Genomic DNA, 44,886 nt, shown 5'->3' with positions numbered 1-44,886 from the left:
TCACCTGATCAACAAAGAACTCCTTAAATTCGAGAGTAAACGTCATCCTATGTGGAGTGATAGAATGTGTATACGGATTCTGAGCAATCACTTCGATTTGCTCGCTTGTGTAGCTTGGTTTTCTTTTTGGATTCATACAGATTCCCCCCTTTGCTCATTATACCAGCAAAGACAGCCTAATCTGTGTCCACATATCGGAAATGTAATAGATATTTCCTGGAAAGTATATTTTTTTACTGCCCATTTCGTGTCCACGTCTTGAATCTGCTGCAAAAATACTGCCTAAATAGTTTTAATGACGTGTCCACTTTCTGGGGTCCATTTTAATGGACATTTCAGCTCAACCTTACGGTATATATGAAGTTTTTGCTCAGGGACAGTAGCCCACAATGGATTACATCAAATTCCATTACGGTATATATGAAGATTTTGCCCAGGGACAGTAGCCTACCATGGATCACATCAAATTCCATTACGGTATATATGAAGATTTTGCCCAGGGACAGTAGCCTACCATGGATCACATCAAATTCCATTACGGTATATTTTAAGTTTTCGCTCCAGGACAGTAACCCTCCGCGAATCACCCCAAATTCCATTACGGTATTTTTTAAGTTTTTCTTCTAGGACAGTAGTACTCCCTGAATCACGGTTTCCCCGTTACGGTATATTCTGAATTTTCCCTTCAGGACAGTAAATCTGCGCCTCCGGGTCATCTGCCCCACTGCTCCCCCATTCATCTACCCTATTGGCCGGCCATACCCTAAGCAAACACTTGCACAAGGGGCTTTCCCTGCCTCGGCGCGCATACCTTCCCGGAAGGTTCCCTTCTGCCGGCCCCCTTAGTGACCTAAACGCATGAAATGCCAAAACGTCAAGAATGGGCGCTTTTTGCCCACTTGCCTTGTTCTTGACGTTTTGGCATTTCATGCTACAATCCCCGAAACCAGGGGGCGGCAGAAGATACATCAACGACGCATATCGCAAACAGCATAGATTCTCACGGGATCAACCGTACATCAAACATCTAAGCACATAAATCAGGAAAATATGCACCGGATAAAATGCATAGAACAAATACTTCAGATTTCCAATCTTTCTGCCTCTCTTATGGTTGTAGAAATAAAGAAGCACAAAAGAAGGAAGAGCATAGTACTCGGTGCCTAGGAAACTCAACTCCAAATATCCCGCTACTAAATTGAGAGGGGACTGGTATCTGAGCAAGTAGAAGATAAAGATAAGCCCAACGCCAAAGCCATGGTAATCGCTGTGAATACGTTCTGCAACAAATATTCCGAGTCCGCAGGCAAGTCCGGCTAAAGTGTAAGAGGCCCAGAGCGGAATAGGAAACTTCTCTCTAAGCTTGCCAATAAAGAAATCAGCAGCCCAGATAACAATCAGCCCGATAAGGAGCGTGAAATACACATTGCACCTATCCCAGATATGATCAAGGTTGGCGCTAAGGCACTCAAAGAAATTGATGTTAAAGACTTCTTTCTTCGCAAAGAAGGTTATATCAAAAAACGGTTCTGAAATTATGCCAAAAAGTAACAGGCTAAGAGCGTATCTTAGCCTGCTTTTTGTATGAATGAATCCTTCCACGATCAAAAAGCAGAATATCGGAAAAGAATTTCTGCCGATGCCACGAAGGATATCGTATATAAGCTTGATCTTCTCAAAAGGAATATCATCAGGATAAAGGCCGGCTCTTACAACCGGAAGCATTATACCTGCTGTTAAGTGGTCCAGAAGCATAACAAGACATGCAATCACTTTAAGAGTGTTACTGCTTATTTTCTTCATGCCATCTGAAATACCACTCATAAATGCTCCTAAATGATTTACTCGAAGATGACTTTGTCCCAGGTGTCGTCAGGAACAAGAGCGATGTAAGTCTTACCTGTGTTGATCTGAAGTTCTTCGCCTGTCTCGTCGTAGAACTTGGTTACACCGGTCTCGCTGGTCTTGGCCCATGTGCAATCTTTAGCTACACCGTTTGTGAGATACCATGCATACTCGCCTGAGCCGATGCAGTTGTAGATAAGGTATCCGTTCTCATCGAGCTGAGCGAATGAGCATTTCTGAAGGATTACGTTCTTGAAAGTAAGTGGCTGCTCGTTTGCTGCATCAAAGTACTGATCGCCGTACTCATAGTACTCATAAAGACCTGTATCAGCATTGTACACAAGCTTGGATGAGTTGTGTGTGAAAGGAAGAATAACACCGTTTGCTGTGTATGATCTGTCATACTTCTCATCGAGCTTGATCTCTTTGCCGTATTCAACGAAATTGAAGTGGCTTCCCTCGTTTGCATACTGGTTGTAAGTTGCTGAGATGTTAAATCTCTCAATGTCTGACTCAAGGTCACCGTTTAAGATGTACTCGGTAAACTCTCTTGACTTACCGTTGTCTACTCTTGAGAAGTAACCTGAGATGTGATCCTTAGCCCAGTCCTTAGCAAAGTAAGCATCGTTGTGGTAAGGGCCTCCGTCGTGGCAGAGGATTGCGTTCCACTCTGAAGCAAGAAGGATGTTGGTAGGTCTTGTGCTTCGGATGCTTCCGAGCTGGTCGATTGATCCCCAGTCCTTAACAACGCACATAAGTCTTGTGATTCTGTCGTTCTTGGTGCTTTTCATGAGCTCATAAACAACATCAGCTTTTGTTGTATCAAAGTGAGGAAGAGCAGTGATCTCGTTGTCGACCATGGCTGCGATAGGGCGCTGGTCCTTGATATCCTCGCTGATAGGCTCACCTGTGAGCTCTGAAAAATACATTCCTTCAGGAAGCACGTAAGGCTCGTCAGTATCTACAGGTGCCTCCTCTTCTACAGAGGTCTCCTCGGTAGCAGTATCTGTTATCTGTTCAAAAGAAACTCCGCTGCTTGATTCGCTGTCATCGCCGCCTTCAGGTGTTGATCCGCAGGCTGCTAAAGTCACGAGCATTGCGGCACTAAGAATAGTTGCAACAGCTCTTTTACCATATGTTCTAAACATTTTCATAATCTCCTTATTTTAATTGAAAATAATCAATCCTTTATATTCTACCAAAACCACAGGGGTTTTTCCATGCCTTTTACATGAAAGTTTCATGGTATAATAAAGAAAACAGCAAGACTATAATGATTTTAGGAGGCAGTGCTTATGAAACTGATGTTTATTGGTGCTGACCATGAAGTTACCGGAAGCTGTCATTTTATCGAGGCTGCAGGCAAGAACATCTTAGTTGATTACGGAATGGAGCAGGGCAGGAATTACTTTGAAAACGTGCCACTGCCTGTATCTGCGCCGGAAATTGATTACGTGTTCCTGACACATGCTCATGTGGATCATTCAGGAAATCTCCCACTCCTATATGCAAAGGGCTTTAGAGGCAAGATCTTTTCAACAGAAGCCACAGCAGAACTGTGCAACATAATGCTCAGAGACTGTGCCCACATTCAGATGCAGGAGGCAGAGTGGAGAAATCGTAAGGGAAAAAGAACTAAGGAAATCGACATAATTGAGCCCACTTATACCATGGAAGATGCAGAGAATACCATCAGGTGCTTTGTTCCCTGCAGTTATGGTACTGAGATCAATGTTTGTGAGGGCATTAAGATCAGGTTTACCGACATCGGTCACCTTCTTGGTTCCTCCAGTATCGAAGTCTGGCTTCAGGAAAAGAATGTGGAGAAGAAGCTTGTCTTTTCCGGAGATATAGGAAACAAGAATCAGCCGCTTATCAAGGACCCTCAGATGACGGAAGAGGCCGACTACGTAGTTATGGAATCCACCTACGGCGACAGGCTCCATCCCGGCGAGAGACCCGATTATGTAAAAGAGCTTGCGGCTATTCTGGACAAGACCTTTGCCCGGGGAGGAAATGTTGTGATCCCTTCCTTTGCAATCGGCAGAACCCAGGAAGTGCTGTATTTTATAAGACTTATCAAGAGGGGGCAGCTGGTCACCTCGAAGCCTGATTTCAAAGTATTTGTTGACAGCCCTCTGGCGGTTGAAGCCACAGAGATCTTTGAGAGAAATCAGTATGATTGTTACGATGATGAGGCGCTTGAACTCATCAGGAAACATATAAATCCGATAACCTTCCCGGGACTTAATCTGTCCATCACAACAGAGGAGTCCAGGGCCATCAATGAGGACCCGGAGCCCAAGGTTATCATCTCTGCAGCCGGAATGTGCGACGCAGGCAGAATCAGACATCACCTTAAGCACAACCTCTGGAGAGAAGAGAGCACTATTTTATTTGTAGGATATCAGTCCGTTGGAACCACGGGACGTGCTATCATAGACGGAGCAGAACAGGTCAAGCTCTTTGGCGAGACCATCGACGTAAAGGCAGAGATAGCCAAGCTTGAAGGCCTCTCAGGCCACGCTGATCACAACGGCCTTATTGAGTGGATAGAAGGCTTTAAAAAGAGACCTAAGAAGGTATTTGTTGTACACGGCGAAGACAGCGTATGCACCTCATTTGCCAAGTGTCTTGCAAACGAGCACGGGTTCGATGCTTACGCGCCTTACAGCGGAACAGAATTTGACATAATCTCCGGACAGATCATGAAGGAAGGAATTCCTGTTCCGGTCAAGAAGAAAGAATCTACACTTGTTTCCGATGTCTATGCCCGTCTTAAAGCCGCAGGGGCAAGGCTTATGGGCATCATAGCCAAGGCAGAGGGAATGACCAACAAAGACAAGGCGAAATTCGCAGATCAGATAAATTCGCTGTGTGATAAATGGAGTAAATAAAGGGAGGAGTAACTATGGCAAGAGCGGATGAGATTTTCATCGACATGTGCAGGGATATCCTGGACAATGGCACCTCAACCGAGGGGGAGAAGGTAAGACCACACTGGCCGGATGGAACACCGGCGTACACCATCAAGAAATTCGGTGTTGTAAACAGATATGACCTTTCTAAAGAGTTCCCGATCATGACTCTGAGAAAGACAGCTCTTAAGAGCGCAACTGATGAGGTTTTGTGGATCTACCAGCAAAAGAGCAACAACATCCATGACCTCAACAGCCACATTTGGGACGAGTGGGCTGACGAGACAGGATCTATCGGAAAGGCCTACGGCTATCAGATCGGTCAAAAGAGTATTTACAAAGAGGGTGAGTTCGACCAGATGGACAGGGTTATCTATGACCTCAAGAACAATCCTTTTTCAAGACGTATCATGACCAATACATATGTCTTTTCCGACCTTCACGAGATGCATCTCTACCCCTGTGCTTACAGCGTGACCTACAATGTAACTCAGAAGAAGGGCGAGGATAAGCTAACACTTAATGCAATCTTAAACCAGAGATCACAGGACGTTCTTGCAGCCAATAACTGGAACGTTGTTCAGTATGCTGTTCTGGTGCACATGATCGCTCAGGTATGCGACATGAACGTAGGAGAGCTGGTGCACGTAATCGCCGATGCTCACATCTATGACAGACATGTTCCGCTCATCAAGGAACTCATTGAGAGAAAGCCCCTTCCGGCGCCCAAGTTCCATCTCAACCCGGACATCAAGGACTTCTACAAGTTCACCAGAAATGATGTGTCACTTGAGGGCTACGAGGTTTCAGGTGAGCAGTTAAAAGACATACCGATCGCCATCTAATAACGGAGGACATATAAATGCAGGCAATTGTAGCAGTGGACAGCAACTGGGCCATTGGAAATAAGGGACAGCTCCTGGTGAGCATCCCTGCGGATCAGAAGGACAACTTCAGGGCAAGGACCCTTGATAAGACCATAATCTACGGAAGAAAGACTCTTGAGACCTTTCCTCAGAAGATAGTTCTTCCAAAGAGAAGAAACATCATCCTCTCAACCAAACCCGACTACGAGGTAAGAAACGCAGAGGTCGCACATAGCAGAGAGGAGCTCCTTGAACTTATTAAGGACGAGGATCCGGATGATGTATTTATCATCGGAGGAGCCAGTGTTTATAAGGAGTTTCTTGATGACTGTGACAAGTGCATCGTGACCTTCATCGACAAGGAATATGAAGCAGATGCTTATTTCCCAAACCTTGACAAGATGCCGGAATGGGAGCTTACAGAAGAGAGCGATGAGCAGGTTTATTTTGACTTAACATACACATACAGGATTTATACAAGAAAATGACTAGAAAAAGAGCTTTAGTACTTATCAACAAGACTGCCGGAATGGGCAGAGCAGGTAACGATACCTTCGACATAGTGAAAAAACTTGCGGAGAACGGATATGAGCCGCTGGTTTATCCGATTATTCCGGGGACAGAACTGTCCTCGGAAATTCTTCTTTCGCAGTATGATGGGAAGATTGATATGGTTTTGTGCAGTGGCGGAGACGGTACTCTTAACCACGTCATGAGCGCGATTATGGACATGGACCAAAAGCCGGTCCTTGCCTATGTGCCTGCGGGAAGTACCAATGATTTTGCCAAGGGTCTCGGTATTCCTGCTCAGCGTTCCAAGGCTATAGATATCGCTGTTTTGGGAAAAGAGTATACGTATGACGTTGGAAGGATTGGAGAGCGCTACTTTAATTACGTGGCTGCCTTCGGAGCTTTCTCCAAAGTGAGCTATGCTACGGATCAGGAGCTTAAGAACGTTCTTGGTTATGCTGCTTATGTCATCAGCGCCATTGCAGAGCTTCCGCAGAACATCGGCTACAGCACTCATATGAAGGTAGAGGCTGAGGGCATAAGCGAAGAGGGCGATTATCTTTTTGGTGCGATAAGTAATTCGGCTTCGGTGGGTGGAATGAATCTGTTCGGTGATTCGGATATCCATCAGGACGATGGTAAGATGGAGCTCATGCTTATCAGATCTCCCAAGAATCTAGCGGAATTCAATGCGATTCTGACAGCTCTTGCCACCAGAGAAGAAGGTAACCCATACATCACCTTTAAGCAGGTAAGGTGGGCTAACTTCTATTCTGAGGATGAGGTGGAATGGACTCTCGATGGTGAGTTTGGCGGTGCTTATAAAGAAAGCAGAATTGAAGTTGTCAATAAGGCAATAACCATCAGAGTTAAATAACAGCGCTTACAATTATTGCTGCTAAAATGGAAATTCCATAGCAGGTGTTTATTATGATGAAATTCTTTATGGATGTTATAAAGGTCTTTTCCTTGATCTGAGCATCCCTAAAGGTGTGAATGTTCTTAATTACAAGTGGGAGTGACAGGAAGTAGATCAGGGCTATAGGATGCAGGAATCTGCATATCACCATAAGCGCAACTGATACATAGGTTCCGTAGTAGAGAAGTGCATAGAGGCGCACAGCCCACTTCCTTCCTATATAGTAAGCAAGAGTAAGTCTTCCTACCGCAGTATCCTTCTCAATATCGCAGGTGTTGTTAGCCAGCATGATGTTGGCTGTGGTAAAGGTTGTAACCAGCGAAAACAGGAAGAAGGAAATAAAAGGCATAACATTTATGCTGAGGTTTATTGTCTCAAATGAAAGGCTAAGAGCCAAATAGTGAGACGGATTATTTATATACATCATAAGAAAAGGAATGAACATTCCGTATGCAACGCCTGAGATAACCTCTCCGAGAGGAATCCTGGAGATGGGTATCGGGCCAAAGGTATAAAAGATTCCGAGAAGGAAACATAATCCTCCAAGAAGCAGAACGATGATCCCGGTATTAAATGCAAGGTACAGACCAAGCACAGTACTGATACCGAGCATTACCATAATGGAAATAAATGCGCTCTTTCTTGGAATAGGAAGCATCTCGGGATAATCCTTGCTGTCAATGTAGTTATTGATGGCAGTGGTTGTCAGATCAAATAAGAACATGGCGATAAAGAAAATAGCCATGAGCTTAGTATTTATCGGCTGTTTCTCATATATCATAAAAAGCATTGTGTTAATATATGCGAACAGACTGGTTATCTTTGTGGTTATCTCCACGTACTTCAAAAATTTTTTTATCATTGGTATCTCCTCAAAGTCAGATGTTTACTGACGTTTTAATAAAAACGTTTTTACGTTAATTAGATTTTGCAAAATAAATTGCGATTAAATATTGTCGTACACAATTAATTATGCTATCATATCGATACTCATTAAGCAATATTTCATTTGGATGTATTAAAGGAAGGATAGTTATGACTAAGATTGTTGTAATCGGTGCCGGCTACGCAGGCGTACTGGCTACCAAGAAACTCGAGAAGAAACTTCGTAAAAAGAAATTACTGGACTCCTGTGAGATAACCATTATTGATAAGCATCCTTATCACACCATGCTCACAGAGCTCCACGAAGTAGCTGCTTGCCGTGTCGGCGAAGAGAGCATCAAGATGAACCTCAAGCAGATCTTTGATGGCAGAAAGGTCAACGTTGTTCTTGATACAGTTACAGGAGTTGATTTTGAGAATACTACCGTCAAGGGTAAGAATGCTGAGTACAGCTATGACTACCTTGTTGTGGCAGCAGGTTCCAAGCCAACATACTTTGGCGTTGAGGGAGCTGAGAAGTACAGCTACAAGCTCTGGTCCTATGATGATGCTGTCAAGCTTCGCGACAGGATCCATGACTGCTTCAGAATGGCTGCAGATGAGACTGATCCTGCAAGGAAGAAAGAGCTCCTTAGCTTCTACGTTGTAGGTGCAGGCTTTACCGGCGTAGAGATGGTTGGTGAGCTGGCAGAGTACACACCAATTCTTTGCAAGAGATTTGGCATCGACAGAGAAGATGTAACCATCGTTGATGTTGACGGACTTTCACGTCCCGTTCCGATCCTGCCTGAGAAGCTTTCCAATAAAGTAGATAAGAGACTTCGCAAGATGGGCGTTGACGTTGTCATGAACGCACAGGTAGTCGGAGTTGGTGAGAACTTCATTAAGCTCAAGAAGGGCGACGACATAACTGAGCATGTAGCAGGAACAGTTATCTGGACTGCAGGTATCGAGAGCTCAGAGATAACAGCTTCTATTGCCAAGGAAGTTAAGAGCGGCGGAAGAGGTCGTATCGAAGTTGATGAGTATCTCAGAAGCGTTGACCATGAGAATGTTTATGTAATTGGTGACAACATGCTCTACACAGCTCCCGGCGAGGAGAGACCTGTTCCTCAGATGGTTGAGAACGCTGAGCATTCAGCTGCAGCTGTAGCTAAGAACATCATGGTTGCCATTACCGGAGAGGGAGAAAGAGAGAGCTATGCTCCTAAGTTCCACGGCGTAATGGTATGCGTGGGCGGTCGCTACGGTGTTGCACGAGGTGGAATGGCCAAGCACCAGATTAACTTCGCATCATTCTTTGCAATGTTTGCCAAGCACTTCATCAACATAATCTATTTCATTCAGGTTATGGGATGGACCAAGGTATTCAGTTACCTTACACATGAGTTCTTCACTATCAGGAATAACAGAAGTTTCCTTGGCGGACACTTCTCCAACAAGACACCGAGCTTCATGATGGTTCCTTTAAGAGTATGGCTCGGAGCTGTATGGGTATTTGAAGGCGTTATGAAGATTGTTGAAGGGTGGCTCCAAAAGCCAATGCTCGAGGGCTTCTTTGGCGGTGCAAACTCATGGTTTGATTCACTTCTTGGAAGAATCGATCCCGCAGCTGTTGATGCAGTTTCATCCGCAACCACAGAGGTGGCAGACGCTGTTGCATCTGCTTCAACTGAGGTCGCTGCTGCAGTTAATACAGGAACAGTAATTTTTGACTGGAACCTTGGACTCTTTGAGATGATCTTTGTATCAGGCACGGAGCTTGCCAAGTCAACCATTTCAGATTTTGCATTCAAGCTTCAGGTTCCTTTTGTTGACTGGATTGTAGAGAATATGGTCCTTTCAAGTGATGCAATGACAATGTTTATGCAGGGCTTTATTGTTGTTCTGCAGATTCTTATCGGCCTCGGACTTATGGGAGGATGCTTCACATTCCTTTCAGCAGCAGTTTCACTGGTACTCCAGGCTATGTTTGTAACTACAACAGGTCTTTACCTCAATACCTTCTGGATGATCTTCGCAGGTCTGGCAGTAATGTTTAACGGCGGACGTTCCATCGGAATTGACTACTATCTCATGCCATGGCTTAAGAGCAAGTGGAAGAAGGTTAATTGGGCAAGAAAGTGGTATTTATACAATGACTGATCTTTACATGGATTATGATAAAGCCTTTGAAATGGTCCGGGAGGAAGCATCCGGAATCATAAAAAGAGCTCCCGGACTCATAAGGGGCTATACCTCTTATCTTACAGAGGCTCAGGGCAAAATGATGAGGGCAGCAGCTACACTTGCCTGCTCTATGAAGGAAGAAGAGCAGGTTCCAAAGGATGCAGTGATCTTTGCATCTGCAGTAGAAACCCTTCATCTGGCAACACTTATTCATGACGACATCATGGATGATGCAGATCTTCGAAGAGGTCTTGTAACTCTCCAGAAGAAGTCAGGGAAAAGAACTGCTGTCATCTGCGGCGATTATCTTCTTGCCGCTGCCATGAGACAGCTCTCAAGGGCTGAAGAGAGAGACAGATACAAAAAGTTTGATTTCTCCAAATATGTTGAGAGAGTTGCCTTGGGAGAACTTAGGCAAAACATCAACAACAGAAATTACAGGCTGGATGTCTTTAGATATCTGGCGATCATAGACGGCAAGACAGCTGCGCTGTTTGAAGGCGCATATCACGCAGGAGCTCTTGCAGGAGATGAGGATGAGGAGCGCATTAAGCTCTTCAGAAAACTGGGACGTTATACAGGAATCATCTTCCAGCTCACCGATGACTGTCTTGACTATGAAGTCTCAGAGAACAAGGCGGGTAAGCCTGTTCAGTCAGACTTCGAAAACGGCGTTATGACAATGCCGTTTCTTCACGCCCTCGCTCAGGATCCTTCTCTCGTGTCAGTAGCCGAGAGTGGGAACCTGTCAAAGGAAAGAGTAATAGAGGAAGTGGCAAGACATCAGGGAGTAAGCTTCACCCACAAGATGGCAAAGAGCTATTACGACAGGTGCTGCGATATCCTTGATGAGCTTGCACTTACGGGCAAGAGAAAAGAAGTCCTCGCCGGCATCTTAGAGAGAGCCTATAGAGGCCTTAACTGATATTTTGGCTAAACAGCCTTAATATAAAACGTTTTATAAAAGAAAGGGAAGAAAAATGAAAAAGAGATTACTTTCATTGGTAAGCGCTACAGTGCTTTCAGCTGTAGTGCTTGCAGGCTGTGGCTCACAGTCAGGTTCTACAGGAGCTACAGGAGCAGAGCTTAAGACAGGACTTGGTACAAGCGTATCAATCTCAAGCTCTGAGGATGCAACTGCTGATGCAGACGGAAAGGCTCAGGCTGACGCAACAATCGCTGCTGTTACAGTTGATGGAAACGGCAAGATCACACAGTGCATCATCGATATCGCACAGACAGAGATCGGTGTAAGTGCACAGGGAACAATCACTTCAGATCTTAACGCTGAGTATCCTTCAAAGAGAGAGCTCGGTGATAACTATGGTATGAAGAAGGCTTCTGCAATCGGTAAAGAGTGGTATGAGCAGGCTGATGCTTTCGCAGCATGGGCTGTTGGTAAGACTGCTTCAGATATCAGTGGGATGGCTATCTCAGAGGGTTATGCAGGCGATGCTGACCTTGCAGCTTCTGTATCAATCCACGTAACAGGTTTCCAGGCTGCAGTTGTTGAGGCTGTAAACAATGCTACAGCTTTAGGCGCTCACGAAGGCGACAAGCTTGGTCTTGGCGTTTCAACAAAGATCTCTAACTCAGAGGATGCTTCTGCTGAGGGCGACGGAACTGCTGAGGCTTATACAACAATTTCTGCTCTTACAGTAGGATCAGATGGCAAGATCACAAGTGACATCATCGACGCTGTTCAGGCTAAGATCACTTTTGATGCAAACGGCGCTATCACAGCTGATACATCTGCTGATGTTAAGAGTAAGAATGAGCTCGGTGAGGCTTATGGCATGAAGAAGGCTTCTGCTATCGGCAAGGAGTGGAATGAGCAGGCTGCTGCTTATGCTGCTTACACAGTTGGAAAGACAGCTGACGAAGTTGCCGGAACAGCTATGGAAGAGGGTCGTGCAGCTGATGCTGACCTTGCAGCTTCTGTATCAGTTCACATCACAGACTTTAACAGTGTTATCGCTAAGGCAGTAGCAGCTGCAAAGTGATAAAGCTATATTGTTATGTGAGTAAGTTCAGGTAATATGTGGGGGTGTGCTTAATTGTGCACCCCCAAGTTTACGCTTAAGGAAAATCATGAAGATAAAGAATTTAAAGCCGGCGCTTTTTATGGGAATACTTTTTATTGTGCTCATAGCCGGAATTTTGATCTATAGGTCTTTTGCCAAAGAAAAAGAACTGACAAGATATACAGCCACTTTCCTGGATGTGTTTGACACAAGAACAGAGATTGTTGGCTTTGCCAAGGATAAGGAAAAGTTCGCTGAGGATGCGCAGCTTATCAAGGAGAGGCTGATCTACTACAATCAGCTCTATGATATCTACAACGACTATCCCGGCGTTAATAATATAAAGACAATAAATGATAATGCAGGTATTTCGCCTGTAGAAGTTGATCCTGAGATAATAGCTCTTTTGGAGTTTAGTATTGATACCTATTATGAGACGGATGGTGCGGTAAATATCGCGCTTGGGTCCGTGCTTTCTCTCTGGCACAGACAGAGGGAGATTGGAATTGCTGACCCGGAGAGGGCCAAGCTCCCTGATGCAGATGCACTTAAAGAGGCGTCATACCACACTGATATAACAGGTATTATAATTGATAAGGAAAAGAGCACGGTTTATCTAAGCGACCCTGAAATGTCGCTGGATGTGGGCAGCACCGGAAAAGGCTATGCAGTCCAGAGAGTTATGGAGTATGCTAGAGAAAAGGGCCTTAACAATGTCCTTCTGAGCCTTGGGGGAAACATCTCCTGCATAGGTACAAGAATAGATGGTTCGAACTTCAGGCTCGGCATCCAGAACCCTGATGTTTATAGCGATGAGCAGTACATCGAGATGGTGGACATAAATGACGGAGAATGTGTAGTCTCCTCCGGTGATTATCAGAGATTCTATGAGGTCGACGGCGTAAGATATTGTCATATCATCGATCCGGACACTCTGTATCCTTCTGATGAATTCGCAGCTGTTTCAGTCATCACAGATGACTCGGGTAAGGCCGATTCCTATTCAACTGCGCTCTATACAATGAGCCTTGATGAGGGAATGGCATTTGTAAAGGAGCGTGACAACGTGGAAGCCATGTGGGTCATGCACGACGGGGAAAAGATATATTCCGATAATTTTAAGGAAAAGTACGTAAAGTAAATGAAGAAGAATGATATTATCCTCATTGCGATACTCTTAGTGGTAGCACTGCTGACCGCAGGCGGAATGAGGATCTGGCAAATGAATAATACAAAGGACACAGCTAATGTTGTGGTGACCATAGACGGAGAGGTGTATGGCACTTATCCTCTGTCAGAGGACAGGACCGAGAGGATTGAACTTCCTGATGGCTCCTACAACATCCTGATCATCTCAGACGGATACGCCGATGTGACAGAAGCTTCCTGTCCCGATCAGATCTGCGTCAAGCACAACCACATCAGATACTCTAAGGAATCGATAGTGTGTCTGCCAAACAAGGTTGTGGTGACTATAGAAGGCGGCGAAGAAAATGAAATTGATGGGTCGACATTTTAAGATGCACCCGGGAGTTTTGCAATGAATAACAAGAGGATAGCCTTTTTGGGGCTTTTTGTGGCACTGGCATTTGTGCTCTCATACATTGAGTACATGCTGCCACTCAACATAGGAATACCGGGTGCCAAGGTGGGCTTTGCCAATCTGGTGGTCATGGTGGCACTCTACACGGTAGGTGAGAAAAATGCCATCGCACTCTCACTCATAAGAGTAGTGCTGGTGGGACTTACCTTTGGAAACATCTCAATGATGATGTACTCTCTGGCAGGAGCTGCTCTGTCTCTCTGTGCCATGCTGATAGCCAAAAAGATAGGCAAGCTTTCGGTGACAGGCGTAAGTGTCCTCGGCGGAGTTTTCCATAACATCGGTCAGATCATTGTGGCCATGCTTGTTCTGGAGACGGAGAGCCTTATTTATTACCTGCCGTTTCTGATGGTGATAGGAACCATAACAGGAGTCCTTATCGGCTTTGTTGCAAACCTTATCACAATCAGGGTTAAGAGAGTTATGAAGATGTGAGGACATTAGTGAATACTAGAAAAAGACTGATAAATCTCGACGAATAGAACTAATAAGAAAAGAGCGTACAGCTAAAAACTGTACGCCCTTTTCTTTATGATACTAGCGTGTTTGGACTAGATTTATGACTTGAAGAATTCCATCTCGTTGTTGAGCTGTTCTGCAATCTCCTTCAGGTTGTTTGCTGAACCTGCAAGAGTTGTAACAGTAGCTGAAAGCTCCTGCATGGATGCGCCCGTCTCTTCTGAAGAAGCTGCGTTCTCTTCGGAAATAGCTGAGAGTGCACTCATGGTATCTACTACTGCGTTCTTTGAAGATTCGCAGGTATCTGCACCCTGGGAGATGAGCTGTACGCCGCCTACGGTGCTGCTGATATCGCCCAGCATTCCGTTTACTGCATTGAGGGTCTCGCCAAGAGCGATCTGCTGATCCTGGTTGCCCTGTCTTACATCCTCTGCTGCCTGAACGGCTGCTCTGGACTGCTCGAGAAGGATATCCATCTCTTTTCTGATATCATCTGCCATTGCCTTTGAATCATCAGCAAGTTTACCGATCTCTTCAGCAACAACTGCAAATCCTTTTCCTGCCTCGCCTGCTCTTGCAGCCTCAATTGAAGCATTGAGTGAGAGGAGGTTGGTCTGTGTTGCGATGGAAGCAATTCCTTCAACTTTGTCGTTGATATTTGTAACAGCGTCCTGAGTTGCGCTGATGGTCTTTGAAATCTCATCGATCTTGGCTGTCATCTCAGATGAGGAATCCTGCAGGGAAGCAAGGGATGTGCTGGATACTTCTGATGCTTCCTTCATCTTGTCTGCAAGACTTGAAAGACTTCCGGTTGAATTCTGTACATCTCCGACTGCATCTCCGATTCTTCCTACGTTCTCTGAAGCACTCTGGATCTCGTCCGCCTGCTGGGTTGCACCGGATGCGATCTCCTGAACTGCATTTGAAACGTCCTCAGCAGTCTGCGAGATCTGGTTGGCCATATCGGAAAGTTCCTCTGAAGAGGTTCCTACGTCTGAAGCAGATGCCTTGATATGGGATACAATATCTTCAAGCTTTTCAATAACGGTGTTGGTACTTCTTACCATTCCGCCAAATTCATCTTTTCTGTCATGGTGTTTCTTAACAGGTTTAAATCTACCGTCAGCAAGAGCTGAGAGCGATTCGTTAACTTCACCGATTGGTTCTGTAAATGCCCTTGACATGAAGAATGAGATGATACCTGCACCTATTGCAAGTATTATACCGATGATGATTACAAGCCAGGCAGCTGATGTGGCGGTTGACTTGATCTCTTTTACACTCTTGGCACAAGCTATAACCCAGCCTGTAGTGTCTGATCTAACCCAGCAGATTATGGACTCTCCATTACCTGCTGTTTGCTGATACATGCCACTTTCTCCGGGATCACTCATGAATGGTGAGCCTGAAAGGTCGATGTCCTTTTCGTTCTCAGGTGTGATTTCCATTGCTGACATAGCAGCTACCATACCTACTCTGTCGGAAACAAAAGCATCTTCTGCTTCTGCCGCAAGGATTTCGTGAAGAGCATCCATGCTGTAGTTACGCTGAACCATACCGATTACGCTTCCGTCATCAGCAAAGACAGGGGTTGCGATGGTGGTTTGTCTTGCACCTGTTGAAGCAGAGGTTATAACGTCGGATACATAGGTTTTTCCTGCCATAGCCTGCTTGAAATATTCTCTTTGCGATACATCTACCAGTTTTCCTGATGCACGAAGGATCTGCATACCGTCAGCACCGGTAAGAACAGAGATGTTTCCGTCACCAAGAGCTGCATCAATGGTATTTAAGTATGCCTGCGCTTTTGAAGCAGCAGTAAGATCATTAGGGTTGATATAGAAGGTCTTGGTGGAAGGTGCTGCTGCTATTGCCTGCATTGCAACGATGTTTTTCTGGATAACGGCCTCGAATGAGGATTCAATGTACCATGCCTGCCAGTCCAGTGCATCAATTGCGTCGGCTGTCGCCTTCTTGGTTGATGTTACATAACTTACAATGATGGCTACTATCAGTGGAACGATAGCAACCAGCATCATTACAGAGATGAGTCTGGTTTTGATGCTGTCGAAAAACTTGATGTTTGATGCATTTGCTTTCTTTTCTTTTGCCATAACACGCCTCCATGATATTTTGATAATCCGTGTACTAAATATTATACTCTTTTGTACGGGAAATGGCGCATTTTGGAAAGGAAAAATTTTATAAATTTTATGTTTAAATATATATGAATACTCTGTATTGCGATTATTGATTTGCGAAATGCTAGGCCCCCTTTAACATTTGAACGTTTTCTAGTAAAATAGCAGAGTTGGAAAAAGGAAATAGGAGCAAAAAAATGATTAAAAATACATTTTCTCTTGAAGAGAGCGTAATAAATGATGCTCAGAAAGAGCTTGCAAAGATAGGTGCAAAAGAGCTGATAGGGTGCGAGAATATATTGAATCCTTCATATCTTGACGGTGATGTGACCTGCAGCCTTATCGCCGATGACAAGCAGATAAGGTATACCGTAACAGGAACAGAAGGCGTGTTTAAAGATGTCTTTTTACCGCTTAATAAATCAGTGAATTTTTATGCAGGTGAAGCTTATGATTTTATCTGCTCACTTGAAAAGAAACTGATCATTACCATCAAAAATGATTCCTATACAGAGGGAACAAAGGAAGAGCTTGTGGCTTTTTTGCAGGCAAGAAGTGCTGATATGACAACTGCAGAGATAGCACAGCAGAAGGCATATCAGGAAGCTGTTAAGCGTAACGAGCAGAGAAGGGAAGCCGAGAAGTTTTTTGGACCAAAAGAATCCGCCGGCAATCTTCCTCAGTATGCACCAAGGAAACGAGACAGATTCAAAACTCAGAAGTACTTTGCCGTAGCCTTTGCGATATTCGGAATGTTAGATAGTATGGATGGCATGTTCTTCGGACGCGGCCGTTTTGATCCGATGAATACACTCAGGGCAGGACTTATAGGTCTTGTGTTTGGGTTCTTCATAAGCTTTGCCTACACTTTTTTCAGAGCCTGGTTTGACGGACAGAAGGAGAATGTGAAGGTGGGTTCGATAGTTCTTTTCTTCATAACATTCCCTGCCTTTGCCGTAATGGGCATCCTGGGGGCTATTCCCTACAGCGTATACCAGCTCGTTGATGGTAAAAGAAATCGAGGAGTGACCAGGGTTATCAACATAGCCGTACCGATATTCATGGGACTGGTGCTGATTTTGGAGCTCGGTCTTTTGTATCTCGTCTTCGGGCTTGGGATGTTTTCGTAAAAAATGTGGATTATTTTGTATCGTTATGTTATAATCTTTAGCGACTGTGCCCAGAAGGGGTAATTTAGCATTAATAGAAGGAGAAACAAAAATGAGCGTAACAGTTGAGAAGCTTGAAAACAACATGGCCAAGCTTAAGATCACAGTTCCTGCAGAACAGCTTGAGAAGGCTATTGAGAAAGCATACCAGAAGAACAAGAACAAGATCCAGATTCCTGGATTCCGTAAGGGTAAGGCTCCTCGCAAGATGATCGAGCAGATGTATGGCAAGGGAGTATTCTATGAGGATGCTGCCAACGATCTTATCGAGGAAGAGTATCCTAAGGCAGTAGAAGAGTGCGGCGAGGATGTCGTATCTTCACCTAAGATTGATGTTGAGGAGCTTGAGGCAGGTAAGGATTTCGTATTCACTGCTGAGGTAGCACTTAAGCCACCTGTTAAGCTTGGAAAATATAAGGGAATCGAAGTTGAGAAGATGGACCTCGATGTAACAGATGACGAGGTTGACGCTGAGATTGACAAGCAGAGAAACATGAACGCAAGATCAATCGACGTTACTGACAGAGCAGTTAAGGACGGCGATACAGTATCTCTTGATTTCGAGGGATTTGTTGACAGTGTTGCTTTTGACGGCGGTAAGGGAACAGATTATCCTCTTACAATCGGTTCAGGCGCATTCATTCCCGGATTCGAGGAGCAGCTTGTTGGATTTGAGATCGGCCAGGAAGGCGATGTAAACGTTAAGTTCCCTGAGGACTATCAGGCAGAGAACCTTGCAGGCAAGGATGCAACTTTCAAGTGCAAAGTTAATTCAATCAGAGCAAAAGAGCTTCCTGAGCTCAACGATGAGTTTGCATCAGATGCAGGCTTTGATACAGTAGCTGAGTACAAGGAAGATGTTAAGAAGAAGCTTGAGGAGAAGAAGGCAGCTGATGAGAAGGCTAAGAGAGAAGATGCAGTTGTAAGAGCTGTCATCGAGGACTCTGAGATGGAGCTTCCTGAGGCTATGATCGAGACCCAGCAGAGACAGATGGTCAATGAGTTCGCTCAGAGACTTCAGATGCAGGGTATGAACATGGATCAGTACCTTCAGTACACAGGCGGATCAGTAGATCAGATGCTCGCGCAGGTTAAGCCACAGGCTATCGAGAGAATCAAGTCAAGACTCGTTCTTGAGGCAGTTGCTGAGGCTGAGAAGATCGAGGTTTCAGATGCTGATGTTGATGCTGAGATCGAGAGCATGGCTCACCAGTACAGAATGGAAGTTGAGAAGCTCAAAGAGATGATGTCAGATGCTGAGAAGAAGCAGCTCAAGAGCGATCTTGCAGTTCAGAAGGCAGCAGACTTCCTTGTAGAGAACGTTAAGGAAGGCGCTAAGAAGGCAGCTAAGAAGACAACAGCCAAGAAGGCTGCAGCTGAGGACGGCGAGGAGAAGCCCAAGAAGACAGCAGCTAAGAAGACAACTGCTAAGAAGGCTGAGGCTGAGGAAGGCGAAGAGAAGCCAAAGAGAACAACAAGAAAGAAGAAGACTGAGGAAGAGGCTTGATCTTCAAAATCTGAATAGTACAGAGTTTATGAGCGTCACAGGCGATATGTCTGTGGCGCTTTTTTTGTCGCTAAAATGTGTGATACGATTGTGACAGAGCTTTTGATACCATCAAGACTAGGAAGTAAGGACATATGAGTTTAAAAACCTAGGAGGGAAAGAAAATGGCAGAAACAGGAATGGTTTGGACAGATGATTTTGAAATGGGCTATTGCAAGTTCGGATTTGGCAGCAGGACTTTTGTAATATTGCCGGGGCTTAGTGTTCAGAGTGTCATAAAGGCAAAAGAAGCTGTGGAAGCAAGCTATGCCATGATGGGCAGTGATTTTACCACATATCTTTTTGACAGAAAATACGAAGTGTCCGATGGCTATTCTATATACGACATGGCTGATGATACAGCAAAGGCAATGAAGGAACTGGGGCTCAAGGATGTATATCTCTTTGGCGCATCTCAGGGCGGAATGATCGCGATGGCCATAGCCATTAAATATCCTGAGCTTGTTAAAAAGCTTGTCCTTGGCTCTACATCATCTCATGTTAAGCCCGAGCAGCGTACAGTTATCGATCACTGGATAGAGCTTGCCAAAGAAAAGGATTCCAAAGAGCTGTATCAGAACTTTGGAAAAGAGGTTTATCCTCCGGCAGTTTATGAACAGTACAAGGATTATTTCAATGATGTGGCTGAAACGGTTAAAGAGGGTGAACTTGAGAAGTTTGCAATCCTGGCTGAAGCCATCAAGGACTTTGATGTGACTAATGAGATTGAAAAGATCAAATGTCCGGTACTGGTTATCGGAGTGTTTGATGATGAGGTTCTCGACAGCGACGCGTCCATGGAGATCGCAGAAAAGCTGGATAACAGAACCGATTGTGCTCTTTATATGTACAACGGCTATGGACATGCAGCTTTTGATACAGCACCTGACTACCGCAAGAGAATCTATGACTTCTTCATGAAAAACTGATGAAAAGTGCGCCTGTCTGCTGTATATTGTAATTACTATGGTAAAGACAGTGTTTAGGCGGATTATAAAAGATTTGTGGGATAACAGAGCGCCCATAATTGCTCTGGCCATCATGTGGGTTTTGGCTGAACTTGTATTTCACAGGTTCTGCCCGGTGGTGATAATGAGTGGATTTCCGTGCCCGGGATGCGGGCTTACGAGAGCTCTTTTTAACCTTATTACACTGCACCCCATAAAGGCGCTTGAGTATAACCCTTCATACCCGTTATGGGTGGCACTTGTAGTAGCCTTCGTTATAAGGCGCCACGTGCAGGGGAAGAGTACAAGGATTCTCAGGTATCCTCTGATGGCTGTATGCCTTATAACTATTGGGATTTATATATGGCGGATGACAGCTCTTTTCCCGGGAAAAGAGCCTATGGTGTTCTTCGAGGGAAATGTATTCGGACGGATCATGCCTTTCTATAATCAGCTGGTTAACGATTTAATTTACTAAAATATATCGTTAAAAAATTTGCAATCATGCAATTATGTATATATAATAACTAAGGACATTTTTTAGAGGATTGTTTTAGAGGAGGAAAAAACAATGGATGATATGAACAACCTTAATAAGACACCACAGCAGATGCCTACATACGGACAGCCTGAGGTAGAGCCTGTTATCACAATTGGTGATTGGGCACTCACAATTCTGCTTACATGCATTCCTTGCGTAAACATCATTATGCTTTGCATTTGGGCATTTGGAAGCAGCACACCTAAGACAAAGTCAAACTGGGCTAAGGCACAGCTTATCTTTGTTGCTATCGGAGTAGTACTCTCAATCATTCTTTCAACAGCTATGAGCGCAACTATTGCTTCTCTTTACGGCTGATAAAGAACTGTAAAAGAATACGAATTTTAGGGGCTCTGTCCGCAGGTTTTGCGGATGGAGCCCTTTGCTTTTGGGGTGGTAGTTGTAAAGGGTTCACAAAATGCGGTATAATATACATTGGTTTAGAATGTAATCTAAGCAGACTGGAGGAATAGTAATAATATGAGTTTAATACCTTATGTCATTGAACAGACCAGCCGTGGAGAGAGAAGTTACGATATCTATTCAAGGCTGTTAAAAGAAAGAATCGTATTTTTGGGGGAGGAAGTAAATTCTACATCAGCAAGCGTTGTTGTAGCACAGCTTCTTTTCCTTGAGGCAGAAGATCCCAACAAGGACATTCATATGTATATCAACAGCCCCGGAGGAGAGATCACATCCGGAATGGCTATCTACGATACAATGAATTACATCAAGTGTGATGTCAGCACAATCTGCATCGGTATGGCAGCCAGCATGGGAGCATTCCTTCTTTCAGGCGGAGCTAAAGGCAAGAGAATGGCTCTCCCCAATGCAGAGATCATGATCCATCAGCCACTTGGCGGAACACAGGGACAGGCTACCGAGATTGAGATCGCAGCTAAGCATATCCTGAAGACCAAAGAGAAATTAAACAGAATGCTTGCAGCCAACACAGGTAAGCCTTACGAGGAGATCTGCAAGGATACTGAGCGTGACAACTGGATGGATGCTCAGGAAGCTCTCGACTACGGACTCATCGATCAGATCGTTGAGAATCGTCCAAGAGAGAAGGATGACAAGAAATAATTAAGGAGAAATTATGGCAAAGAATTCCGGAGAGATCAGGTGCTCTTTTTGTAACAAGACACAGGATCAGGTAAAAAAGCTTATCGCAGGACCTGCAGGTGTTTATATCTGCGATGAGTGCGTAGACATATGTGCGGATATCATTGAGGAAGAGTTTGAGGATGAGCCTGCCCAGGCCAAGGACCAGCAGATCAATCTTCTTAAGCCCGTTGAGATCAGGAACTTCCTTGATGAGTATGTAATCGGTCAGGAGGAAGCCAAGAAGGTTCTGGCAGTCTCTGTTTACAACCATTACAAGAGAGTTCTTGCACCTAAGAGCGATGACAAGAATGATGTTGAACTTCAGAAGAGTAACATCATCATGATCGGACCCACAGGTTCAGGTAAGACCTATCTTGCACAGACTCTGGCTAAGATCATCAATGTTCCTTTCGCCATCGCAGATGCCACAACTCTTACAGAGGCCGGCTATGTAGGTGAGGACGTTGAGAACATTCTTTTAAAGCTTATCCAGAACGCGGACTACGACATTGAGAGAGCTCAGTACGGTATTGTTTATATCGATGAGATCGACAAGATAACCAAGAAGAGTGAGAACGTATCAATCACCCGTGACGTATCAGGTGAGGGCGTTCAGCAGGCACTTCTTAAGATCGTGGAGGGAACTGTTGCATCTGTTCCACCTCAGGGCGGAAGAAAGCATCCACATCAGGAGCTTATCCAGATCGACACCAGCAACATCCTCTTCATCTGCGGAGGAGCTTTCGATGGTCTTGATAAGATCGTTGAGGCCAGACTTGACCGTAACTCCATCGGCTTTAACGCTGAGATTGCAGACAAGTCAGAAAGAGAGATCGGAGAGGTTCTCAAAGAGGTAACACCTCAGGATCTTGTTAAGTTCGGACTTATCCCTGAGTTTGTAGGCCGTGTGCCTATCACAGTAACTCTTGAGGGTCTTTCAAAAGAAGCTTTGGTGCGAATCCTTACAGAGCCCAAGAATGCTCTTGTTAAGCAGTACCAGAAGCTCTTTGACTTCGACAACGTTAAGCTCACCTTCGAGGATGAGGCAGTACAGAAGATCGCAGCCATGGCTTACGAGAGAGAAACCGGAGCCAGAGGACTTCGTTCTATCATGGAGAAGTCAATGATGGATGTAATGTATGAGATTCCATCAGATGACACCATCAGCGAGTGCGTCATCACAGAGCCTTGTGTTGACGGAACCAGCCAGCCTCTCATCGTAAGAGGCAAGGAGCCCAAGAAGCTCAAACAGGCGAAATAATCAAAAGACGATCCCCGGCTATACAGAATGGCCGGGGATATTTTTACTAAGGATGAATAAAGACAACACCTTGTTTACAAAACGTATGAGGAAGACTCATACCATATACATGCCAGATATGCTGCACTATCATAATGAACTTCTTAGTGCGGCTTTTTCTCTTGGCGGATACAAGCTGGATGTTGTCCCGGAATATGAGCATTTCCCTGCGGAGATGCTTTCTTTGATAAATCCGAGTTATTGCACATGCGCTATGGATATAATAGGAAACCTGATGGCGCATCTGAAGAACCCTGATATAGACATTAACAAAGTCGCGATTCTGGAACCTCAGGCAGGTGGCGCATGCAGAGCGGGAAACTACTACGACCTGATCATCCAGTGTGTGAAAAAGAGTGGCTACAGGATTCCGGTGCTCTCCCTGAATTTCACCGGCGTGGAGTCCCACCCGGGATTTAAGATAACGCCGATGATGCTCTTTGGCGCTGTGGCAGGGGTGTGCTACGCAGATCTTCTGATGGCTCTTTTCCAGCAGATAAGACCCTATGAGAAGGAGAAGGGAGCCACAAGGAGAGTCTATGACAAGTGGATTAAGGCTTTGTCCGAAGACGTTTCCGCCCGCCGTAATCTCTTTTTCCGGGAAAAGAAATATCAGGAGATAATAAACGATTTCCTTGTGATTCCAAGGTTCTCCCGGGAGGAAAAGACCCTTAAAAGGGTGGGGATCTGCGGAGAGATTTACATCAAGTGCTCTCCCATAGGAAACAGGCACTTGGAAGATTTTCTATATGAGAATAATATGGAATCAAGGATGGAAGGGTTCCTTAACTATTGCACCTATGTTGTCTATACTGAAATGAAGTCGGCAGAACTTAAGGGTGCGTCAAAGGCCATGCTTAAGGCTTATGAATTTGTGATGAATTATCTTATTGGGGCGCAGACGCAGGTGAGAAAAGCTCTTATGCAAAACGGGTTTCTCGCGGATGGTCTGTTTGATGATATGCGAAGGAAGGCTACACCGATACTCAGTGAGTACTACAACATCGGTGACGGCTGGCTTGTGATGGCGGAGGCCATGGACATGATAGAGCAGGGGTATGACAAGATTCTGATCGTTCATCCTTTCGGCTGCCTTGTCAGTCACGTGGCAGAGCGCGGAGTTTTGAAGAAATTGCGCCAGCTATATCCCGGGGCAAATATCAATACAATTGAGTATGACTACGAGCAGTCTAAGGCGCTGAGGGAGAGCAGGATAATGCTGGCAACTTCGTGAGGCGGGGGCATGAAATAAATGGTATACTGTTAGTATGTTAAGAGAGGAAATATGAATATATGGTAATTAAGAATGTAAATCTTGAAACAGTCTGTGGTATAACCAGTACACTTCCGGACAATGCACTTCCGGAGTTTGCGTTTGCCGGCAAATCCAATGTGGGCAAGAGTTCTCTGATAAACGGTCTTATGAACCGCAAGAATTACGCAAGGACATCGCAGGAGCCTGGTAAGACACAGACGATCAATTATTATAATATAAACGGCGAGTTCTATCTGGTGGATCTTCCGGGCTATGGTTTTGCCAGGGTTTCCGAGAAGACCAAGCAGCAGTGGGGCAAGATGATCGAGAATTATCTTCACACCTCAAGGCAGCTTCGAAGGGTCTTTTTGCTGATAGATATAAGGCACGACCCTTCTGCAAATGACGTGCAGATGTACAAATGGATCGTGCATCAGGGCTTCCAGCCTGTCATCATCGCAACCAAGGCTGATAAGATCAAGCCTTCCCAGATGGAGAAGCATCTGAACATGCTCCGTCAGGGGCTGGGGCTTCCGGAGGAACTTAGGATTTATCCATACTCGGCGCTTAAGAAGACCGGTAGAGATGAGATTTACGAGCTAATGGACAGCATTCTGGCTGAGGATAAAGAGACTGATGAAGGAGGCACAGAACAGTGAAGGACTTTTTCAGAAAAGTGAAGATGGAATACGTTGTTCAGTCACTTGTTATTATTGCAATCGGCGTTGTGCTCATAGCATGGGCACCGGCAGTTATTCCGCTTATGGCAAGGATTCTTGCAGCTCTTTTGTTTGTTGTGGGAGTACTGTTTGTGCTTTCATATTTCTTTAAAAAGGAAAGAGGCTTTGTGGATTCCGGTTCCTTTGCTTTCGGAATCATAGTGGCAGCAGTCGGCGTTTGGATTTTCCTTAATCCTGTTGCTTTCACGGATTTTATTCCTAAGATCTTTGGTGCTTTTATTCTTCTTAGCGGCATTAGAAATCTGGGACAGACATTCTCACTTGTGAGATATAAATACGGCCTTTGGTGGCTGTCACTGATATTTGCGCTGGCAACTGTTGGACTTGGTGCAGGACTTATCTTCAAGGCATCACAGGCCAACGAACTGATAGTAAGACTTATCGGCGGATTTCTTGCATATGACGGTGCATCAAACCTCTGGACTGCATCAAGACTTGGAAAGTATGGAAAGGCATTTGAGGCGGCTAAGCAGGAGGCTGAAGCTATTGATGTGGACGCAGAGATTGTGGATGTAGACAAAGACAGCGCTGAGAGATGAAACGAGATAAATACAAATAAAGAAATTTGAAAGATAAATCACATTTTTGTCGGTTGAATTGCATTGATTTACCGACAAAAATGTGATTTAATTTTTATAGGAGGATTACATCCTATGAAAAAATATATAACTCCTGCCAAGATAACTTCAGATGAGATCAAACTGCTAAGGGAGATCACGGGCATGACCCAGAAAGAGTTTGCCGAGTTTGTCGGCGTATCCAAGCGTACGGTAGAGCGCTGGGAGTACTCGGATGATGAGATAACAGGGCCGATCACTCTGATTGCAGACATGCTCATCAAAAACCATGATCTTCCGCAGAAGATACTGGTGCCTGAGAAAAAATATAAATTGAGACTATGGTACATGTATCACAGCTTTGTCTGTTCGATAATTGATGTGGATGAGATGGAACGGAAGGTTGAAGTTCACAATTTCATTTCCAATCCGCTGTATCGGGCTATGGGTGTGAACACTGAGCCCACTTATGAGGAATATGAGGAGTTTGTCAGATCAAGATGTTTTCCTGAAACCAGGGACAAGTTAAAGCTTGAGCTTAAGAAACTGGACATACCGTTCTATGACCCCATCATGATTATAGAAAAGACTGAGGGTCGCATGGCGGACGATGATTTCTGGATAAGAATAGAGAGATGATATATGGTGAAGCTGTTTGATGAGGATATTAAAACTACAGATCGGAAGTCATCTAAGGGAAACCAGCTGAAATTCGAAAGAGACGGATTCTGGTACAAGGCCGATAACCTGGGCTATGAGGGACTGGCTGAGTGCGTTGTATCAGCTCTTTTGCATAAGTCTTCTCTTGATGAAAAAGAGTTTACCGACTACGAGCAGGAATCCATAGAATACAATGGCAACATATACAGGGGATGTAAAAGCCCGGACTTTACCGACGGATGGAAACTCATCACCCTGGAGAGACTCTTTTTACAGACATATGGAACTTCTCTTAATAAGATGATCTATAGCATTGCAGATCATACTGAAAGACTGAGACTTATCGTTGGTCAGACAGAGAGGATTACCGGCATTAGTGATTTCGGCCCTTACATGAACAGGCTTCTTACTTTGGATGCTCTCTTTCTTAATGAGGACAGGCACACTCACAATATGGCGGTTCTTATGAATGACAGAAAAGAGTTCCGCTTATGCCCGATATTTGATAACGGAGGAGCTCTGCTTTCGGATACCAAAATGGATTATCCGTTGGGACGGGATGTCTATGAACAGATCGGGCAGGTAAGGCCCAAGACTTTTGGCGAAACCTTTGAAGAACAGCTCGAGATTTCAGAGAAACTGTACGGAAACAATATCTCTTTTACCTACTCGGAAAAAGATGTTGATTCGGCCATTAAAGGCTTATCGGATTACAGTACGCAGGAAAAAGAGCGCGTTAAAGAGATAATACTTCAGACAAGAAGAAAGTATGGATATCTCTTTTCGAAATAGGTTGACGCTCAATCACTTTAGTGCTACAATTTGCTAAACCAATGAGAAAGAAGAGTACTTCATTTTTGAAGCTCACAGAGAGTATCCGGTGGTGAGAGGATGCAGTGGATGGATGAAGGAATGGACTTTTGAGGGCGAAGCGAAAGGGCGATAGCCTTAGTAGTATTCGACGGGAACTCCCGTTACAGAGTAGAGGAAGTGTTGGCTTTCTCATGAGAGATCGGATCATCCGATAAGCAAGGTGGCACCGCAGGATAACAGTCCTGTCCTTGTATGAAACTTCATACAGGGACAGGCTTTTTTATTACAAAAAAAGCGCTCCCTGTACCAACACATTTTATTAGCCCTATGACGGCAAGGAGGATTAAAAATGGACGTACAGAGCACAGCAAAAAGAGAAGTATTGGTTGAGGAAAAGAAGGGACTTGCTAACACAAGAAACCTTATCCTGGTTGGAGTTATGATGGCGGTAGGCATCGTTCTTCGTATGTTTGCGGGAGTTATTGCACTTGGTAACATGCACCCCAACTTCCTGATCGCAACATACTGCCTGGCTATTTTCATCATCAAGCCTAACCTCAAAGAGGCAGCAGCTATCGGTCTTATATCAGGCGCAATCTCACAGATCGGAACATCAATGCCATGGCTTGGACTTGGCTCTGAGACACTTGGAGCAATCGCTATGTGCCTGCTTATAAAGCTTGCACTTCCTAAGTATGTTAAGCCTGTTGTTTGCACATTCCTGGCTACACTTATCTCAGGATTCGCATTTGTCGGACTCGCAGCACTTACCTATGCTAAGCCGATGCCCGGAGCACAGTTTGTAAGCATGGCTATTGTAACTATTGTGACAGCACTTCTCAACATGGTCATCGTTACAGTACTCAGCATTCCGGTTAATAAAGTTATGGGAAATAAGGAAGAAGAATGATTTCAGTTAAGAATTTAGGTTTTGTCTATAAGAACAGTAAAACAGCAGCACTCGATGACATTAACATCGAGATTGCAGACGGAGATTTCGTAGGAATTACCGGCACTTCAGGTGCCGGTAAAACTACGTTTACCTTCGCATTAAACGGAATAATTCCCCAGAAGATAAAGGGGGATTTTTACGGAGCAGTGACCATTGACGGTGTTGATACTGCTGAACATCCGGCCGAGGAATTTGCAAGGAAGGTCGGAGAGGTCTTCCAGGATATCGACTCACAGATGGTGGCTTCGGTTGTAGAAGATGAGATACTTTTCGGACTTGAGAACTTCGGCGTTCCACACGAAGAGATTGGGGAGCGCGTAGACAGAGTCTTGCGCGAGCTTGGAATAGAAGACCTTCGTGACCGCGAGATTTCAAGCCTCTCAGGAGGTCAGAAGCAGAAGGTTGCAATCGCATCAATGCTTGCGCTTGAACCTGAAGTGATAGTTCTGGATGAGCCCACAGGTGAGCTGGACCCCGAGAGCAGCAGAGAGATCTTTAAGATACTTACTGCCCTTAACAAAGAGAAGGGCATCACTGTAATTATTGTCGAGCAAAAGATCATGCTCCTTTGCGAGTATGTTAAACATATGATGGTTCTTGATAGAGGCAAGGTTGCCTTTTACGGAACCCCGAGAGATATGGCAGCATCCATCGATACCTTCAAGGACCTTGGAATAAACGTGCCAAGGGTAACCGAGCTTTCAGCAGAGCTCATCAGGGAAAAGATATATGACGGTGAGGTTACGCTTACTGTGGATGATGCAGAGAAGATGGTCAGGAGGATCCTTGAATGATACGTTTTGAAGATGTGAGTTTCGGATACTCCGAGAAAAGACCTATTTTAAAAGACTTAAACTTCCACATCGAAAAGGGGGATTTTGTGGCGCTGATCGGCGCCAACGGTGCAGGTAAGAGCACAATTAGCCGCCTTACCAACGGACTTTTGCATCCCACCAAGGGACATGTCTATCTTAACGGAAAAGACACTTTGAAGACCCCTTCCAGTACTCTTGCCAGGGACTGTGGATTTCTTTTCCAGAATCCGGACAGACAGATCTGCGAAAATACTGTAAGGGATGAGATAGCTTTTTCCATGAAGGCGCAAGGGTGGCCTGAGGACAGGATCAAAGAGCGCACAGAGCAGGTTCTTGAGACCTTTAAACTTGATCCCGAGTGGTTTCCGTTTTCAAGAAGTCGCGGAGAGAGACAGAGGATTGCACTTGCGGGAGTGATCGCCTGTGAGCCCGAGCTTCTTATTCTCGATGAGCCTACGACAGGACTTGATTACCTTGAGTGTATCCGCATCATGGATTATGTCACAAGGCTCAATGTGGAAAAGGGTGTAACAGTTCTTATGGTCAGTCATGATATGGAGCTGGTTCAGTCCTATGCAAAGAGTGTCATCGTACTCAACCACGGCGAGATTCTGGGACAGGGTCCTACAAAAGAGATGATGAAAAATGTCGACGTCCTCAAAAAGGCCAGGGTACTCCCAGCGCAGATTCCTGAGCTGGCGCTTCGCTTTGGGGATGAGTTTAAGGATGTGTTTACTATTGAAGAGATGCTTGACGCCCTTCGAGGTAAAGCTCAGAAGGGAGGCGCGTTATGAATCTTTTGAACTATGTGCCGGGAGATAGCTTTCTTCATAAGTTAAATCCCGTGACCAAACTGGCTGCGGCTTTTATGTATGGAATCGCAGCAATACTGTGTGAGAATGTTTTTGCGGAAGTTTTGTTTATCGTGGCGATGATCTTGATTTCTGCAACAGCCGGGCTTTTTAAGAGAGCTCTTTTCCTTACGAGAAACCTGATGATCCTGGGACTTATTATGTTCGTGATACAGCTCTTTTTCGTAAGAGACGGAAGTCCCCTTCTGGTGATCGGAGGCGTGGTGCTGTTTACGACCGGCGGCCTTAAGAGCGCGCTGCTCTTGTCACTTAGAGTTATCGCAGCGATGCTTCCGCTGATGCTGTTGTTCGCGATCACAAGGATGAATGATCTGTGTAACGCGCTTGTTAAGAGGCTCCATCTGCCTTACAGATATGCGTTTATTGTTACTACTGCATTCAGGTTTGTGCCGATATTTGCAACTGAGTTCCACGACATTCAGGATGCACAGAAGGCAAGAGGCGTGGACTTTGATACAAAAAACATCTTCAGGAAACTGGGACTTATTGCACCGCTGTGTGTGCCTCTTTTGGTATCAAGTCTTAAGAAGGTAGATGTATCTGCCATGTCTGCTGAGATGAGAGGGTTTGAACTCAGGGGCTATAAGAGCGGTTACAAGGAGTATCCGTTTGCTGCAAGGGATGTGGTCACTGTTCTGGTGCTGGTTACGCTTATAGTGGCTGTTGTTGTTTTTAAAACTGTTTTGTGAGTGAGAGAAAGTTATGGATAAATCTGTTAGTTTGAAATACGGAACTGAAGTGGTGGATATTGAGATCAAGGGTGCGAAGTCCATTGAGTTTTTGAACCCGGATCCGATGCCTGAAATAGAGGATGTTAATGAGGCTTTCAGAGCATGCATTGAGGATGGAGCGATTGCTTCTGCTCCGCTACGTGAGAAGATTTCTGCCGGTGATGAGATTACGATTGTGGTTTCAGACATCACCAGGAGCTGGATGCACCAGGGAGATATAGTGACTCTTCTTGGGCATTATCTTCATGATACTTGTGCTGTTCCTTTTGAAAATATCTGCGTGCTAATCGCACTTGGTACTCACAGGAAATCTTCTGAACAAGAAAAAGAGATAATCGCAGGCTCCTATATGTATCGGAATGTTACGGTTGTTGATCACGACTGCGACGATGAATGTGTACTTGTCGGACAGACTTCAAGAGGCACAGATGTGCGCGTCAATCCTTTGGTTGTTGGCAGGAAAGTTATCGTGGTCGGAGGAACTGTTCATCACATGATGGCAGGCTTTGGCGGCGGAAGAAAGAACATCCTTCCGGGAGTTGCTTCAAGACAGACCATAAGGCAGAACCATCAGAGGGCGCTGGATCCCAAGCTTGCTCATTCAGACCCTAGGGTTGGATGCGCTCTTTTGGATAATAATCCTATCAACGAGGACATGAACGAAGCTGCGGCTCTGGTGGAAGTGACTTACGGAATCAATATCGTGGTTGCTACAAGTGGCAGGTACAGCGGACTCTTTGGCGGAGACCTGTACGAAGCGTGGAAGGAGAGCTGTCTTTTCCAAAAGAAGTGTTACGAGAAGTGGATCGACGAGGAAGCTGACATTGTCATCGTCAGCAGCGGCGGAGCGCCCAAGGACATGAACCTGTACCAGGGCTGCAAGGGCATGCTCAACGGAATGAGGGCCATGAAGGAAGGCGGACAGATGCTCTGGCTCTGCAAGTGCCCGGAAGGGTGCGGAGCTCCGGACTACACAGCATGGCTTGCGCCTCTTAAAGAAGGCAGACTCGATGAGGCTCTTCGTGCAGACTTCACCATCGGCGGATTTATCTTTTACCTGACTGTCGAGAACCTGAGGAAGGGTGAGTGCAGGATCCTCACCACTATTGACGGGGATACGACAGGGCCTATGGGGATGGAGGCTTATACGGATGCTGCGGAGTTTGTAAAGGGCGTTGATTTTACGGACAAGAAGGTTTATGTTATTCCTTATGGCGGATCTGTTGTGCCGATGGTTAAAGGGAAGGACTGACTGATGCCGAAAATATGGAAAAATATGATTAGCACTCTCTTGACGAGAGTGCTAATTTGTGTTATACAAAGAATAGAACAACAAACACAGAGCAGGAAATTTGTTTTGCCTGCGGAGAGGAGTGTTTATGAATATACAGAAGTTTACCCAGAAATCAATTGAAGCCGTGCAGAACTGTGAGAAGGTTGCGGTTGAGTACGGCAATCAGGAAATTGAACAGGAACACCTTCTATATTCTCTCATGACAATTGAGGATAGCTTAATTGCCAAGCTTGTAGAGCGTATGGGGGTCGACACAAGGTCTTTTATCATGAGGATAGAAGAGGCTATCGGCAAGAGAACCAAGGTATCCGGAGGCCAGCCGTATATCGGCGCAGATCTTAACAAGGCGCTGCTGTCCGCTGAGGATGAGGCCAAGGCGCTTGGAGATTCCTATGTTTCCGTTGAGCATCTGTTCATGGCGATCATCAAGAAGCCTAACAAGGCGGTAAAAGAGCTTTTGGCGCAGTTCGGAATTGACAGGAACAGATTCCTTCAGGTGCTGTCCGAGGTTCGTGGCAACAGAAACGTAACAACGGATAATCCGGAGGCTACCTATGATACTCTGAACAAATACGGAACAGAGCTGGTTGAGAAGGCCAGACGTCAGAAGCTTGATCCGGTAATTGGCAGAGATACTGAGATCCGTAATGTCATCAGGATTTTGTCCAGGAAGACTAAGAACAACCCTGTGCTCATCGGTGAGCCCGGTGTTGGTAAGACTGCGGTTGTAGAAGCACTTGCTCAGAGAATAGCCAGTGGCGATGTTCCGACAGCGCTCAAGGACAAAAAGATCTTTTCCCTTGATATGGGCGCTCTGGTGGCAGGAGCTAAGTACAGGGGCGAGTTTGAGGAGAGGCTCAAGGCTGTCCTTGAGGATGTAAAACAGTCGGATGGTGAGATCATTCTTTTCATAGATGAGCTGCATTTGATCGTTGGCGCAGGTAAGACCGACGGCGCAATGGATGCGGGCAACATGCTTAAGCCTATGCTGGCAAGGGGCGAGCTCCACTGTATCGGTGCAACGACGCTGAACGAGTACAGGCAGTACATCGAGAAGGATGCGGCCCTTGAGAGACGTTTCCAGCCGGTTATGGTGGATGAGCCTACCGTTGAGGATACCATCAGTATTTTGAGGGGCCTTAAGGAGAGGTACGAGGTCTTTCACGGAGTTAAGATCATGGACTCTGCTCTGGTGAGCGCTGCGGTTCTTTCGAATAGATATATTTCGGACAGGTTCCTTCCGGATAAGGCTATAGACCTGGTGGATGAGGCGTGTGCGCTTATCAAGACCGAGATGGATTCAATGCCTGCGGAGCTTGATGAGATGAACCGTAAGATCATGCAGATGCAGATCGAGGAGGCGGCTCTTAAGAAGGAGGATGATTCCTTAAGCATTGAGCGCCTTAAGAATTTGCAGAAAGAGCTTTCGGAGCTGCGTGAGGAGTTCGACACCAGGAAGGCTCAGTGGGACAATGAGAAGCAGGCGGTTGATAAGCTTGCTGCAATGCGTGAGCAGATAGATACCATCAATTCAGAGATTGCCATTGCCCAGAGAAACGGCGATTATGAGAAGGCCGGAGAGCTTCAGTATGCTAAGCTCCCTGCTCTTAAGAAGCAGTTGGAGGAGGCTGAGGAGGCAGCTAAGGCCGGCGAGAATGAGACTTCGCTTGTGCATGAGAGAGTTTCCGATGAGGAAATCGCAGGTATCATCAGCAGATGGACAGGCATTCCTGTAAATAAACTGACTGAGAGTGAGAGGAACAAGACTCTGCATCTGGCAGATGAACTTCATCATCGTGTCATCGGTCAGGATGATGCTGTAACCAAGGTTTCTGAGGCAATCATGAGATCTAAGGCAGGCATCAAGGACCCAAGTAAGCCAATTGGTTCATTCCTGTTCCTGGGACCTACAGGTGTAGGTAAGACAGAGCTTGCCAAGTCGCTGGCACAGGCGCTCTTTGATGATGAGAACAACATGGTCAGAATTGATATGAGTGAGTACATGGAGAAGTTCTCCGTGTCCAGACTCATCGGAGCACCTCCCGGATATGTCGGATATGAAGAAGGTGGCCAGCTGACAGAGGCTGTAAGGCGTAAACCTTATGCGGTAGTTCTTTTTGATGAGATCGAGAAGGCTCACCCGGATGTCTTTAACGTGCTACTTCAGATATTGGATGACGGACGTGTTACAGATTCTCAGGGCAGGACTGTGGACTTCAAGAATACGATCCTTATCATGACTTCCAACATCGGCGCCCAGTACCTGCTGGACGGAATCAGGGACGACGGAACCATCAGCGAGGATGCTGAGAACATGACCATGGAAGATCTGCGCGGACACTTCAGACCTGAGTTCCTCAACAGACTTGATGAGATAATCATGTTCAAGCCTCTGACCAAGGACAACATCGGAAATATTGTTGGCCTCATCGTTGATGACCTCAACAAGAGACTTGCCGACAGAGAGATCAGCGTTCGACTGACTCCAGCTGCAAGGCAGTTCGTCATCGACAACGCTTACGACCCGATCTACGGCGCAAGACCTCTTAAGAGATTTGTGCAGAAATATGTTGAGACGCTTTCAGCTAAGCTGATCCTTGAAGACAGGGTAGCACCTCATGATATAATTGAGTTTGACGTACAGGGCGGTGAACTTGTCGCAAGCGCAGTGAAGGGATGAGACACCGGGTGAGACACCGGGGACGTTTCACTTTGACTCATTTTGAGTCAATGGGGACGGTTCTCTTTGACTCCTCGCCGGTAAACGGCTCTGCGAATAGAAAGGAATTGCAATTTATGGATAACAGCTGCAAGAGATGCCTGTTGCGCGACATGGCGGGCAATGAGGACATCAAATCACAGCTAGAGAAGACAAGAAGTCTGATGTCAGATGACGAGAAGGCTTCAGATGAGAAATATGAAAAGAGGTTGTCGCAGTGCAAGAGCTGCGACAACCTTCTTGACGCTACCTGCCTTAAGTGTGGGTGCTATGTTGAGATAAGGGCACTGGCTGACGGCGCCAGGTGCCCGGCCAAGAAGTGGTAAGCTGTTAGGGAGTCAACGGGGACGGTTCTGTTTGACTCCCTTTTTTTATGAAAGTCATGCCTGGCGCATTTTTTCCCAAAAGCATGACTTGAGTAGTATGCAAAATGGTCCCTAGCCCCCGTCCCTAGGGCTCAAAAAATGAGCCATTGACTCCGTCCCCGGGGTTCATTATCATTAAGCTATGACTAAGAAGAAGCTTGCTCTTGAGGTGATCGAGAGACTAAAAAAAGAATATCCGGATTCCAATTGCACACTGGCGTATGATAAGGCGTGGCAGCTGCTGGTGAGCGTAAGACTTGCAGCACAGTGCACGGACAAGAGAGTGGATATGATAACCCCGCTCCTGTACGAGAAGTTCCCGAGCATTGAGGCTTTGGCCAAGGCGCCGGTGGAAGAGATCGAAGAAATCGTAAGGCCCTGTGGTCTTGGTAATTCCAAGGCAAGGGATATTTCCGCATGCATGAAGATGCTGCATGAAACCTATAACGACAAGGTTCCGGATACCATGGAAGAGCTTCTTAAGCTCCCGGGAGTTGGCAGGAAGAGTGCAAATCTGGTTCTCGGCGATGTCTATGGCAAGCCTGCTATCGTCACCGATACACACTGCATCAGGCTCTGCAATCTTATAGGACTTGTGGACAATATCAAGGAACCTGCCAAGGTGGAAAAAGAGCTGTGGAAGATCATTCCGCCTGAAGAAGGCAACGGCCTATGCCATCGCTTCGTCGATCATGGCAGAGCAGTGTGCGTCGCCCGCCGCCCGAACTGTGCAGAGTGCTGCCTCAAGGACATCTGCAAGACCGGCAAGAAGGCATGAAGATCCCGACAAAAAGATAACGAGAAAACTTGACCAGACTCAAAGACCAGTAAACGTTTTCGAATAGATAATTGAGATACAATATCGCGCAAAGGGCGAGCTATCGCCCATCACAATATCAAATCGTCAACGGGGGATATTATGAAGAATATCGAGTATCTGCGTCTACTTAGCAAGGAGTTTCCCAATTCCAGGAAGGCTGCAGCGGAGATCATCAATCTTCGCGCTATCTGTGCGCTTCCCAAGGGAACCGAGTATTTCTTTTCCGATATACACGGAGAGTACGAAGCCTTCTCACACCTGCTTCGAAGCTCCTCCGGTATCATAAGAGCCAAGATCGAAGAGACCTTTGGCAATCAGATGACTGAGGCCGAGCAGCTTCAGCTCGCAAATCTAATCTATTATCCCAGAGAAGTAATCGATGAAATAAGACATGACGAGAACTACACCCAGAAGGACCTCCAGGAGCATCAGAAGATAACCATAAACAGGCTTATCTCTATTTGCCGTGTTGTCAGCTCCAAGTACACAAGGTCCAAGGTCCGCAAGAAGATGCCCGCCGACTACGCCTACGCCATCGACGAGCTTCTTCACCTTGACATGAACGACTTCAACAAGAAGCTCTATTACAGCGAGATCATAAACGGTATCATCGAGATCGATTTTGCGGACGAGTTCATCATTGCCCTCTGCGAGCTGATCCAGAACCTGACCATCGACTCCCTTCACATCATCGGAGACATCTTTGACAGAGGAGCAAGGCCCGATCTTGTTATGGAAGAGCTCATGAACTTCCACGATGTTGACATCCAGTGGGGCAACCACGACATTGACTGGATGGGCGCAGCCTGCGGAAATACGGCCTGCATCGCCAACGTGCTCAGGATAGGAACCAGCTACAACACCTTCGATGCGCTTGAAGACGGGTACGGCATCAACCTTCGTCCCCTCTCCATGTTTGCTGCGGAAGTCTACGGCGATGATCCCTGTGAGTGCTTCAAGACCCACATCCTTGACGAGAACAAGTACGATGCGGTAAATCCCAAGCTCGCCGCCAAGATGTGCAAGGCCATCAGCATTATCCAGCTCAAACTCGAAGGCCAGCTCATCAAAAAACACCCCGAGTACGGCCTTGAATCCAGGCTCCTTTTGGACAAGATAGATTACGACAAGGGCGAAGTCACCATCGGGGAAAAGACCTATAAGCTCAACGATGCAAACTTCCCAACCATAGACCCGAAGGACCCTTACAAGCTCACCGAGGCAGAAGAGACCCTCATCAGGACCCTGAGATTTTCCTTCATGCACTCGCAGCTTCTTATCAAGCACGTGCAGTTTTTGTATTCCCACGGCGGAATGTACAGGATCGTCAACGAGAACCTTCTCTATCACGGCTGCATTCCCATGGACGAGAGCGGAAACTTTGTGCCCATGACCACTTCCGACGGAAGCTTTATGGGAAAAGAGCTTATGGACTACATCAACAAAAAGGCCCACGATGCGTTCTTCCTCGATAGCAGGGATTATCCGAAGGAGAAGCAGGATGCAGTGGACCTCATGTGGTATCTCTGGTGCGGCCCATATTCACCTCTTTTCGGAAAAGACAAGATCACAACCTTTGAGCGCATGTTCCTTAAGCAGGAAAAAGAGCTCACCAAGGAGAACTTCAACCCCTATTACAAGTTCTCGGGCATGGAGCCTTACGCAGACAAGATCCTCAAGGAGTTCGGCCTTGACCCTGAATGGGCGCACATCATAAACGGCCATGTTCCGGTCAAGACCGCCAAGGGCGAGAGCCCCGTTAAGGCCGGTGGTAAGCTCTATATCATAGACGGTGGAATCTCCAAAGCCTACCATGAGCAGACCGGAATTGCAGGCTACACGCTGATCTTCAATTCCCACCATCTGGCGCTTGCCCAGCACAAACCTTTTGTTAAGGGAAAAGAGAATACGCCTACCATCCAGATCACTGAGAAGACCAAGAAGAGGATCCTGGTGCAGGATACCGATATAGGAAAGGGGCTTCAGAAACAGATCGATGATCTTAAAGATCTTTTAAAGGCGTTTGAGAGCGGTCTTATAAGGGAGAAGAATTAGAGTTAATAGACTGTTTATAAAAATGTTATTTGACGATATATATAGTGACTAAGTAAAATGTCTGTAGGTAAGATTCGAAAGGAAATCAGAAGATGGATGCAAATGGATTAAGCCCTGAACAGCAGGCGCTCCTTGCCAGCATTATGGGAAAGTCTTCACAGGCCGGTGGCGGTGGTGGTTTCAGCCCGGCTTCCGTTCCTACGCCAGCAGCTTCTGCACCTGCAGTTGCTCCTTCCCCTGCGGATTCAGGCAAGATGCTATCTCAGGCAGAGATTGATGCTCTGATCGCATCGATGGGAAATTGAATATTTAAAAAGACAGTCCCTCGTCAATATCGGCGAGGGATTTTTTTGTGCGTGTGTTAACGATAGGCTGTTTATTAAATTATTGTAAAAACGAACAAAACTCATATATATGCATTATAATGTATCTTGAGAGGGCATAACTATGCCCCGACCTAAAACTATTAAATTAGCAATTAATTTAAAGAAAGGTAAATTTCATATGGAGAATAAGGTCAAGAAGGCAAGAAAGAGCGTCAGTGGGAAGCTATTAAAGATCGTTATCCCGATGATCGCAATTTCAATCATTGTGATCATGCTTATCGTAGCAACCCAGGCAAGGAGCATCATTGTCGAGCTTGCAGAGAACAACCTTGAAAAAGAGTCCGAGTATTACACAGAGAAGATCGGACGTGAGATAACCAATATCGTTGAGTATCTTGATGCATCGGCAGAAGCCCTTGGCGCAGTGTCATTCCCCAATGACCATGCCATGGCGAGTTTCCTTATCCCAACACTTTCAAAGTCTGAGTACATGCCAAACGGTATGTATCTTGCAACGGCTACAGGAGACTGGATCGATCCTTCAGGATGGGTTCCGGATCCCGACTACGTACCCCAGGAGAGAAGCTGGTACATCGAGGGACTTGAGCACAAGACCTTCCTTCCCGGCGAACCCTATGTGGACTCAGACACCGGCAGCACCGTAGTGTCTTTTACCAGATCGGTTAAAATCGCAGATGCCAGATCAGGTGTGGCTGCAGCGGATTATACCCTGGACGGTATCGTTGAGGAAATCAGTGCTATCAAGCCAGTTAAGACCGGCGGAGCAATGCTTCTTTATAATGACACCATTCTTTCGTATTTTGATGCAAGCTTTAACGGAACCAGCGTCAGTGCACATCCCGAGGCTCTGTTCCTTCAGAATGCATATCAGCTTGCACAGAGCGGATCGACAGAAGTAACTGAGCTCAAGAATGAACACGGCGATACTTATTATGTTCGCGCCAGCGTGATCCCCGGAACTGACTGGACCCTTATCTGTTCTGTATCTAAGAACGACGTATTAGCAGGTCTTAACAGATTCCAGATCATATGCTATGGCCTCATGATCCTCATGGTCATCGCTATTTCTGTAGTTCTTTATATGCTGATCAGAAACATCGTATCAAAGCCTGTTGGTGCCCTGACTGAGAATATCACAAGGATCACTGACGGCGACTTCACAGTGGAGATTCCTGAGGGCGGCGATGACGAGATCGGCCTTATGAATAACAACATGAGAGAGTTCGTAAGCCACATGAGAGGAACTCTCGGAAATATCAAGGACGAGACAGACAGACTGGCAATCGAAGCTGAGAACAGTAAGGATGCATCAGGCAAGCTTAACATTCAGGCTAATGAGCAGTCCACTAACATGGGACAGATCAGGGATGCCATGAACGGAATGGCAAGCGCAGTTGCAGAGCTTGCAGAGAACGCCACAGAGCTTGCTAACGAAGTTGCAGACCTCACCGAGCAGGGCAATGCAGCCAGCGAGACCGTTAACAACCTGGTCGTTAAGGCAAAAGACGGACAGCGCGACATGGAAGCTGTACAGAGAGGCATGGAGAAGATTTCATCATCCATGGGCGATATGAACAGCGACGTTCAGGCTGTTGGCGAGTCTGCTCAGAAGATCAACTCCATCATCGAGATTATCAACTCCATTGCATCCCAGACAAACCTCCTTTCACTGAATGCTTCAATTGAGGCAGCAAGAGCAGGAGAGGCAGGTAAGGGCTTTGCGGTAGTTGCTCAGGAGATTGGACAGCTGGCAGCTAACTCCGCAGAATCAACCACAGAGATCGGCAAGATCATAGCTGAGATCACTCAGCAGATAAAAGAACTTTCGGAGAAATCCCAGGCTAACATGGATGAGATCACAGCAAGTTCAGAAGCTGTACAGACTGCAGGAAAGACCTTTGAAGAGATCTTCTCAAGTCTTGATGAGACCAGCGATACATTCAGAGAGATGATCGACAAGATAGGCAATGTAGACACAATTGCAACATCCGTTGCAGCTATTTCCGAGGAGCAGTCAGCAAGTACACAGGAAGTTACAGCAACAACCGACAATCTCGCAGTCAGCGCTCAGCAGGTTGCAGACGAGAGCCAGGGTGTTGATGACAGTGCAACAACAGTTTCAAGTGCAGCAGCAACTATTGAGGACTTTGTAAGAGACTTTAAGATTTAAAGAAGGAGGAAATTATGTATATTTCGATGCAATGCTCAGATAACAGTGGAATGCTGAATACGGAGATATGTACCTTCTATGGTATAAGATACGTTCCAAGATTCAGATCGGCCGTAATCTCTACAGAGCATCTGAATCATGAATACGTAATTCCGATGACTCCACAGGATTATGAGGTGGCGGTTAAGCAGATACATGCAGCCATGAAGGCACATGCTACCATGATCTCGATTGACAGTGGAATGGTTTGTCGCGGCCGTAAAGGCGAGATCAGAAATGTGGAGCCACAAAAGCTTACAATTTCTGCTGTATAAATTCATAAGACAAAATAAAACCGTCACTTTTCTCTGAATAAAAAGTGACGGTTTTGCTTTTGTTTAGTCCAGGCGAAAGACCTGTTTCATCTGCTTCTGGGCTCCTGTCTTTTCGTCCTTTTCCAGGATCAAAATACCCTTCATGCTTTCATCCCATCTGTCTACAACTTCGCTCTCTGCTTGGTATCTGCCGGCATATTCTATGCCCTTTTCACACTCGTAATATCCGAATACCTCAGCGTCAAACTCTGCATCATCAAGCTCGTACATGTAGATGCTGTAGTTGCAGATTCCTGCGGCCTTTAAGACTTCTACCATCTCAGGCCAGATCTCATCATGTCTTTTGATGTACTCGTCTTTCTTACCCTTTAAAACCATACCTTTCCATGCATATCTTTCCATACTCACACCTCCTTATAGTTGTTACGTTTTGGGAGTCAGTGGGGACGGTTCTCTTTGACTCCCTTTTGTTTGGGTATTTCATTCCTCTTGATTATCGAAAAAGGGAGTCAAAGAGAACCGTCCCCACTGACTCCCATACCACTTCGTGGACACTTGGTTATGTTTTCAAAAACAGGGTCGATCGCATACTCCACATGAATATCCTCAACGCCCTCTGCCGGCTCTTCAATCTCGATATCCTTAAAGCTTATATCTCTAAGCTCGTGCCCGGGCTCATCAAAGCCGCAAAGCTCGATGGAAGGGCAGTCGTGCCACTCATTTTTGCCGGCGTTGTTATCAAGAAATCTTCCAAGAAGATGCATTCTCTCAAAGTGACAGTCCTCGATAACGGGAGTGGTCTTTGCGCCTTCGCCGTCGTCGTTGAAGGTCACGGAATGGATCATTACGTGGGAAGCTGCAATGTCCCTTACGGATACGCCCTTAACGTAGCCTCCGCGCTTTTTGGTTGACTTGATCTCAATGCCTGACCAGGTGGGCCTCATGTCGCAGTCCCATAAAAAGACATTTTCCACGCCGCCGCTCATCTCGCTTCCGACGCAGAGTCCGTGACCGATGTGGCAGATGCAGTCAAAGACTCTGATGTTCTTGGTCGGTCTGCCGATGACATTGCCCTCAGGATTCTTGCCTGATTTGATGGCAACGGAGTCATCCTCGGTGTAGAAGTCGCAGGCGTAGATCGTCGAATTGGTCGATGAATCGGGATCCCAGCCGTCGCCGTTCCACACGCCCTGAGACTTAATGGTGCAGTGGTCCGTCACAACCTGATCAGAGTAAACAAAGTGCAGATTCCAGGACGGAGAAAAGCCCAACGTCAGATTTGTGATCCAGATATTTCTGCAGTTGCTCATATTGATTAGCCTGCCCCTGACTCTGTGGGAGATGGTCTCGGGCTTCTCGTATTCTTTTATCTTATCGCCAAGGGAAGCGATGTATTCCTTGAGATCCTCGGCCTCAATCTTGGCGCAGGCTTTCGCAAGAAGCCAGCCGCCGCCCATGATGCTTCCGCCGCCACGGATCACAACGTTTTCGCAGTTATAGTAGGCGTCGTGATCGAGCTGACCGAGGTTTAAAAGACTTCTGTAGCAGAGCCTCTCATAGCCCTCAAACCTGCTCTTTATCTTGGGCAGATAGTCGGAAGGACTCTCTGTTCCCTGAAGTGTTGCACCCTTATCAACGAAGAGCTCCGTGTTTGAGTGCATATCCAGAGCGCCTGTAAGGTAGGTTCCTGCAGGCACATAGACGTAAGAATTCTCATCGCAGTCATCAAGAGCCTTCTGCAGTGCTGCTGTATTTAAGGTCTTGCCGTCGCCGACTGCATTGTAAGGCGCCGAAGTAACATCGATCATTTTTTTAAGACGAGAGGTCCTGACCGTGATCTTTCCAAGGGAGCGGGAATCCCCATCGGGAGAGCGCATGATGACCTCCGCCTCTATGTCTTTTTCAGGCAAAAGACCTTTAAGAGTAAAGTGGGTTTTATCTGTATCTCCGACCGGTTCGCCGTCTGCAATCACGCTGTATGAATACTCTTTTGTAGCATCCTCGGGAAGATCCCAGAAAACTTCTGCTTCACTTGCTGTGGCTCTAAAGTCCATCAAAAATTCATGCTTCAAAGTTGATACTCCTTGTCTTTATGTCTTCTTCCAGATCAATGAATCTGGCAAGAGCTGTATATACTTCCCCTCGGGAAATCCATTTTCCGGGGGCTGCTTCTTTTCTTTCGTCAATGCCAAGCTCCATGGCCCTTCTTACGCATTCATCAAGCGGGATATCTCTTTTGTCCTTATCACTTTCATAGAACCTCATAAGGAAGCTATCTAGTTCCTCGTAAGTCAGAGATTCGTCAGGTCTGAAAAAGAGCTTGTCGCCTTCACTCTTAGTAGTTGCAGGATCTATCAGATTCTCGGATATCAAAGTCTCAACATATCCGCTGTCCCACTCATCAATCTTAAGGTCAGAGTACTTGCCTCTGTAAGGTCTTGTTCCTGCGATGCGAAGTGCCTTGAACAGCACCATGAGAAGCTGAGCCCTTGGCATTGGTGCATCCGGATGAAGGAACATGACGCAAGGGTCTAGCAGACAGTATCTGAAGGCTTTTTCAAGGCCTGCCTTATCTTCAAATCCTGCGATATCAAGGTAGGGCAGGGGTATTGAGAAGATATCAGGTTCAGGCTCCTGCGCGGGAATAACCTTTACGTCTGACTCAGGACTCCAGAAACTGAAGGTAAGTCCATTGTCGCACCTGCCCGGGAGAGTGTCTTTTCCCTTATCCAGGGAGCGCAGAGTTTTCATGAAGATATCGGCTATCATCACGCTGCCGTACTCGTTGGTGTGGGTCACGTCACCGGGCATGAAGAAGTCTTTTGCGTTATCTCCAAACTCAAGCCACTTCTCAAAGGTCTGGCCGTGAAGATCTATGAAGGGCACATCAAGCTCTTTTGCCACAGACTCTGTAGCCTTGGCGTGGTCTGCAAGCAGCGAGTAGTGTCTGTCCATGTTTAGAGCATTGGCATCCTCTTCCGAAAGTTCGAGAGGAACACGACTGATGGGAGAGCACAGGATTGCTTCTGCTCCGGCCTGCCTTGTCTCCTTGACGTATCTTCTCAGGTTATCCGCATATCCGCCGAAGGCCGCGAGGTTCCTGCGCTTCTGGTCGTTGTGACCAAACTGCATTATCAGGCAGTCGCCGGGCTTTATCATCTCTCTTATTATGTCGTAATGGCCATCGTCCCTGAAGCAGTTCGAAGTAAGCCCTGAATGTGACATGTTGCAGACTGCAGCGCCTTCGATGAAGCGAGGCAGTGTCTGTGCCCATCCGGAGAAGCTTCCGAAGGGGAAGTAAGGAATTCCTGCATTCTGATCAGTCACTGTTGAATCGCCGCCGATCCAGATAACGGGGACTTTCTCCTCTGTAATGGTAACCTCCAACACTGCATTTTCCTGCGAAACGTCGCTACCTGTGTAGCTTATGAAGATGTCCTTATCGTTGCACCTTGTTGCGGAAAGTGCAGGAATGAAGGGCGTAACGGCGGTGTGATAGGTCTTTTCATAGGTGCTGCCACAGGGCACGGTCACGTCTCTTGCTATCATGGCCCTTCTTGAGGAAAAGAGTGTAAGGTGCTCGATACTCTTGTTCAGAGCGCTTATTCTGACGCTGACCCTGTAGGTTCCAAAGGAAGGAACCGTCACTTTTACGATCTGAACCTTACGGCCTTCATCAGAGACTTCTTCATAGAAGTGTCTTGTGTTCCAGCCACCGCTCTTTAGTGACTGCTCATGGGCAGTACCCGATGAAGTAACTGCCATTTCCGGTGTAAAAAAGCCATAGCCTCTCCCTTGCGAGTAGAGGCTATCGTTATTTTGAAGTTTGAAGTTTATTGAAAACATGGTCGTTCCCCATTTGTTAATATCAAAGGTCGTAGATTGCCGTGGCAAGCGGAGCAATGTCTTTTGCCTTAAATTCACCGCTGTCTGTGACGATGGTTGCTGACTGCTTGCTCTCTGAGTTGTTGATGACAATGAGTTTCTTGCTGCTCTCAAAGAATGCGCACTCAACCATTGGATTGTCGGTGACATACTTGTGATCAAAGGAAAGTCCGCAAGCATACAGCAGAATGTTGAGAAGAAGCCTGTAGTTCTCGGGCGCGTTCTCAAAGGTTGAGAGGTAGATTCCTTTTCCTCTTCCGAAGTCATTTACTGTAAGCAGAGGGTAACCGTCTTTGGACCTGATAACTTTTGCTGCGCCGTCGGTAAGGTGAACCTTGCCGCGAAGAGGGATGTGGCTACCCTCAGGAATAATGCCTTCTGAGTTGTCATCCACAAAGGCCCATTTGCCCATGCAGGACTTGTAGTCGCTGTCTCTGTTTACACCAAGGACGCCTGACATTCTGAATCTGAAATCCTTCTCGCCTGTTGATGATGGCTCGTTGACGCCGATAAAGCATCCGCCTGCGCTAACCCATTCGGTGAGGACTTCTTCCACAACCGGGTCGTTCCAGC

The 44,886-nt window shown here is 46.1% G+C and carries 42 protein-coding genes and 1 other annotated feature (1 of these 43 only partly in view); of the genes, 34 read left to right on the top strand and 8 right to left on the bottom strand.

Going from position 1 to position 44,886, the window contains the following annotated elements:
* Positions 1-1,008 precede the first annotated feature (1,008 nt).
* A complete protein-coding gene (locus G589_RS0107065) occupies positions 1,009-1,824 on the bottom strand; it encodes a TraX family protein (protein WP_026521606.1) in 816 nt (271 codons plus the stop codon).
* Positions 1,825-1,841: 17 nt separating this feature from the next.
* A complete protein-coding gene (locus tag G589_RS0107060; protein ID WP_051192229.1) occupies positions 1,842-2,993 on the bottom strand; it encodes a DUF3048 domain-containing protein in 1,152 nt (383 codons plus the stop codon).
* Positions 2,994-3,140: 147 nt separating this feature from the next.
* Between G589_RS0107060 and G589_RS0107055 the strand changes: the two genes are divergently transcribed.
* From G589_RS0107055 to G589_RS0107040, 4 genes are read left to right on the top strand one after another with little or no spacing between them, the layout of a single operon-like run.
* A complete protein-coding gene (locus G589_RS0107055; protein ID WP_026521604.1) occupies positions 3,141-4,742 on the top strand; it encodes an MBL fold metallo-hydrolase RNA specificity domain-containing protein in 1,602 nt (533 codons plus the stop codon).
* A gap of 14 nt (positions 4,743-4,756) precedes the next feature.
* A complete protein-coding gene (thyA, locus tag G589_RS0107050) occupies positions 4,757-5,608 on the top strand; it encodes a thymidylate synthase (protein WP_022768712.1) in 852 nt (283 codons plus the stop codon).
* A gap of 17 nt (positions 5,609-5,625) precedes the next feature.
* Positions 5,626-6,117, top strand: coding sequence for a dihydrofolate reductase (locus tag G589_RS0107045; RefSeq protein WP_026521603.1), 492 nt, complete (start codon positions 5,626-5,628; stop codon positions 6,115-6,117).
* Complete coding sequence (locus G589_RS0107040) at positions 6,114-7,016, top strand: diacylglycerol/lipid kinase family protein (protein ID WP_035775549.1); 903 nt, start codon at positions 6,114-6,116, stop codon at positions 7,014-7,016. Before G589_RS0107045 ends, G589_RS0107040 begins: the two co-directional genes overlap by 4 nt.
* On the opposite strand, the gene G589_RS0107035 is transcribed toward G589_RS0107040, so the two are convergent.
* Positions 7,009-7,920, bottom strand: a complete 912-nt coding sequence (locus tag G589_RS0107035; protein ID WP_026521601.1) for a UbiA family prenyltransferase — start codon at positions 7,918-7,920, stop codon at positions 7,009-7,011. The two genes, G589_RS0107040 and G589_RS0107035, sit on opposite strands and share 8 nt — an antisense overlap.
* 173 nt (positions 7,921-8,093) lie before the next feature.
* On the opposite strand from G589_RS0107035, the gene G589_RS0107030 reads away from it, so the two are divergent.
* From G589_RS0107030 to G589_RS0107005, 6 genes are all read left to right on the top strand, one after another.
* Positions 8,094-10,088: an FAD-dependent oxidoreductase gene (locus tag G589_RS0107030; RefSeq protein ID WP_026521600.1), complete on the top strand. Its 1,995-nt coding sequence runs from the start codon at positions 8,094-8,096 to the stop codon at positions 10,086-10,088.
* Complete coding sequence (locus G589_RS0107025; protein WP_026521599.1) at positions 10,081-11,037, top strand: polyprenyl synthetase family protein; 957 nt, start codon at positions 10,081-10,083, stop codon at positions 11,035-11,037. Before G589_RS0107030 ends, G589_RS0107025 begins: the two co-directional genes overlap by 8 nt.
* Positions 11,038-11,092: 55 nt before the next feature.
* The gene (locus G589_RS0107020) at positions 11,093-12,115 is read left to right on the top strand and encodes a hypothetical protein (protein ID WP_026521598.1); all 1,023 of its coding nucleotides are present in this window, start codon (positions 11,093-11,095) and stop codon (positions 12,113-12,115) included.
* An 88-nt stretch (positions 12,116-12,203) separates the two neighbouring features.
* The gene (locus G589_RS0107015) at positions 12,204-13,277 is read left to right on the top strand and encodes an FAD:protein FMN transferase (protein WP_081668966.1); all 1,074 of its coding nucleotides are present in this window, start codon (positions 12,204-12,206) and stop codon (positions 13,275-13,277) included.
* Entirely contained in the window at positions 13,278-13,655 is a 378-nt protein-coding gene (locus G589_RS0107010; protein ID WP_026521596.1) for a NusG domain II-containing protein, read from the top strand.
* Positions 13,656-13,676: 21 nt separating this feature from the next.
* Complete coding sequence (locus G589_RS0107005; RefSeq protein WP_026521595.1) at positions 13,677-14,174, top strand: Gx transporter family protein; 498 nt, start codon at positions 13,677-13,679, stop codon at positions 14,172-14,174.
* A 122-nt stretch (positions 14,175-14,296) separates the two neighbouring features.
* On the opposite strand, the gene G589_RS0107000 is transcribed toward G589_RS0107005, so the two are convergent.
* Entirely contained in the window at positions 14,297-16,312 is a 2,016-nt protein-coding gene (locus G589_RS0107000; RefSeq protein ID WP_026521594.1) for a methyl-accepting chemotaxis protein, read from the bottom strand.
* Positions 16,313-16,536: 224 nt separating this feature from the next.
* Between G589_RS0107000 and G589_RS0106995 the strand changes: the two genes are divergently transcribed.
* From G589_RS0106995 to G589_RS0106880, 24 genes are all read left to right on the top strand, one after another.
* A complete protein-coding gene (locus G589_RS0106995) occupies positions 16,537-17,469 on the top strand; it encodes a hypothetical protein (protein WP_026521593.1) in 933 nt (310 codons plus the stop codon).
* Positions 17,470-17,560: 91 nt separating this feature from the next.
* Positions 17,561-19,015: a trigger factor gene (gene tig, locus G589_RS0106990; protein ID WP_026521592.1), complete on the top strand. Its 1,455-nt coding sequence runs from the start codon at positions 17,561-17,563 to the stop codon at positions 19,013-19,015.
* A 164-nt stretch (positions 19,016-19,179) separates the two neighbouring features.
* Positions 19,180-19,983, top strand: coding sequence for an alpha/beta fold hydrolase (locus tag G589_RS0106985; protein WP_035775547.1), 804 nt, complete (start codon positions 19,180-19,182; stop codon positions 19,981-19,983).
* Between the two features lie 73 nt (positions 19,984-20,056).
* The gene (locus tag G589_RS21025; RefSeq protein ID WP_026521590.1) at positions 20,057-20,479 is read left to right on the top strand and encodes a DUF2752 domain-containing protein; all 423 of its coding nucleotides are present in this window, start codon (positions 20,057-20,059) and stop codon (positions 20,477-20,479) included.
* 93 nt (positions 20,480-20,572) lie between these two features.
* Positions 20,573-20,860, top strand: a complete 288-nt coding sequence (locus G589_RS0106975; RefSeq protein ID WP_196811857.1) for a hypothetical protein — start codon at positions 20,573-20,575, stop codon at positions 20,858-20,860.
* A gap of 162 nt (positions 20,861-21,022) precedes the next feature.
* Positions 21,023-21,628 (top strand): ATP-dependent Clp endopeptidase proteolytic subunit ClpP, encoded by a 606-nt coding sequence (gene clpP, locus G589_RS0106970; protein ID WP_022768689.1) that lies wholly within the window; start codon positions 21,023-21,025, stop codon positions 21,626-21,628.
* Between the two features lie 10 nt (positions 21,629-21,638).
* Positions 21,639-22,910: an ATP-dependent Clp protease ATP-binding subunit ClpX gene (clpX, locus tag G589_RS0106965; protein ID WP_442852342.1), complete on the top strand. Its 1,272-nt coding sequence runs from the start codon at positions 21,639-21,641 to the stop codon at positions 22,908-22,910.
* A 109-nt stretch (positions 22,911-23,019) separates the two neighbouring features.
* Positions 23,020-24,183 (top strand): hypothetical protein, encoded by a 1,164-nt coding sequence (locus G589_RS0106960; RefSeq protein WP_026521588.1) that lies wholly within the window; start codon positions 23,020-23,022, stop codon positions 24,181-24,183.
* A gap of 59 nt (positions 24,184-24,242) precedes the next feature.
* On the top strand, positions 24,243-24,863 hold the full coding sequence (gene yihA, locus G589_RS0106955) for a ribosome biogenesis GTP-binding protein YihA/YsxC (RefSeq protein WP_022764329.1): 621 nt from the start codon (positions 24,243-24,245) through the stop codon (positions 24,861-24,863).
* Positions 24,860-25,483 carry an HdeD family acid-resistance protein gene (locus tag G589_RS21020; RefSeq protein ID WP_051192228.1) on the top strand — a complete coding sequence of 208 codons (624 nt, stop codon included), beginning with the start codon at positions 24,860-24,862 and terminating at the stop codon, positions 25,481-25,483. The genes yihA and G589_RS21020 overlap by 4 nt, the downstream gene beginning before the upstream one ends.
* A gap of 114 nt (positions 25,484-25,597) precedes the next feature.
* The gene (locus G589_RS0106945) at positions 25,598-26,140 is read left to right on the top strand and encodes a helix-turn-helix domain-containing protein (protein ID WP_026512495.1); all 543 of its coding nucleotides are present in this window, start codon (positions 25,598-25,600) and stop codon (positions 26,138-26,140) included.
* Between the two features lie 3 nt (positions 26,141-26,143).
* Entirely contained in the window at positions 26,144-26,953 is an 810-nt protein-coding gene (locus G589_RS0106940; protein WP_026521587.1) for a hypothetical protein, read from the top strand.
* A 32-nt stretch (positions 26,954-26,985) separates the two neighbouring features.
* Positions 26,986-27,227 (top strand) — a binding site (T-box leader).
* A gap of 96 nt (positions 27,228-27,323) precedes the next feature.
* Positions 27,324-27,884 carry a hypothetical protein gene (locus G589_RS0106935; protein ID WP_026521586.1) on the top strand — a complete coding sequence of 187 codons (561 nt, stop codon included), beginning with the start codon at positions 27,324-27,326 and terminating at the stop codon, positions 27,882-27,884.
* Positions 27,881-28,720 carry an energy-coupling factor ABC transporter ATP-binding protein gene (locus tag G589_RS0106930; protein ID WP_026521585.1) on the top strand — a complete coding sequence of 280 codons (840 nt, stop codon included), beginning with the start codon at positions 27,881-27,883 and terminating at the stop codon, positions 28,718-28,720. Before G589_RS0106935 ends, G589_RS0106930 begins: the two co-directional genes overlap by 4 nt.
* On the top strand, positions 28,717-29,535 hold the full coding sequence (locus G589_RS0106925; RefSeq protein ID WP_026521584.1) for an energy-coupling factor ABC transporter ATP-binding protein: 819 nt from the start codon (positions 28,717-28,719) through the stop codon (positions 29,533-29,535). Before G589_RS0106930 ends, G589_RS0106925 begins: the two co-directional genes overlap by 4 nt.
* Positions 29,532-30,302, top strand: coding sequence for an energy-coupling factor transporter transmembrane component T family protein (locus tag G589_RS0106920; RefSeq protein ID WP_035775545.1), 771 nt, complete (start codon positions 29,532-29,534; stop codon positions 30,300-30,302). Before G589_RS0106925 ends, G589_RS0106920 begins: the two co-directional genes overlap by 4 nt.
* Positions 30,303-30,315: 13 nt before the next feature.
* Positions 30,316-31,596, top strand: a complete 1,281-nt coding sequence (gene larA / locus G589_RS0106915) for a nickel-dependent lactate racemase (RefSeq protein WP_026521582.1) — start codon at positions 30,316-30,318, stop codon at positions 31,594-31,596.
* A 127-nt stretch (positions 31,597-31,723) separates the two neighbouring features.
* A complete protein-coding gene (gene clpB / locus G589_RS0106910; RefSeq protein WP_026521581.1) occupies positions 31,724-34,318 on the top strand; it encodes an ATP-dependent chaperone ClpB in 2,595 nt (864 codons plus the stop codon).
* Between the two features lie 116 nt (positions 34,319-34,434).
* On the top strand, positions 34,435-34,683 hold the full coding sequence (locus G589_RS0106905) for a DUF6171 family protein (RefSeq protein ID WP_022768676.1): 249 nt from the start codon (positions 34,435-34,437) through the stop codon (positions 34,681-34,683).
* 181 nt (positions 34,684-34,864) lie between these two features.
* A complete protein-coding gene (locus tag G589_RS0106900; protein WP_026521580.1) occupies positions 34,865-35,500 on the top strand; it encodes an endonuclease III domain-containing protein in 636 nt (211 codons plus the stop codon).
* A gap of 141 nt (positions 35,501-35,641) precedes the next feature.
* A complete protein-coding gene (locus G589_RS0106895; protein ID WP_035775543.1) occupies positions 35,642-37,597 on the top strand; it encodes a fructose-bisphosphatase class III in 1,956 nt (651 codons plus the stop codon).
* Between the two features lie 92 nt (positions 37,598-37,689).
* Complete coding sequence (locus tag G589_RS0106890; RefSeq protein WP_026521578.1) at positions 37,690-37,902, top strand: hypothetical protein; 213 nt, start codon at positions 37,690-37,692, stop codon at positions 37,900-37,902.
* Between the two features lie 199 nt (positions 37,903-38,101).
* Entirely contained in the window at positions 38,102-40,114 is a 2,013-nt protein-coding gene (locus G589_RS0106885; protein WP_026521577.1) for a methyl-accepting chemotaxis protein, read from the top strand.
* Positions 40,115-40,128: 14 nt separating this feature from the next.
* Positions 40,129-40,428, top strand: a complete 300-nt coding sequence (locus G589_RS0106880; protein WP_022768670.1) for a hypothetical protein — start codon at positions 40,129-40,131, stop codon at positions 40,426-40,428.
* A gap of 63 nt (positions 40,429-40,491) precedes the next feature.
* Here G589_RS0106880 and G589_RS0106875 read toward each other — a convergent pair whose 3' ends face one another.
* The 4 genes from G589_RS0106875 to gnpA form a co-directional block, all read right to left on the bottom strand.
* Positions 40,492-40,830, bottom strand: a complete 339-nt coding sequence (locus G589_RS0106875) for an L-rhamnose mutarotase (RefSeq protein WP_026521576.1) — start codon at positions 40,828-40,830, stop codon at positions 40,492-40,494.
* Between the two features lie 107 nt (positions 40,831-40,937).
* The gene (locus G589_RS0106870; RefSeq protein ID WP_242826429.1) at positions 40,938-42,500 is read right to left on the bottom strand and encodes a glycoside hydrolase family 28 protein; all 1,563 of its coding nucleotides are present in this window, start codon (positions 42,498-42,500) and stop codon (positions 40,938-40,940) included.
* Positions 42,490-44,274 (bottom strand): GDSL-type esterase/lipase family protein, encoded by a 1,785-nt coding sequence (locus tag G589_RS0106865; protein WP_026521574.1) that lies wholly within the window; start codon positions 44,272-44,274, stop codon positions 42,490-42,492. The genes G589_RS0106870 and G589_RS0106865 overlap by 11 nt, the downstream gene beginning before the upstream one ends.
* Before the next feature lie 22 nt (positions 44,275-44,296).
* Positions 44,297-44,886 carry the final stretch of a 1,3-beta-galactosyl-N-acetylhexosamine phosphorylase gene (gene gnpA / locus G589_RS0106860; protein ID WP_196811856.1) on the bottom strand. 1,579 nt of this gene lie beyond the right edge of the window, so the window shows 590 of its 2,169 coding nt (coding positions 1,580-2,169); its start codon lies beyond the right edge, outside the window — the gene reads right to left on this strand; the stop codon is at positions 44,297-44,299.

It is taken from the genome of Butyrivibrio sp. VCB2001 (genome assembly GCF_000423965.1).
GTDB lineage: Bacteria > Bacillota > Clostridia > Lachnospirales > Lachnospiraceae > Butyrivibrio.
This window is presented reverse-complemented; position numbering and strand designations above follow the sequence as displayed.

Excerpts from the sequence above, each read along its gene's own strand:
- G589_RS0106885 (WP_026521577.1), top strand. The coding sequence starts at position 38,102 with ATGGAGAATAAGGTCAAGAAGGCAAGAAAGAGCGTCAGTGGGAAGCTA.
- G589_RS0107005 (WP_026521595.1), top strand. The coding sequence starts at position 13,677 with ATGAATAACAAGAGGATAGCCTTTTTGGGGCTTTTTGTGGCACTGGCA.
- G589_RS0107025 (WP_026521599.1), top strand. The coding sequence starts at position 10,081 with ATGACTGATCTTTACATGGATTATGATAAAGCCTTTGAAATGGTCCGG.
- G589_RS0106945 (WP_026512495.1), top strand. The coding sequence starts at position 25,598 with ATGAAAAAATATATAACTCCTGCCAAGATAACTTCAGATGAGATCAAA.
- yihA (WP_022764329.1), top strand. The coding sequence starts at position 24,243 with ATGGTAATTAAGAATGTAAATCTTGAAACAGTCTGTGGTATAACCAGT.
- G589_RS0107020 (WP_026521598.1), top strand. The coding sequence starts at position 11,093 with ATGAAAAAGAGATTACTTTCATTGGTAAGCGCTACAGTGCTTTCAGCT.
- G589_RS0107055 (WP_026521604.1), top strand. The coding sequence starts at position 3,141 with ATGAAACTGATGTTTATTGGTGCTGACCATGAAGTTACCGGAAGCTGT.
- G589_RS0106940 (WP_026521587.1), top strand. The coding sequence starts at position 26,144 with ATGGTGAAGCTGTTTGATGAGGATATTAAAACTACAGATCGGAAGTCA.
- G589_RS0106925 (WP_026521584.1), top strand. The coding sequence starts at position 28,717 with ATGATACGTTTTGAAGATGTGAGTTTCGGATACTCCGAGAAAAGACCT.
- G589_RS0107000 (WP_026521594.1), bottom strand. The coding sequence starts at position 16,312 with ATGGCAAAAGAAAAGAAAGCAAATGCATCAAACATCAAGTTTTTCGAC.
- thyA (WP_022768712.1), top strand. The coding sequence starts at position 4,757 with ATGGCAAGAGCGGATGAGATTTTCATCGACATGTGCAGGGATATCCTG.
- G589_RS0107040 (WP_035775549.1), top strand. The coding sequence starts at position 6,114 with ATGACTAGAAAAAGAGCTTTAGTACTTATCAACAAGACTGCCGGAATG.
- tig (WP_026521592.1), top strand. The coding sequence starts at position 17,561 with ATGAGCGTAACAGTTGAGAAGCTTGAAAACAACATGGCCAAGCTTAAG.
- G589_RS0106875 (WP_026521576.1), bottom strand. The coding sequence starts at position 40,830 with ATGGAAAGATATGCATGGAAAGGTATGGTTTTAAAGGGTAAGAAAGAC.
- G589_RS0107060 (WP_051192229.1), bottom strand. The coding sequence starts at position 2,993 with ATGTTTAGAACATATGGTAAAAGAGCTGTTGCAACTATTCTTAGTGCC.
- G589_RS0106880 (WP_022768670.1), top strand. The coding sequence starts at position 40,129 with ATGTATATTTCGATGCAATGCTCAGATAACAGTGGAATGCTGAATACG.
- G589_RS0106900 (WP_026521580.1), top strand. The coding sequence starts at position 34,865 with ATGACTAAGAAGAAGCTTGCTCTTGAGGTGATCGAGAGACTAAAAAAA.
- G589_RS0106920 (WP_035775545.1), top strand. The coding sequence starts at position 29,532 with ATGAATCTTTTGAACTATGTGCCGGGAGATAGCTTTCTTCATAAGTTA.
- G589_RS0106975 (WP_196811857.1), top strand. The coding sequence starts at position 20,573 with ATGGATGATATGAACAACCTTAATAAGACACCACAGCAGATGCCTACA.
- G589_RS0106890 (WP_026521578.1), top strand. The coding sequence starts at position 37,690 with ATGGATGCAAATGGATTAAGCCCTGAACAGCAGGCGCTCCTTGCCAGC.
- G589_RS0106930 (WP_026521585.1), top strand. The coding sequence starts at position 27,881 with ATGATTTCAGTTAAGAATTTAGGTTTTGTCTATAAGAACAGTAAAACA.
- G589_RS0106935 (WP_026521586.1), top strand. The coding sequence starts at position 27,324 with ATGGACGTACAGAGCACAGCAAAAAGAGAAGTATTGGTTGAGGAAAAG.
- G589_RS0107015 (WP_081668966.1), top strand. The coding sequence starts at position 12,204 with ATGAAGATAAAGAATTTAAAGCCGGCGCTTTTTATGGGAATACTTTTT.
- G589_RS0106995 (WP_026521593.1), top strand. The coding sequence starts at position 16,537 with ATGATTAAAAATACATTTTCTCTTGAAGAGAGCGTAATAAATGATGCT.
- G589_RS0107035 (WP_026521601.1), bottom strand. The coding sequence starts at position 7,920 with ATGATAAAAAAATTTTTGAAGTACGTGGAGATAACCACAAAGATAACC.
- G589_RS0107030 (WP_026521600.1), top strand. The coding sequence starts at position 8,094 with ATGACTAAGATTGTTGTAATCGGTGCCGGCTACGCAGGCGTACTGGCT.
- G589_RS0106960 (WP_026521588.1), top strand. The coding sequence starts at position 23,020 with ATGCCAGATATGCTGCACTATCATAATGAACTTCTTAGTGCGGCTTTT.
- larA (WP_026521582.1), top strand. The coding sequence starts at position 30,316 with ATGGATAAATCTGTTAGTTTGAAATACGGAACTGAAGTGGTGGATATT.
- G589_RS0107065 (WP_026521606.1), bottom strand. The coding sequence starts at position 1,824 with ATGAGTGGTATTTCAGATGGCATGAAGAAAATAAGCAGTAACACTCTT.
- G589_RS0106985 (WP_035775547.1), top strand. The coding sequence starts at position 19,180 with ATGGCAGAAACAGGAATGGTTTGGACAGATGATTTTGAAATGGGCTAT.
- clpP (WP_022768689.1), top strand. The coding sequence starts at position 21,023 with ATGAGTTTAATACCTTATGTCATTGAACAGACCAGCCGTGGAGAGAGA.
- G589_RS0107045 (WP_026521603.1), top strand. The coding sequence starts at position 5,626 with ATGCAGGCAATTGTAGCAGTGGACAGCAACTGGGCCATTGGAAATAAG.
- G589_RS0107010 (WP_026521596.1), top strand. The coding sequence starts at position 13,278 with ATGAAGAAGAATGATATTATCCTCATTGCGATACTCTTAGTGGTAGCA.
- G589_RS0106895 (WP_035775543.1), top strand. The coding sequence starts at position 35,642 with ATGAAGAATATCGAGTATCTGCGTCTACTTAGCAAGGAGTTTCCCAAT.
- clpB (WP_026521581.1), top strand. The coding sequence starts at position 31,724 with ATGAATATACAGAAGTTTACCCAGAAATCAATTGAAGCCGTGCAGAAC.
- G589_RS0106865 (WP_026521574.1), bottom strand. The coding sequence starts at position 44,274 with ATGTTTTCAATAAACTTCAAACTTCAAAATAACGATAGCCTCTACTCG.
- G589_RS0106905 (WP_022768676.1), top strand. The coding sequence starts at position 34,435 with ATGGATAACAGCTGCAAGAGATGCCTGTTGCGCGACATGGCGGGCAAT.